Annotated in this window: 55 protein-coding genes (2 of these 55 cut by a window edge); 3 read left to right on the forward strand and 52 right to left on the reverse strand. The window is 39.7% G+C overall.

Annotated features, from left to right (window positions below):
- Positions 1-36: the beginning of a hypothetical protein gene (locus GXK58_RS03425; RefSeq protein ID WP_160719889.1), read on the reverse strand. It extends 402 nt beyond the left edge of the window; 36 of the gene's 438 nt are visible here — the first part of the coding sequence; its start codon is at positions 34-36; the stop codon falls past the left edge of the window.
- A gap of 228 nt (positions 37-264) precedes the next feature.
- Here GXK58_RS03425 and GXK58_RS03430 point away from each other — a divergent pair, with 228 nt between their 5' ends.
- On the forward strand, positions 265-666 hold the full coding sequence (locus tag GXK58_RS03430; protein WP_237389559.1) for a winged helix-turn-helix domain-containing protein: 402 nt from the start codon (positions 265-267) through the stop codon (positions 664-666).
- A gap of 403 nt (positions 667-1,069) precedes the next feature.
- Positions 1,070-2,503: a serine hydrolase gene (locus tag GXK58_RS03435; protein ID WP_160719891.1), complete on the forward strand. Its 1,434-nt coding sequence runs from the start codon at positions 1,070-1,072 to the stop codon at positions 2,501-2,503.
- Positions 2,504-2,576: 73 nt separating this feature from the next.
- Here GXK58_RS03435 and GXK58_RS03440 read toward each other — a convergent pair whose 3' ends face one another.
- The 4 genes from GXK58_RS03440 to GXK58_RS03455 all read right to left on the reverse strand — a co-directional run bounded on the left by GXK58_RS03440 (position 2,577) and on the right by GXK58_RS03455 (position 5,823).
- Complete coding sequence (locus GXK58_RS03440; RefSeq protein WP_160719893.1) at positions 2,577-3,482, reverse strand: thermonuclease family protein; 906 nt, start codon at positions 3,480-3,482, stop codon at positions 2,577-2,579.
- A 215-nt stretch (positions 3,483-3,697) separates the two neighbouring features.
- A complete protein-coding gene (locus GXK58_RS03445) occupies positions 3,698-4,501 on the reverse strand; it encodes an ABC transporter ATP-binding protein (RefSeq protein ID WP_160719894.1) in 804 nt (267 codons plus the stop codon).
- 116 nt (positions 4,502-4,617) lie between these two features.
- On the reverse strand, positions 4,618-5,082 hold the full coding sequence (locus GXK58_RS03450; RefSeq protein ID WP_160719895.1) for a flavin reductase family protein: 465 nt from the start codon (positions 5,080-5,082) through the stop codon (positions 4,618-4,620).
- A gap of 87 nt (positions 5,083-5,169) precedes the next feature.
- Positions 5,170-5,823, reverse strand: a complete 654-nt coding sequence (locus tag GXK58_RS03455) for a serine/threonine protein kinase (protein WP_160719897.1) — start codon at positions 5,821-5,823, stop codon at positions 5,170-5,172.
- Positions 5,824-5,996: 173 nt separating this feature from the next.
- Between GXK58_RS03455 and GXK58_RS03460 the strand changes: the two genes are divergently transcribed.
- The gene (locus GXK58_RS03460; RefSeq protein WP_160719898.1) at positions 5,997-6,551 is read left to right on the forward strand and encodes a GNAT family N-acetyltransferase; all 555 of its coding nucleotides are present in this window, start codon (positions 5,997-5,999) and stop codon (positions 6,549-6,551) included.
- 749 nt (positions 6,552-7,300) lie between these two features.
- Here GXK58_RS03460 and GXK58_RS03465 read toward each other — a convergent pair.
- From GXK58_RS03465 to GXK58_RS03695, 47 genes are all read right to left on the reverse strand, one after another.
- Entirely contained in the window at positions 7,301-7,501 is a 201-nt protein-coding gene (locus GXK58_RS03465; protein WP_160719899.1) for a hypothetical protein, read from the reverse strand.
- Positions 7,502-7,652: 151 nt separating this feature from the next.
- Positions 7,653-8,198: an outer spore coat protein CotE gene (locus GXK58_RS03470; RefSeq protein ID WP_160719901.1), complete on the reverse strand. Its 546-nt coding sequence runs from the start codon at positions 8,196-8,198 to the stop codon at positions 7,653-7,655.
- 213 nt (positions 8,199-8,411) lie between these two features.
- Positions 8,412-8,864, reverse strand: a complete 453-nt coding sequence (locus tag GXK58_RS03475; protein ID WP_160719902.1) for a RicAFT regulatory complex protein RicA family protein — start codon at positions 8,862-8,864, stop codon at positions 8,412-8,414.
- Between the two features lies 1 nt (position 8,865).
- Positions 8,866-10,410 carry a tRNA (N6-isopentenyl adenosine(37)-C2)-methylthiotransferase MiaB gene (miaB, locus tag GXK58_RS03480; protein ID WP_160719904.1) on the reverse strand — a complete coding sequence of 515 codons (1,545 nt, stop codon included), beginning with the start codon at positions 10,408-10,410 and terminating at the stop codon, positions 8,866-8,868.
- A gap of 265 nt (positions 10,411-10,675) precedes the next feature.
- Positions 10,676-11,542 (reverse strand): 2-oxoacid:ferredoxin oxidoreductase subunit beta, encoded by an 867-nt coding sequence (locus GXK58_RS03485; protein WP_160719905.1) that lies wholly within the window; start codon positions 11,540-11,542, stop codon positions 10,676-10,678.
- Complete coding sequence (locus GXK58_RS03490) at positions 11,543-13,276, reverse strand: 2-oxoacid:acceptor oxidoreductase subunit alpha (protein WP_160719907.1); 1,734 nt, start codon at positions 13,274-13,276, stop codon at positions 11,543-11,545.
- A gap of 469 nt (positions 13,277-13,745) precedes the next feature.
- A complete protein-coding gene (gene spoVS / locus GXK58_RS03495; RefSeq protein WP_038541258.1) occupies positions 13,746-14,006 on the reverse strand; it encodes a stage V sporulation protein SpoVS in 261 nt (86 codons plus the stop codon).
- 228 nt (positions 14,007-14,234) lie between these two features.
- A complete protein-coding gene (locus GXK58_RS03500; protein WP_160719908.1) occupies positions 14,235-15,032 on the reverse strand; it encodes a TIGR00282 family metallophosphoesterase in 798 nt (265 codons plus the stop codon).
- 112 nt (positions 15,033-15,144) lie between these two features.
- Positions 15,145-16,704, reverse strand: coding sequence for a ribonuclease Y (gene rny, locus GXK58_RS03505; protein WP_160719910.1), 1,560 nt, complete (start codon positions 16,702-16,704; stop codon positions 15,145-15,147).
- A 323-nt stretch (positions 16,705-17,027) separates the two neighbouring features.
- Positions 17,028-18,068, reverse strand: coding sequence for a recombinase RecA (gene recA, locus GXK58_RS03510; protein WP_160719911.1), 1,041 nt, complete (start codon positions 18,066-18,068; stop codon positions 17,028-17,030).
- Positions 18,069-18,727: 659 nt separating this feature from the next.
- A complete protein-coding gene (locus tag GXK58_RS03515; RefSeq protein ID WP_160719913.1) occupies positions 18,728-19,984 on the reverse strand; it encodes a competence/damage-inducible protein A in 1,257 nt (418 codons plus the stop codon).
- A 36-nt stretch (positions 19,985-20,020) separates the two neighbouring features.
- Positions 20,021-20,605 carry a CDP-diacylglycerol--glycerol-3-phosphate 3-phosphatidyltransferase gene (gene pgsA, locus GXK58_RS03520; RefSeq protein WP_160719914.1) on the reverse strand — a complete coding sequence of 195 codons (585 nt, stop codon included), beginning with the start codon at positions 20,603-20,605 and terminating at the stop codon, positions 20,021-20,023.
- A 51-nt stretch (positions 20,606-20,656) separates the two neighbouring features.
- A complete protein-coding gene (locus GXK58_RS03525; protein WP_160719916.1) occupies positions 20,657-21,562 on the reverse strand; it encodes a helix-turn-helix domain-containing protein in 906 nt (301 codons plus the stop codon).
- Positions 21,563-21,582: 20 nt separating this feature from the next.
- A complete protein-coding gene (locus tag GXK58_RS03530; protein ID WP_160720847.1) occupies positions 21,583-22,374 on the reverse strand; it encodes a DUF3388 domain-containing protein in 792 nt (263 codons plus the stop codon).
- A gap of 189 nt (positions 22,375-22,563) precedes the next feature.
- Positions 22,564-22,821: a DUF3243 domain-containing protein gene (locus GXK58_RS03535; RefSeq protein ID WP_160719917.1), complete on the reverse strand. Its 258-nt coding sequence runs from the start codon at positions 22,819-22,821 to the stop codon at positions 22,564-22,566.
- Positions 22,822-22,899: 78 nt separating this feature from the next.
- Positions 22,900-23,622 carry an elongation factor P 5-aminopentanone reductase gene (ymfI, locus tag GXK58_RS03540; RefSeq protein ID WP_160719919.1) on the reverse strand — a complete coding sequence of 241 codons (723 nt, stop codon included), beginning with the start codon at positions 23,620-23,622 and terminating at the stop codon, positions 22,900-22,902.
- Positions 23,623-23,736: 114 nt separating this feature from the next.
- Positions 23,737-25,029, reverse strand: coding sequence for an EF-P 5-aminopentanol modification-associated protein YfmH (gene yfmH, locus GXK58_RS03545; protein WP_160719920.1), 1,293 nt, complete (start codon positions 25,027-25,029; stop codon positions 23,737-23,739).
- On the reverse strand, positions 25,029-26,309 hold the full coding sequence (gene yfmF / locus GXK58_RS03550) for an EF-P 5-aminopentanol modification-associated protein YfmF (RefSeq protein ID WP_160719922.1): 1,281 nt from the start codon (positions 26,307-26,309) through the stop codon (positions 25,029-25,031). The genes yfmH and yfmF overlap by 1 nt, the downstream gene beginning before the upstream one ends.
- Before the next feature lie 174 nt (positions 26,310-26,483).
- Entirely contained in the window at positions 26,484-27,443 is a 960-nt protein-coding gene (locus tag GXK58_RS03555) for an ABC transporter permease (RefSeq protein WP_160719924.1), read from the reverse strand.
- A 1-nt stretch (position 27,444) separates the two neighbouring features.
- Positions 27,445-28,491 (reverse strand): ABC transporter permease, encoded by a 1,047-nt coding sequence (locus GXK58_RS03560; RefSeq protein WP_160719926.1) that lies wholly within the window; start codon positions 28,489-28,491, stop codon positions 27,445-27,447.
- Positions 28,484-30,019: an ABC transporter ATP-binding protein gene (locus tag GXK58_RS03565; protein ID WP_160719928.1), complete on the reverse strand. Its 1,536-nt coding sequence runs from the start codon at positions 30,017-30,019 to the stop codon at positions 28,484-28,486. Before GXK58_RS03565 ends, GXK58_RS03560 begins: the two co-directional genes overlap by 8 nt.
- 198 nt (positions 30,020-30,217) lie before the next feature.
- A complete protein-coding gene (locus tag GXK58_RS03570; RefSeq protein ID WP_160719930.1) occupies positions 30,218-31,294 on the reverse strand; it encodes a BMP family lipoprotein in 1,077 nt (358 codons plus the stop codon).
- 82 nt (positions 31,295-31,376) lie between these two features.
- Positions 31,377-32,102, reverse strand: coding sequence for a GntR family transcriptional regulator (locus tag GXK58_RS03575; protein ID WP_160719932.1), 726 nt, complete (start codon positions 32,100-32,102; stop codon positions 31,377-31,379).
- 340 nt (positions 32,103-32,442) lie between these two features.
- The gene (locus tag GXK58_RS03580) at positions 32,443-34,800 is read right to left on the reverse strand and encodes a DNA translocase FtsK (protein ID WP_160719934.1); all 2,358 of its coding nucleotides are present in this window, start codon (positions 34,798-34,800) and stop codon (positions 32,443-32,445) included.
- Positions 34,801-34,940: 140 nt separating this feature from the next.
- Entirely contained in the window at positions 34,941-35,177 is a 237-nt protein-coding gene (locus tag GXK58_RS03585) for a YlzJ-like family protein (protein WP_160719936.1), read from the reverse strand.
- Complete coding sequence (locus tag GXK58_RS03590; RefSeq protein ID WP_160719938.1) at positions 35,174-35,926, reverse strand: ClpP family protease; 753 nt, start codon at positions 35,924-35,926, stop codon at positions 35,174-35,176. The genes GXK58_RS03585 and GXK58_RS03590 overlap by 4 nt, the downstream gene beginning before the upstream one ends.
- Positions 35,927-36,031: 105 nt before the next feature.
- Positions 36,032-37,699: a ribonuclease J gene (locus GXK58_RS03595; protein ID WP_160719940.1), complete on the reverse strand. Its 1,668-nt coding sequence runs from the start codon at positions 37,697-37,699 to the stop codon at positions 36,032-36,034.
- Between the two features lie 231 nt (positions 37,700-37,930).
- Complete coding sequence (dapA, locus tag GXK58_RS03600; protein WP_160719941.1) at positions 37,931-38,803, reverse strand: 4-hydroxy-tetrahydrodipicolinate synthase; 873 nt, start codon at positions 38,801-38,803, stop codon at positions 37,931-37,933.
- Positions 38,804-38,868: 65 nt separating this feature from the next.
- Positions 38,869-40,104 carry an aspartate kinase gene (gene dapG / locus GXK58_RS03605; RefSeq protein WP_160719942.1) on the reverse strand — a complete coding sequence of 412 codons (1,236 nt, stop codon included), beginning with the start codon at positions 40,102-40,104 and terminating at the stop codon, positions 38,869-38,871.
- A 32-nt stretch (positions 40,105-40,136) separates the two neighbouring features.
- On the reverse strand, positions 40,137-41,186 hold the full coding sequence (asd, locus tag GXK58_RS03610) for an aspartate-semialdehyde dehydrogenase (protein ID WP_160719944.1): 1,050 nt from the start codon (positions 41,184-41,186) through the stop codon (positions 40,137-40,139).
- A 149-nt stretch (positions 41,187-41,335) separates the two neighbouring features.
- Positions 41,336-41,935 (reverse strand): dipicolinate synthase subunit B, encoded by a 600-nt coding sequence (gene dpaB / locus GXK58_RS03615; RefSeq protein WP_160719945.1) that lies wholly within the window; start codon positions 41,933-41,935, stop codon positions 41,336-41,338.
- Complete coding sequence (dpaA, locus tag GXK58_RS03620) at positions 41,932-42,834, reverse strand: dipicolinic acid synthetase subunit A (RefSeq protein ID WP_160719947.1); 903 nt, start codon at positions 42,832-42,834, stop codon at positions 41,932-41,934. Before dpaA ends, dpaB begins: the two co-directional genes overlap by 4 nt.
- Positions 42,835-42,989: 155 nt before the next feature.
- Positions 42,990-43,238: a YlmC/YmxH family sporulation protein gene (locus GXK58_RS03625; protein ID WP_160719948.1), complete on the reverse strand. Its 249-nt coding sequence runs from the start codon at positions 43,236-43,238 to the stop codon at positions 42,990-42,992.
- Between the two features lie 134 nt (positions 43,239-43,372).
- Positions 43,373-44,611 (reverse strand): M16 family metallopeptidase, encoded by a 1,239-nt coding sequence (locus GXK58_RS03630; protein ID WP_160719950.1) that lies wholly within the window; start codon positions 44,609-44,611, stop codon positions 43,373-43,375.
- Between the two features lie 238 nt (positions 44,612-44,849).
- A complete protein-coding gene (locus tag GXK58_RS03635; RefSeq protein WP_160719952.1) occupies positions 44,850-45,797 on the reverse strand; it encodes a polysaccharide deacetylase family protein in 948 nt (315 codons plus the stop codon).
- A gap of 161 nt (positions 45,798-45,958) precedes the next feature.
- Positions 45,959-48,079, reverse strand: coding sequence for a polyribonucleotide nucleotidyltransferase (pnp, locus tag GXK58_RS03640; RefSeq protein ID WP_160719954.1), 2,121 nt, complete (start codon positions 48,077-48,079; stop codon positions 45,959-45,961).
- 213 nt (positions 48,080-48,292) lie between these two features.
- Entirely contained in the window at positions 48,293-48,562 is a 270-nt protein-coding gene (gene rpsO, locus GXK58_RS03645) for a 30S ribosomal protein S15 (protein ID WP_066068670.1), read from the reverse strand.
- A gap of 167 nt (positions 48,563-48,729) precedes the next feature.
- Positions 48,730-49,683 (reverse strand): bifunctional riboflavin kinase/FAD synthetase, encoded by a 954-nt coding sequence (gene ribF, locus GXK58_RS03650; RefSeq protein WP_160719956.1) that lies wholly within the window; start codon positions 49,681-49,683, stop codon positions 48,730-48,732.
- A 32-nt stretch (positions 49,684-49,715) separates the two neighbouring features.
- Positions 49,716-50,633: a tRNA pseudouridine(55) synthase TruB gene (gene truB / locus GXK58_RS03655; protein ID WP_160719958.1), complete on the reverse strand. Its 918-nt coding sequence runs from the start codon at positions 50,631-50,633 to the stop codon at positions 49,716-49,718.
- Positions 50,634-50,699: 66 nt separating this feature from the next.
- Positions 50,700-51,074, reverse strand: a complete 375-nt coding sequence (rbfA, locus tag GXK58_RS03660) for a 30S ribosome-binding factor RbfA (protein ID WP_160719960.1) — start codon at positions 51,072-51,074, stop codon at positions 50,700-50,702.
- Between the two features lie 17 nt (positions 51,075-51,091).
- A complete protein-coding gene (locus GXK58_RS03665) occupies positions 51,092-51,373 on the reverse strand; it encodes a DUF503 domain-containing protein (protein WP_160719962.1) in 282 nt (93 codons plus the stop codon).
- The gene (gene infB, locus GXK58_RS03670; protein ID WP_160719964.1) at positions 51,370-53,679 is read right to left on the reverse strand and encodes a translation initiation factor IF-2; all 2,310 of its coding nucleotides are present in this window, start codon (positions 53,677-53,679) and stop codon (positions 51,370-51,372) included. The genes GXK58_RS03665 and infB overlap by 4 nt, the downstream gene beginning before the upstream one ends.
- 20 nt (positions 53,680-53,699) lie before the next feature.
- Positions 53,700-54,002, reverse strand: coding sequence for a YlxQ family RNA-binding protein (locus GXK58_RS03675; protein ID WP_160719966.1), 303 nt, complete (start codon positions 54,000-54,002; stop codon positions 53,700-53,702).
- 8 nt (positions 54,003-54,010) lie between these two features.
- Positions 54,011-54,283 carry an RNase P modulator RnpM gene (gene rnpM, locus GXK58_RS03680; protein WP_160719968.1) on the reverse strand — a complete coding sequence of 91 codons (273 nt, stop codon included), beginning with the start codon at positions 54,281-54,283 and terminating at the stop codon, positions 54,011-54,013.
- A 17-nt stretch (positions 54,284-54,300) separates the two neighbouring features.
- Entirely contained in the window at positions 54,301-55,425 is a 1,125-nt protein-coding gene (nusA, locus tag GXK58_RS03685; RefSeq protein ID WP_160719969.1) for a transcription termination factor NusA, read from the reverse strand.
- Between the two features lie 39 nt (positions 55,426-55,464).
- Positions 55,465-55,935, reverse strand: coding sequence for a ribosome maturation factor RimP (gene rimP / locus GXK58_RS03690; RefSeq protein WP_160719971.1), 471 nt, complete (start codon positions 55,933-55,935; stop codon positions 55,465-55,467).
- Positions 55,936-56,164: 229 nt separating this feature from the next.
- Positions 56,165-57,671 carry the 3' end of a PolC-type DNA polymerase III gene (locus GXK58_RS03695; protein ID WP_160719973.1) on the reverse strand. Its footprint extends 2,819 nt past the window's final position, so 1,507 of the gene's 4,326 nt are visible here — the last part of the coding sequence; the start codon falls outside the window, past its right edge; the stop codon is at positions 56,165-56,167.

The following is a 57,671-nucleotide window of genomic DNA, read 5'->3' on the forward strand; positions in this document are numbered from 1 at the left end:
CAGGAGGATCATGATTAACAACCATTTTCTCTTCAAAGTCTTCACCTCATTCCAAAGTTTGTGTAATGTATGATAATTGCTTAACACCTTTGACTTTAATTGAAAAGTGTGCAGAAACTTTGATTTTTTATTGTATAAACTATGTCATCTACAAAAATTTCTACAATTGACACAAAATTGAAATAAGGGTTCATTATCCACTATTAAGCTAGGAGTGAAACTCCAGACATCATTAAGGGGCTAAAGTTTGGGGCTGACGATTATGTGACGAAACCTTTTAATGAAAAGGAACTGTTAGCCAGAATCGAGGCATTGCTAAGAAGAACGAGAAAATCAACTGAAAATCAGCATTATCTAATTTTCAATGGATTAGAATGGAATCAGGAATCCATGGAATTAAAATTTAAAGATCAAGCAATTTCAGTCACACCGAAAGAGTTTGCTTTACTGGGTTTGTTTCTTAAAAATCCTCAAAAAGTATATTCTCGTGATCACTTGTTGTCATCTATATGGGGCCTTCAATCCCAGATAGATGATCGAACGATTGATTCCCATATTAGGAATTTACGCGAAAAATTACGAAATGGCGGATTCCCAATAGATAACCACCTTTTTACAGTTTGGGGAGTTGGATATAAGTGGATTAAGGGGAATGCTGAAAGGTAAAATGGTCAGTCCTTAGTCCCCCCCATAAATCAATAGATAAATAATTAAAAGCAGTGATCTAGTAGTAATCACTGCTTTTTTATCATATTTTTAATTGAATTGATCCTGTCACTGTAATGTATATTACATTACCAATATTCAATTATTTTTCAGTCTACTTTTCGCTTAAACCTTAGATTATTGTTAATGTGTAATAGTTTAAATAACTTTATTAAAAAATTTTGTGGTTGATTAATCCTTTTTAATGCTGCCCCTTCATCTTTAAATGAGTATTTTTTCATATTTATTTTTCTTAAGAAGTAAAAATCCATGAAATAAGATGCAGTTTTTTATATTTTTTTTGATAGAACAGAAGTATTATAGAAAAGGAAACATATTTACCAGAGAGGATGGAGAAATAAACTTGTTTAAGAAACTAGCTGCATTGGCTCTATCAGGAATCATCTTGCTGTCGTTTGGGAAAACGGACATCCATGCATCCGCCAGCACCATTTTAGGACCTGAAGTAACAAACTATATTGCTTCAAGAAGTAACACCGTTTCCGTTGGTGTTTTTGATGCAAGCACAGGTAAAACCTATACATATAATCCTTCAAAAACCTACTACACGATGAGTGTGGTTAAAATGTCGATTATGGCCGATGTCCTTTATCAAAAAATACCAATTACATCCAATGAAAATTCACTGCTGACTAGGATGATCCAAATTAGCGATAATAGTGCTGCTAGTACACTTTGGCGCCAGCTTGGCAGTGATAGAAATGTTCAGGCTTTTTTTCGGAAAGTGGGAATGACCCATACTACAGCAGGTACAGGCGGCTGGTGGGGACGTACGACAACTACAGTAGGCGATCAGCTTACTATGATGAAATATTTTGCCTATCCAAATACCCTATTATCGGACTCTCAAAGAGCGTATGGCCTTAATCTTATGAAGCATGTACGGTCGGATCAACGCTGGGGCACCGGTTCTGGTTTACCTTCAGGTGTTAGTGTGGCATTAAAAAATGGCTGGGTTACCTCTAATCCACCTAGTAAATTATTTGTCAATAGTGTTGGATATGTAAATGGAAAAGGAAAAGATTATATTATTGCAGTTCTAACGACAAATAATCGTTCCTTATCCTATGGGATCGAAACCATTAATAAAATTTCAAGTTTAGTTTGGAACGAGATGCCCCAGCATCTGCCAACTATCGGTGTAATGGATACTCCAGCCAATGGTTCCACAATCAAGGGGAAAAATATCGTAAAGGGCTGGTTCCTAGATGAAAGTGGAGTCTCCAAGATTGATATTTTGATAGACGGTAAAGCAGTTGGTCAGGCGGCCTATGGGGATACGAGATCAGATGTCCAAAAAGCGTATCCTAAATACAATAATGGGAAAGCTGGCTTCCATTATACTGTAGATACAACGAAATTTAGTGATGGCAAACATACTGTTACAATTAAGGAAACTGGTAAAAATGGACGTGTCACGACTTTGCCTGGAAAAACGCTAACTATTGGTAACACTAAAGGTTGTTTAGACACTCCGGTGCCTGGCACCACTCTTTCTGAAACTAAAAATGTACGGGGCTGGTTTTTGGATGAGTTAGGTGTAGCAAAAATAGAAATATTGGTCGACGGGGCATTGGCAGGCCAGGCGGTCTATGGGGACACAAGATCGGACGTTCTTAAAGCTTATCCTCAATTCAACAATGGGAAAGCTGGTTTCCATTACACTCTCAACACAAATAAATATAGTAATGGAAAGCATACGATTGTCGTAAAGGAAACTAGCAGAAATGGCCGGACAAAGACATTACCTGCCATTTCCATAACGATTAAACACTAATTACCGCATCCTTTCTACAGCTAAAAGCCGCAATCTATTTTGATTGCGGCTTTTATGCTTGTAAAAATTAGAATCATTCACAAGCCCAGTTATCTTTGTCTCTGTCATGTCTTGATTCATAGGCAGGATGTGTGGACGGTACTCCATCCGGATAGACCTTTCTCATTTCTGTGCAATTCTTAAAGGATTCTGTTGCGTTAGAAGTCGAACCGCTTCCGGTTGACGTACCAGTTGAGCTTCCACCTGACGAAGATCCAGAACGATTCGCAGCAGAGCTTGAGTCCAAATCACCCTTTGTGGTTCCTTGGTCTCCATAACCCCAAAGACCTTTATTCGCCTCCCTTGCCTCTCTGGCAAACTTAACAAAATAATCACTGTACTTGACATCGGGCGGATAGGTGGAAGGCTCAGCATATCCATTTAATACTAAATCCGCATTAAACATTTTTGTCCGAATCTCGTTTTCATCCATATCGTTTGTCGGTACACTAAACCAGACAATCCTTAGCAGCCGGCCGTACCGATCCGTTTCTGATACATCCTTTTGAATCCATACCTGTTTTCCGTTCAACTTTGATGTTGTATAGTTACTTGCTTCCTTACCATACTGCTCGTGTCTTGTCGTTGATTCAGGTGTATTGATGCCAACTAAACGGACCTTTCTCCCATCAGAGGTCACAAAAGTATCTCCGTCCACCACTCGGCCAACAGTAATCAATTCAAGGCCGAATTTACTTGCTAATTCTTCTTGTGATTCTTTTGCGGCTTGCTGTTCCTCTTTTTCCTTTTCTGCAGCTAGTTTTGCTTTTTCTGCCTTAGCTTCTTCTTCCGCCGCTGCCTGCTCTTTTGCCTGATTGACTGTTTCTGTCTCCTCTTGCTTATTAATCGTCTCTGTTTTTGGGGCAGGTGTTTCATTTGTACAGCCTGCTAAAACAGATAGGATGGATAGTACAATTAGAATAGCTTTAAATCTTTTCACTTGTTCCCTTCTCTCCTTTAAGAAACTCCCTTCCTATTATACCTATAATCACAATTAATTTGTTAATATCTTCGACAACCATAAATACCAAAAAGTGCTGGAGACCAATTCTTACACTCTTGTTTCCCCATTAACTGCTATGCATTTTCACTGATTGATCGCTCAAGCCATTCAAAAAGGCGCATGATAGTCATGTGCCTTACCGTCTCTTACAATTATTTCAAGTTAACTGTTTCTTTTGTCAGCCGTTTTGACAAAAGCGGCCGCTCATTTTCCCAATGCACGTTAACAGGCAGATTAAAGTATTCTGTCAGCTTGTCACTAGCAATCATGTCCCTCGTTTCTCCACAGGCAAAGACTTGTCCTTTTTTCAAAAGCAAAGTTTTAGAGAATACGGGCAGGATCTCTTCTACATGGTGTGTCACATAAATGAGTGTTGGCGCATCCGGATTTTTGCTAATCCTCTCAACCGATTCTAACAATTGCTCACGGGCAATGAAATCTAACCCATTTGTCGGTTCGTCAAGAATCAGTAAGGCCGGATTGGCCATTAATGCCCTAGCAATCAGAACACGCTGCTTCTCACCCTGTGAGAGCGTGTTATAATTACGATTTGCATACTCGATACACCCTAACTCCTCAAGAAGGGCAATTGCCCTTTCTCTTACATCGTCATTTGGCGTCTCATAAAGTCCAATTGAAGCATATTCTCCGCTTAAAACAACTTCAAAGGCATTATCATCCGGATGGAACTTCTCTTGGAGTGAAGACGAAACAAATCCGATTTGCTTTCGAAGTTTTTCTGCAAGATAGGTTTTACCAAACTCTAAGTCTAGAACTGTGATTTTTCCTTTCGATGGGAAAAAGTAAGCATTTAATAAATTTAAGATGGCTGTTTTTCCAGATCCATTTAAACCAAACAAAACCCAATGTTCCCCTTTTTCAATTTGCCAATTAATATCTTGTAGTATTGCCTTGCCATTACGTATTAATGAGACGTTTTCTAGTTGAATTACCAAATTTGATCACACCTTTCCTCACTATTAATAATATCAAAATTTTCAGAATCAGACATACTTAATGTCTTAAAAATAAACAGGAACCCATCGGCTAGTGGGTTCCTGTTTATTAATTATTACTCTTTTGCCAAAGAGCGGTATTTTCCTGAAAAGTAAATCAGCGGCTCAAAATCCTCCATATGGAGGTCAGTTACCTTGCCAATGAACAATGTATGGTCTCCTTCGACATGTGCAGCTGAAACTTCACAAACAATTTGCGCCAATGCACCAGATAACACCGGAACATCCCCCAGCCGATCAAACTTAACCTCTTGTTGATTTTTTTGCTGTCCGGCAAAAATCATGGATAGTTCCTGCTGGGAGCTGCTAAGAATATTAACTGAAAATTTTCTGCTTTGATTCATTTTTTCTAACATTTGTGCTCTTTCAGAAATGGAAACGACGACCAATTTCGGGCTAAGTGAAACGGACATAAATGCATTAGCTGTCATCCCATGAACGCTGCCCCCCACTTCAGTGGCAACCACCGTTACTCCTGTTGCAAACTTGCCCATGGCGTTACGGAATTGACGATCATCCATTAAGCTTCCCCCTTATCAGCCTAAACCGCTAATTATGTTCCTACAACAACTCCATTTTATATTATCAGAAAATTCAACGATATAGTCTTATTTTTCCAACTTTCTTTTAACCCTCCGGTAAATTCGATACCCTTTCCGGATAGCATCAACCAGCGGAAAAGGGATCGGAGGATGATATTTATAAAGAAACGGATGATAAATTTTGTGGTAGGCCTTTTTTAAATCGTCCCACTTTCGGCAATACCCTTGTTTATAAAAATCGGATACATCCACGATATAGCCTCTGCCTTCAAACATGACTACATTCTTCCCATGGACATCAAAGGGATTTAAGTCGACCGAACGGGCATACTCCAAGCCGCGGTCGATATCTTCCATCACACGTTTAGGAATCTGAACCCCCTTAATTAATGCATTAAATAATGTAATCCCCTCAAGCTTTTTTAAGATCAAATAATTTTCACCGTATCCATAAAGCTTGGAAAAAGATTCATGGGTCCCTAGTTTCTTATAAACCTCGGTTTCTTCAGTAAGCTCTTCCTGATTACGCCCATATACTTTTACTACCACTTCAGGATAGGCCTCATGCATGAACACTCCAGCATAATTACCACAGCCGATTGTCTTCCAGGAATCAGAGCGATTGTCTACAACAATTGGATCAAATGGGCTGAATACGGATAGGTCTATGTTCGGAAGCAATTCTGTTTCAATTAAGTTAATATATTTATTTATATTCAATACGTACACCTTCTAGTAAGTTTAAATTCTATTCATTAAAAAGATTCTTAGTCTGAATTTTACCAAAAATATTCCTTAATTCTAGATATTTGTTTTGGAAGACTATACAATAAAAGAGATAATGACTCTACTATCATTTTAAGCGTAAATGGTGAAAAAAGAGAGGTGTTTCGATGGCTTTTCCGATATTAGAGACGAAGCGGTTAAAATTAATTGAATTGAAACATCATCATATGAATGTGGTATATGAAATATTATCATTAGAAGACGTGACCCGTTATTATGGTACAAGCCCCTTCACATTACCAGCAGAAGCAACCCGGTTAATTGATATCTTTCACAAAAACTATCTGGATAAACGGGGGATTCGTTGGGGGATCAAATTAAAGGAAAACCAAAGACTCATTGGAACCGTTGGCCTGAACGTGCTTAATCTTAAAAACAAACGGGCTGAGATTGGCTATGAACTGCACCCTTCCGTTTGGGGAAATGGTTTTGCAGAAGAGTCGGTTAGTGAAGTGATTAGGTTTAGTTTTCAAAAGTTAGATTTACATAGGATAGGTGCCGTTGTTTATCCCGAAAATACAGCATCCCTTGCATTACTAGATAAACTCGGTTTTACAAACGAAGGCCTGCTGCGGGGCTATATGTACCAAGATGAACAATACCATGATTCGTTCATGCTGTCCATATTGAAAACGGAATGGGAAAAAAGCCAGGATGTGTAAACAAAGGGTTCCGTTTTCGGGTGCTTTGTTATTAAAAGACACAAGAATTGACGTATGAATTGGCATACGTCTTTTTCTATATTTATCAAGGTTTCTACGAAATTTCATTAATTTTGACATAGTTAAATGACATCATTATTATGATGGACAATAAGTATTGTACAATTAAAAAAGAGGGTCAAACCTTCTGTCATTTATAGTGTCGTTTTGATTGATCCTAATCCTAGTTGCTGGTTCCCGCATAGGATCAGGAGGGTCCGCACTTATCGGTTGAGGGTTCGGGTTAAGCACTCGAGTAGATAAATAGACGGAGGAATTCCGCTTAATTCGTAATTATGATAAAAAAAGGCCTAAATAGACGGAGAGATTCCGCCTATTGACTCAAAAAAATTGCAAATGGGGGATTTTTCTATGCATAAGCGGAAAAACTCCCCTTATTAACCCCGAAACGAGCTCCATTTTGCTTTTAACCGGAAAATCTCCGCTTATTTACTTTTCCTGGTTATTCGATTAAGGAAAGGGAGTGAGATTCATCTTAAAAATCAAAATGCATTACACTGAAACGTATCACAAGTATGTGAGGTTTTATACATAAGTTTTTGTATTTATAATAAAGAAACTCGCCAATAGCTATGGCGAGTTTTACTTTTTTATACAACAATAACGCTGCCAATACGACTGTCATTTCGGCAGGTATTTTTAAAAAAGCACCTCAAAACGGAACCCTTTGATATGTAAAACCTGGCTTTTTATTCTTCAAAGTAATCCTTAAAGGCTTTCGGGTCCTTCACTTCTTCATCTTGATAATAGGGATTATTCTCTGCAGCACTCTTTGGGTCTAGATTGGTTTTGATGACAATCATTGGAGTAGGTGTACTTTCTAGAATCACTCGATCATTTAATTGTTCAAAATCCGGCATTTTTTTATTGCCTGGCTGTTTTGGTTCCATGTTAGCACCTCCTAAAAATAGGATGCTGAGTTTTTTAATAAACATACATAAAACTCGGGGATACCATGGAAATCAGTATGTATATGTCCTTTTCTTCATCATATAATTTTATATAAGAAAAAAACTAGGAAGTATTACCTTCCTAGTGTCTTTACTCCTCTTCTCCACCAACTAAGAAATCAGGGTTTAGTTCCTCGAATTCTTCGTCGTCGACATCTAATCCCCAGTCATCGTCATGGTCTTTGCAAGCTTCATGACTTACACGGACACAAACCTTAGTCTCACCAATGACTTCGACTAGAAATTCCCTTTCGACATGGACGATGATTCTATTCCCATTAGGGGAAATGACTGCTTCAACACAATTAGGCTGTTGCAGTACTCGTGCACAGATTTCATTGTCATCCAGGCAGTCATGGTCACGATACTTTAACTTAATGACATCAGTGTACTGAACTCGTTCAGTCACTACTTCAGTTTTGGTATTGTCATTAAATGAGTACCAAACGTTGATATCATACGAGCCGTGTATCTCTACCGTTTTGCCAACTTTTTTCGCATTGTATTTATGGTTAATGATCCAACAGCCTAAGATACTTGTTGGATTATGCGCCGGGCTAATCGTATGATTGGACTGGGTGAATTTACGTCCTTTCGCAACTACGGCCTTGGTAATTATCTCTCTGTATTCTCCCATTTTGCGCGAACCCTCCTCATTCATTTTCAATTCATCGTATGCGTGAGATAAGACTAGTGTGATATATATTTTTGTGAATGCTGGTTAAAAGTTTAGTCATGGTTCATTTTATGCGGGATTTATGGGGGTGTGCCTTTTATTGCCTGTACTTTAGAGGAATGTCTTTTGGACAAAAAGAAAACCAGACTTCCTATATGAAGTCTGGTTTACATATTAATGCTCGTGATCACAATCCCCGTGGCTGTCACAAGAGCCGCCATTTTTCATGCTTGCCCCTGTTTCCCCCATTAAAAGGTTTCCCCCGGTTGAAGTAATAATTTCATCTGTTACGGTATTTGAAATCGTCGATGCAATTAACTGAAGAAGTTCATTTACATCTACTTGAGATTGTTTGAAATCCTGAACAACAGGAATCTCATCCAATTCTTGTTCAATCGAAGCAATTTTGTTCTCAACCTTCTTTAATGCCTCTGATTTACCGTAATGCTGCAAGTTCACAGCTTGTTTTTGCAATCCTTTAATATCCGAGATTAAAGTTTTGACCTTTTGATTATCATGAATATGAGCTTCTGCTCGTTTAAAAAAATCTACCTCGTCTGTATCTGCAATCATTCGAGCTAATTCTGCTGCACGAGCGACGATATCGTCTTTTGTATACTTCGCCACCTTATTTCACCTCAACTGGTTCTAATTCTTCCACCATTTCTCCATTTAATGACCATGTTTTTGCATCTGTAATCTTTACTTTAATAATCTTACCAATGGCTGATTGTGGTGCTACAACGTTTACAAGCTTGCTTCGAGAAGTGTAGCCTGCAAGGACGTCTGGATTGTTCTTACTTTCACCTTCAATAAGAACATCAACTGTTTGGCCTACATGCTTTTTCATTGCTTCTAAAGACAGTTCATTTACCAAGTTATTTAAACGTTGAAGACGTTCTTTCTTCACTTCTAATGGAACGTTATCCTCCATTTTTGCCGCAGGTGTACCTTCACGTGGTGAATAAATGAACGTATACGCTAATTCGTAACCAACTTCACGGTATAATGACATCGTTTCTTCAAACTGTTCATCCGTCTCATTAGGGTAGCCGACAATGATATCAGTTGTAAGAGCAACATTAGGGATAGCCGCCTTAATTTTTCTAACTAGCTCTAAATATTGTTCTCTTGTATATTTCCGAGCCATAATTTTTAACACGTCAGTTGAACCAGATTGGACCGGTAAATGGATATGATCCATTAAGTTACCGCCTTTAGCCAGTATTTCAATCAGACGGTCATCAAAGTCACGAGGATGGCTCGTAGTGAAGCGAATTCTCGGAATATCAATCTTACGTAATTCATCCATTAGGTCGCCAAGACCATAGTTCATTCCTTCTAGGTCTTTACCATAGGCATTTACATTTTGACCTAATAAGGTAACTTCCTGATAGCCCTGTGCAGCTAAATGGCGTACTTCCTGGATGATTTCTTCAGGCAGGCGGCTGCGTTCCTTACCACGCGTGTATGGAACGATACAATAAGTACAGAATTTATCACAACCGTACATAATGTTAACCCACGCTTTAATTTTACCGCGGCGGACCTTTGGAAGATTTTCAATAACGTCGCCTTCTTTTGACCATACTTCGACAACCATTTCTTTTGACATGTATGCTTCATTTAAAATGTTTGGAAGGCGGTGGATATTGTGTGTACCAAAAATCATATCTACTTGGTGATACGTTTTTAAGATTTTGTTAACAACCGATTCTTCTTGTGACATACAGCCGCAAACACCTAGAAGCAGATCTGGCTTTTCCAGTTTAAGAGCTTTTAAATGTCCAAGCTCACCGAATACTTTGTTTTCCGCATTTTCACGGATAGCACATGTATTTAGAAGAATGACATTCGCATCTTCTGTGTTGTCGGTTGGTTCATAGCCTAATGCAAGGAAAATCCCTGCCATCACTTCTGTATCGTGCTCATTCATCTGGCAGCCATACGTACGGATGTAGAATTTACGACCTTCACCCATTCCACGAAATTCTTCAGGAATTGCAAAGTCAGTATGGTACTTTACTTCTTCTTTCCCGCGTTTTTTCGCATCTTTTAGAGAAGGAGCCGTGATGACTTTTTCGAAGTATTTGCTGTAATCCTTGGCGGATTTTTTGTCCGAAGAATTAACAGTATCTACTTGCTGTCCTTCTAATCTTTGTTTTTCATTCATTTGTTCAATAGTCCCCTTTCTAAAAAATAACCTTGAACGTCTATTAATTTTCCAATTGTTATTTATTACCTGTGCTTTAAAGATAAGTCCGCACATTATTATAGTATAAAGGTTTGCCTGAGTGAAAACAATAGTAATCCCTGTCATCCTATGTATGGATTTAATAGCAGCCAAAGAGAGCTATGATTGAATAGATTTCAGTTAGTAATACCTCTATGTTACGAAGAAAAACCCGTGGATTACACTCCACGGGTTTAATCTAATATTACATAAATTCAGCAACTAATTTATCAAAGTGTGCTTGATCAAGGTTTAATTCAGCCTTTGTTAATGGTTCTTCTGAGTACCCTGCAATTAATTCTTGGTAAGAAGGACGCTGTGTATCTTGATAAATGAGACCGGTAACTAAACCGTTATGCTTCATCAATGTCTGCATCGCTTGTTCACGATTAGAAGGGTCATATCCTTCAATTGTACTTAGTTTTGTTAGATTTTCCTTAAACCAGTCATAAGTGTTGACTTTGTTATAAGTTACACATGGACTGAAAACGTTGATTAAGGAGAAACCTTTATGTTTAATTCCAGCTTCAATGAGTGCTGTAAGATCTTTTAGATCTGTAGAGAAACTTTGAGCGACAAATGAAGCTCCAACAGTTAATGCCATTTCCATTGGAGAAATCGCTTGTTCAATGGATCCCATCGGTGTAGATTTAGTTTTAAAACCTACTGCCGAACGTGGAGACGTTTGTCCCTTTGTTAATCCATAAATTTGGTTATCCATTACAATATAAGTAATGTCAAGGTTACGACGAATCGCATGAACGGTATGTCCCATACCAATCGCATATCCATCACCGTCACCACCAGAAGCGATAACTGTTAGATCACGGTTAGCCATTTTTACACCTTGAGCAATTGGAAGCGAACGTCCATGTATTCCATGGAAACCATAGGCATTAATATAACCAGAGATACGTCCAGAACAGCCGATCCCTGAAATAACGGCTAAGTTTTCTGGTTCTAAACCACAATTTGCTGCTGCACGCTGCATTGCTGCCTGTACGGAGAAGTCGCCACAACCAGGGCACCAGTTCGGTTTAACATCATTTCTAAAGTCTTTAAAAGTGGCCACTTAGAACAACTCCTTACATTTTGAATGAACTTCGTGAGGTAGGAATGGATTACCATCATATTTAACATACTTTGTGATTTTCTCAGCATGACCAATATTCATTTTCATAATGTTTGCTAACTGTCCTGTCGCATTGTTTTCAACCACGATGACTTTTTTCGCAGCCTGAACTAATGGAAGAACTTCGTCAGATGGGAATGGATGAATTAGACGAATTTGGGCATGATTTACTTTCAAACCATCCTTCTCTAAACGACCCATCGCCTCTTCAATTGCACCGCGGGTAGAGTTGAATCCTACAATTAATAAATCTGGATTTTCATGTGGTGCATTTTTATAAACCGGTGTATTAAAGCGAATGTTTTCCACTTTACGGAACCGTTTATCCATTTGCGCAATCCGGTTTGTTGATGATTCTGATGGCTTACCAGTTTCAGCATGTTCAACACCAGTAACGTGGTGGATTCCGTTTTTCATACCAGGAATCGAACGAGGTGATACTCCATCTTCAGTTACTTCATAACGCTTGAAATAGCCTTTATTTTCAATTTCCGGAAGCTCTTGTGCCACTAGCTTCCCACGTCTAATTTCCACTTTAGAAACATCCAAAGGTTCAACAGTTTGTTTACCTAGTGATAATTGAAGGTCAGATAGCACAATAACTGGACATTGATACTCTTCCGCAAGGTTAAAAGCTTCTGCCGTGTCATAGAAAGCTTCTTGAACTGTACTTGGCGCTAAAACGATTTTAGGAATTTCTCCATGTGTTCCGTAAATCATTGCCATTAAGTCAGATTGTTCCTGCTTTGTTGGTAATCCTGTAGAAGGACCTCCACGTTGTGTATCAACGATAACTAGCGGAGTTTCTGTAATACCTGCTAGTCCAATTGCTTCCATCTTCAATGATAATCCAGGGCCGGATGATGCGGTTAGCGCGCGGATACCGCCGTAGCTTGCACCAATAGTCATTGTAGCAGCTGCGATTTCATCTTCCGTTTGAATTACTGTTCCGCCTACTGCAGGTAATTTCTTAATTAAATATTCCATAATATCAGAAGCAGGTGTAATAGGATATGCTGCCATGAAACGACATCCGCCAGCCATAGCACCTAATGCAATTGCATCATTTCCAATCATATACATACGGTGTTTGCCGTCTGCTTTTTCAAGTACCATTGTCGGTACTGCATCCATTTTCTCTTTCATATAATCGAAGCCTGCTTTTATCGCATCCATGTTTTTAGCTACGACTTTATCACCTTTTTTACCGAAAATCTCTCGAACTACTACTTCAAAAACTTGAATATCCAAATCTAGAACAGCAGAGGTAGCTCCGATGGCAACCATGTTCTTCATTAAGGAAGTCCCGAGTTCCGTAGCAATTTCAGTGAATGGAACCGCATACAAGGAGGCTTCAGTGTCTTCTGGTTTTTTTGGATTGAATTTTGCATCAGCTAGAATGACTCCATTGCTGTGCAGCTCTTGGTAGTTAACGTCAATAGTTTCTTGGTCGAATGCTACAAGGATATCAAGGTCATCAGAAATAGAGCGAACCTCAGTTGTACTTACTCTGATTTTATTATTTGTATGACCGCCTTTAATACGTGATGAAAAGTGACGATAACCATACAAGTAATATCCTAGGCGATTCAGTGCGATAGCAAAGATTTCCCCAGTACTTTCAATACCTTCCCCTTGTTGTCCGCCAACTTTCCACGAAAGTTGATTGATCATTCCCTTACACCCCTTTGGATATGTAAAAATAAGTATAGTCTAACTAATTTTTATTATAGCACAATTCCAAGTAATTCACTAGAAATTAGCCTATGAAAACGCAATAAAGACTAAATAATCAGAATTGAGAATATGTACTAAACGCTTACAATTCTAGACCTATGTACTGGAAATTGCAACCCTTTGGCTCGAATTATTGTCTAAAATATGAATATTTTTTTATTATTACAAAATTACTATAAAACATTTAGGAAAATTCAGTTAAATTATAGATTTTATATGCACTCTAATAACTTATTCTTATTTTTTTATTATTCAATTTTGATATTTGTTATATAGCAGAATAGCATTATATAAATATTTTATAACACATTTTTCATTCCAAAAATATAAAAACCTGCTTGGAATAAACCCTAAGCAGGTAAGTTTGTGCTATTCTTTGACGTTTATAAACCTTTCACTTTCTCTTTCATCTGGGCTCAACAATAAGCTTGATCGCTGTGCGTTCTTCCCCGTCAATTAGAATATCAGTAAACGCAGGGACACAGATCAAATCAACTCCGCTAGGTGCTACAAATCCTCTTGCAATCGCTACTGCCTTTACGGCTTGATTCAATGCACCCGCGCCAATTGCCTGTATTTCTGCTGCACCTCTTTCACGCAGAACTCCGGCAAGTGCACCAGCTACAGAATTAGGATTAGATTTTGCTGAAACTTTTAATATTTCCATTCCTAGCTCCCCCTTAGAAAAATCCCGATCCCGCATGATCATTTCATGAACCAATCAGGTTATAACATTCCACTGCTACTATATTCAGAGGTGAAAAGACATATTCCGGCTTGGACGAAAAAAGCCAGTATATTCGCACAAAAAAAACAATTTTTAATGGGACATTCTTTAAAATGTTGGTTATTTCAGATTAGACGATAAAAAAACTTCCCAGCTAGGGAAGTTTTCTTAACTATAAAACGGATGATCGTCATTGATTAGGATTGGAACTATTTTTTTCGTAACCCCGGTTTTCCTGTCTAATTCTATATAAACCGCACTGAGCTGATTTCTTCCACTGGTCGGCACTTCAAATCTTACTGGAAGGCTGGTAAGGAATCTTTTTAATACTGCCTCTCGGTCCACGCCTAGAATACCGTCGTAAGGGCCTGTCATGCCTACGTCAGATAGATAGCCAGTTCCGCCAGGCAACACTCGGTTGTCGGCTGTTTGAACATGTGTATGAGTCCCGACAACAGCGGATACCCTTCCATCTAAATACCAGCCCATTGCCTGTTTCTCACTTGTCACTTCCGCATGAAAGTCCACAAAAATAAATGGCGTTCTTTCCCTCGCTATTTTGACGAGTTCATCCGCCTTTCGAAAAGGACAATCCAATGGGGCCATAAACGTGCGGCCTTGAAGATTAATAACGGCGATCTCGAGTTCATTTACTTTAAAAAATGCCAAGCCCTTCCCGGGTGTTCCTCCGGGGAAATTCGCGGGTCTTACCATGTTTTTAGCTGAATCAATAAACCCAAAAATCTCCCGGTTATCCCATGCATGGTTGCCAAGCGTAATTGCCTGAGCACCCTGGCTCAAAAACTCCCGGTAGATTTTTTCTGTAATCCCTTTACCACCTGCGGCATTTTCACCATTTATAATCGTAAAATGTGGTCGATATTTCTCTTTTAATTTGGGCAAATATTCTTTGACCATCTCTCGGCCTGGTGAGCCTACAACATCACCAATAAAAAGTAGATTCATTTTATTCCCTTTCATCATGCAAAATAGGTATTTGTTTAAATTGTATCACATCTGGGACTTGTTTAATCCCAGGTTAGCTGGCAAAAAAATAAAGCAGTGCATGCGCACCGCTTTATTTTGCATATTCAACAGCCCGTGTTTCACGGATGACTGTCACTTTAATATGTCCAGGATAATCAAGTTCCTCTTCGATTCGTTTACGTATATCACGTGCTAATCGATGGGCAGCAAGATCATCAATTGCATCTGGCCTTACAATAATACGAACTTCTCTACCTGCTTGTATAGCAAATGATTTTTCGACGCCCTCATAGGACTCTGAAATCTCCTCAAGCTTTTCAAGCCGGCGGATATAGTTTTCAAGCGTTTCACTGCGCGCTCCAGGTCTAGCGGCGGATAGGGCATCTGCTGCTGCAACAAGGACGGCAATGGTAGACGTTGGCTCTGTATCCCCATGGTGAGAAGCAATACTATTGATTACAACTGGGTGTTCCTTGTATTTGGTTGCAAGTTCTACCCCGATTTCCACATGGCTTCCTTCTACCTCATGGTCAATTGCCTTACCGATGTCATGAAGCAGTCCTGCACGGCGGGCAAGTGTTTCATCCTGGCCAAGTTCAGCGGCCAATAAGCCTGAAAGCTGTGCCACTTCCATCGAATGCTTAAGAACATTCTGGCCATAACTGGTACGGAATTTCAAGCGGCCAAGAATTTTGATTAGATCCGGGTGTAATCCGTGGACCCCCACTTCAAAGGTTGTCTGCTCTCCGACTTCACGGATATACTCATCCACTTCACGGCGAGATTTTTCAACCATTTCTTCAATCCTTGCTGGATGAATCCGTCCGTCTTGTACTAGCTTTTCTAATGCTAAACGAGCCGTTTCTCTCCGGATAGGATCGAAGCCTGATAGAATGACAGCTTCAGGAGTGTCATCAATAATCAAATCAATTCCTGTTAATGTTTCAAGTGTACGAATGTTTCTTCCTTCACGACCGATAATACGGCCTTTCATTTCGTCATTTGGCAGGTTGACGACAGAGACAGTCGTTTCCGCAACATGGTCAGCAGCGCAACGCTGGATAGCTAAGGAAAGAATTTCCTTCGCTTTCTTGTCGGCTTCCTCTTTCGCGCGGTTTTCACTTTCTTTAATCATTATCGCTGTATCATGGGTAAGCTCTTGCTCCATTTTGTCGACAATGATTGCTTTTGCTTCCTCGCGTGTTAAGCTCGAAATTCGTTCGAGTTCAGTTTGTTGTTTTCGTACCAACTCGTCCACTTTGCTTTCCATCTCTTCAATATGCTGTTGTCTTTGGTTTAGAGAATCATCCTTCTTTTCTAAAAGATTTTCACGCTTGTTTAACGTTTCCTCTTTTCGATCTAAATTCTCTTCTCTTTGCAGTAAACGGTTTTCTTGTTTTTGCATTTCATTTCTTCGTTCACGAACCTCACGTTCAGCTTCAGTTCGAAGCTTGTGAATTTCATCCTTTGCTTCAAGCAAAGCTTCTTTTTTCATTGAATCCGCATCACGTTTGGCATCTTCAAGAATCTGCTCTGCAGCATTCTTTGCACCTGCTACTTTTGCATCAGCAATGGATTTATGAACAAAATAGCCAACAACGGCACCGACGATAAGGCCAAGCAAAATGGAGATGATCGTAATTATATCCAATCGTTACACCTCCTCTTGCTATGAACTTTTGTTCTTTTTTTTAAGTGTCGGCATGTACATTGTTTAGACTCAATATACAGCAAGCACCAAGGCTTTTCGCAATGTAATATTTCCAAAAATGTAAAATATACATGTTAATTGTAAAGCGGTGAATATTTATTGTCAAGGCTTTGTCCGATTAGCTTTTTCAAATATTTAGAATTTCCTAATATAAAATAAATAGTTCACTATGTTTGGTGTGAATTTTTATTGATTTCTATGAATATTTATTCGTTTTTTACTAAAAAAGCAAAACCTTGTTACAGGCTTTGCTCTATTATGAATTAATCTAATAAATCGATCTGTTCTTCGTCCTCTGTTTCCGTTACTACTTTATCACCATCTAAACCGTAATGGTCACGGATTTTTTGGTGGATTTCTTGACGAAGATCAGGATTCTCTTTTAGGAATAATTTTGCATTCTCACGGCCTTGGCCTAGTCTTTCATCGTTATAAGAATACCATGAGCCGCTTTTTTGAACGATATCTAGTTCAGAGCCTAAATCGATGATTTCGCCCTCTTTAGAGATACCTTCTCCATACATTATATCGACTTCAGCCGTACGGAATGGCGGAGCTACTTTGTTCTTTACGACTTTAATTCTTGTCTTGTTACCAACCATGTCAGTGCCTTGTTTTAAGGTTTCAGCACGGCGTACTTCAAGACGAATAGTGGAATAGAACTTTAATGCACGGCCACCAGGAGTTGTCTCAGGGTTCCCGAACATAACTCCAACTTTTTCACGAATCTGGTTAATGAAGACTGCGATTGTTTTGGATTTATTGATGGCACCTGATAGTTTACGAAGGGCTTGTGACATTAAGCGGGCTTGTAAACCTACGTGAGCGTCACCCATCTCACCTTCGATTTCTGCTTTCGGTACTAGGGCTGCAACAGAGTCGATAACAATAATATCGACTGCACCGCTTCGTACTAGAGCTTCAGCGATTTCAAGGGCTTGTTCACCAGTGTCAGGCTGTGATAATAGTAATTCATCAATGTTTACGCCAAGTTTTTGTGCATATGTTGGATCAAGTGCGTGCTCGGCATCGATAAACGCTGCTTGTCCGCCTTTTGCTTGTACTTCTGCGATCGCATGAAGGGCAACGGTTGTTTTACCAGATGATTCCGGTCCGTAGATCTCGATAATACGTCCTCTTGGGTATCCACCTACTCCAAGTGCCGCATCAAGTGCTAAGGAGCCGCTCGGAGCAGTTGATATTCTTGTTTCGGTTTGTTCTCCCATCTTCATGATGGAGCCTTTACCGAATTGTTTTTCTATTTGCTTTAACGCCATTTCTAAGGCGGCCTTACGGTCACTCACAAATAGTTCCTCCTCTATATAAAAAAATTAATAATTGCGTGTAAGTCTATGAATTTAAATCCTATAATTACTATACCTTCTTTTATTCTATTTGTCGAGTAAAAAGGCGAACATTTATTCGACGAATATATTAACAATTTCTACTAGGAAAACAACTATATTCACCCTATTTTTGTCTTTCTACTCGTAAAAACAAGTACATAATTTTATATTCCCTTTATATCTGAAAACTCAAACTTCTATCACTTTAGTATAAAGAAGATTTAGATTAGCTTTTGCAAACCGTCGTTAATAATCCTATGGGACAATACTCTCTTGTGCTTGAGGTGAAGTGTCCATTAGAACTGCTCTATCCCTTTATACTCAACGGCAAGTGTCCATTAGAACTGCCCTATTAGTCAATATCCTTCTATACTCAACATCAAGTGTCCATTAGAACTGCCCTATTAGACAACATCCTTCTATACTCAACATCAAGTGTCCATTAGAACTCCCCTATTAGACAACATCCTTTTATACTCATGGTCAAGTGTCCAATAGAAGTACCACTATTAGACAGAAATTCAAAACACACTATAAAACTGTCTAATAGGGTCGTCGTTCTGTAAAAATCGAACATAACGTAAACTACTGCACCAACAAAAAAAAATCACAGAACACTATTCAGCATTCTGTGATCCTTTCAAATTCCGCAAAGCAAAATAACATCCATATTTCACCGCACGGTTGCGGATGGCTTCCCTTGTTCCGCCGAGATTAAGCTTTTCAACCACCGTTGGCCTTCCCTTCATAGCCACACCAATATATACAGTACCTACCGGCTTACCTTCTAACTCATCCGGACCAGCAACACCAGTGAAACTAACACCAACATCAGCACCCATCAATGCAGCCGAATTTTCTGCAAGCTCTAACGCACACTGTTCACTCACAGCCCCGTCACTCTCAAGAGTTTCCTGTTTCACTTGCAAAATCTTATTCTTCACTTCATTCGAATAACATACGACTCCGCCCTTAAACACAGAACTTGCACCAGCTACAGAAGTTAACTCCTTCTGGAACATGCCCCCTGTCAAACTCTCTGCAGCAGTAATCGTTAGTTTGCTCTCTTTCAAAACTTTCGTTAACTCGGCTAACAGTGACGTATGATCATACCCATAAATATACTGACCCACCCGCTGTCTGATCGAGCGTTCTACATCATCCAGCATGGATTGAGCGGTACCCTCATTAACATGTTTAGCTGTCAGTCGCAGCGTTACCTCCCCATCACCGGCAAGCGGGGCAATCGTTGGATTGCTTTGGGCATCAATCAGATCAATAATCTCCGTTTCCAGCGCCGCTTCCCCAATGCCAAAAAAGCGCAGCACCCGGGAAACAATTTTTTCATTGGAGGCATCTTTAGAAGCGAGTGCCTGGCACCCATAATCACGAAACATCGGTTCCATTTCCTTAGGAGGACCTGGTAGGAGCATATAGGTGCTTCCTTTTGTTTCAAGCATCATTCCAGGGGCCATCCCGTGATCATTTGGCAGGATGTGTGACCCTTCTAATACCAATGCCTGTTTCCGATTATTTTCCGTCATTACCCGATTAGTTCGTGTAAAATACGCCTCAATCGAATCCAATGCCGTTTGGTCAATCACAAGATTTTTTCCAAGGTGACGGGCAATGGTCTCTTTAGTTAAATCATCCTTGGTCGGACCAAGGCCACCTGTAAAAATAATCACGTTAGCCCGCATTTCTGCCGTTTTAATAGCAGAAAGGAGCCTGTCAGGATTGTCCCCTACAACCGTATGAAAATAAACGTTAATTCCTAAATCGGCTAATTGTTGTGAAATAAACCGAGCATTGGTATTCACAATTTGCCCTAGTAACAACTCAGAACCAACCGCAATAATCTCAGCATTTTTCATGTCCCAGTCACCCCTTATCAATAACTTACAGCCTATCTACTTTGAATTTTTTAATACGTGGCTGTTTTTGGCGAAATAATCCCAGCCAGACCAGATGGTAAAGAACATCGCTACCCATAAGGCTAAAATATCAAATCGAAACGAAATTAATTCAAAAATAATGTTATGTAGTAGTAGTGAAGAAATGGCAATAATTTGCGCCCATGTCTTAATTTTCCCCAGCATATTCGCAGCCACAACCTCTCCCTCACCTGCCAATAACAAGCGAAGTCCAGTCACAGCAAATTCTCTGCTGATAATTATAATAACAATCCATGATGGGCTATAAACATCGTTTAGTTCAACAAGAACGATTAAAGCAGCTGAAACCAGTAATTTATCAGCCAGCGGATCAAGGAATTTCCCCATATTTGTTACCAAGTTATATTTGCGGGCATAATAGCCATCCACCCAGTCTGTACATGAAGCTATTATAAAAATAAGAGCCCCCACAAAATGTGTAACGGGCATATCTGCTCCAAGAAGGTGCATATCACCCCAATCAAAAGGTACAAGCATAATAATTAAGAATAAGGGGATTAAAAGGATCCGTGAAACCGTTATTCTATTAGGTATATTCATAATTTCTTCTCCTATCATAATAAAAAGTGAAAAATAGCCATCAGCAGATGACTATTCATTCTTCAGAACCTTTTGGATATTGATGTTCTGAACATTTGCTGTTGCTGGAATGGCATACTCTAGTTTTTGGTCGTTCACATAAATCTCTGTATCTGCGGCGTTTCCAACCCTAATAACTGCCATATTCTCTGCGGATAAATCTTGTGTTTGACTTTCAGTTTTCCCTTTTATAAGGGTGCCTTGGAAAAAGGTTTTCTGTTTTCCATTTTTAATGCTTACCCAGGTCTGTCCTTTTGAAACTAATTTAATGACAAACTTATCCGCATTTTTCAAATCATAAGTTGTCGTTCTCCCCTGAGTTTGCACAGCTGTCAATTCCTGCTTTGGAGTAGTTTCAACTGCTGGTGTCGTATCCTCTTTTGTATCGGCTGCTTTTTCCTCTGTTTTAGTTTCTGCGGTATCTTTTTTTGCAGTTTCATTCGCATTAACTTTTTCAAGCTCATCCGATTTTTCAAGCTTCACTTGCTGCGTATCATTACTGATCGCTTCGTTTTTATCATCACCCGCATGATTAGCAACAAAGTAATATAAAACACTAGCAACACCAATGACAAATACACCTATTAAAACTTTCGGCAGGATATCAAAGATTTTAGAATTCCCGTCCGAAATCGATTTGTGAGTTTTCACCCTCGACAAGTGATGCATTTCATCATTATGTGAAGCCGGTATTTCATTTTTATAGGTTTCAAAGATTTCATCAGGATTTAAGTCTAGTGCTTCTGCATATTGCTTAATAAAGGCCCTTACATAAAAATTCCCGGGCATACTATCATAATTACCTTCTTCAATTCCAATTAAATAGCGTTTTTGAATTTTGGTAATGGTTTGTAGATCGTCTAAGCTTAAATTTTTAGCTAAGCGGGCTTCCTTTAATCGATTCCCTAATTCCGTCACCTGTAACACCTTCCAATTTATTAAAAATCAAAATCTCCAAAGTCAGATCCGGAGAACATATTATGCTGGTCCACGACATCGTAAGTTATTTCTTCATCGGCGTCATTACGAAGTTCAATTATATAATCGAAATCGTCTAGTGTATACTCTGAATTCTGTACAAAAATATCTGGATGCTCTATTACTTTTACAGCCGGCAGGCGCATAATTTCCCGGACAAGCTGCCAATGACGCTCGTTTGCACGTCTAGTCGATACAATTCCATCAAGGATAAATAAATTGTTGGCATTATATTCATCCTCAATCAGCTGATTACGGATGGTTTGTTTTAATAAAGTAGAAGAAACAAACAACCAGCGTTTATTGGCACAAACACTTGCCGCAACGAGTGACTCTGTTTTACCAACACGAGGCATCCCCCGAATACCGATCAGTTTATGCCCCTCCTGCTTAAATAATTCTGCCATAAAGTCAACTAATAGTCCAAGCTCGTCCCTTACAAAGCGGAAGGTTTTCTTATCATCAGCGTCCCTCTGAATATAGCGGCCATGTCGAACGGCTAATCTGTCACGCAGTTTCGGCTCTCTTAGTTTTATTAGTTTTATTGTGTCCATTGTATTTAAAATTGACTCTAGACGTTTTATTTGGTCATCATCTTTTGCTAAAATTAATAACCCTCGTCTTCCTTCATTGACACCATTAATGGTGACAATATTAATGGAAAGCATCCCTAATAAAGAGGAAATGTCACCCAAAAGACCTGGGCGGTTTTTTTGAATCTCATATTCTAAGTACCATTCTTTTTTCATAATAAAAACCCCCAAAAAGAAGTTTCGACAAAATTTTTACAGTGTCACGTCTAAACCTTATAATAAATGATTTTGATAGAAGATGAAAGAAAAAACAAAGAATAAAAACTATTTATTAAAAATCTTTTCCTCTGGCGTGATCATGATTTTAAAATGCGAAAAGAGAGAGGACCCTAAAGGTCCCTCTCTCTCTTATTTTGAGCCATTATTTGAGATAAGTTTAACCATCATATTGGCAATGGCCTGCTGCTCTTGTTTGTCGGCTACGGACCAAAGATCTGCAAGAATTCTTTCCTGTTCATTTTTTGGTTCAACTTGGTTAGCTAGATAGTCACCAATTTGAAAAGCAAGGTTACCGATAGCACCTTCGCTCATGCCTTCGTTTTGTGCATGATGAAGACGATCCGCTAAAAAGTCTTCCCATTGTTTCCAGTTTTCTAAAACAGACATTATGTTCCCTCCTTTTAGAATGGTACAAGGTTATTTTGCGATGAAGGGCCGCCAACTATTCATCTCTATTGATGAAAATTACGTATACCAGCCTCCATTAACGGCCAGCACTTGTCCTGTCATATAAGAAGACTCTTCAGACAGTAAAAATGCGGCACATGAAGCAATTTCTTCAGGCTTTGCTATTCTGCCCATTGGAATATCAAAGGAAATCCCCTCCATTTCTTCCGGAGTAAAACCTTCCATCATCGGAGTTTCTACAGCGCCTGGGGCAATCGCATTTACGCGTATACCGTTTAATGCTACCTCTTTACTAAGTGATTTCACAAAAGCAATCTGTGCACCTTTTGCGGAGGAATAGGCGACCTCACATGCGGCTCCCGTCTGACCCCAAATAGAGGTAATAACAATGATATTCCCTGAACGTTTTGATAAAAATTTCGGTAATAATTCTTTTGTCAGCATTAATGGATTTAATACATGTATATTGAATAATTCCTGTACTTCGTCTTGCTTTAAATCCACAAGCAGTCCATAATGGCTTTTTCCTCCGCAATGGATAATAGCATCTAAAGAAAAAATATGCGGCACAATCGCTTGGTAACCGTTGATTGAGGCAAAATCAGCTTGAATCGGGATGTATTCACCACCATAGGGTTGAAGCTTTTCCATTAATTCTTGAATGGTTTGTTTGTTTTGATTGTAATGGAGATATAAATGATATCCTTTTGCAGCCAAATGCAGGGCTATGGCCTGCCCGATTCCTCCGCTTGCTCCCGTTAATAATACATATTTTTTCACATACATCACTCTTTCATTAAAAACATTTTAAACCCGAATCCGCCGGTAAACTTCGCACATCCGCCAGTTTAGCCCACATGCAAAGAAGCGCCGGGATACGACGCTTCTAGCACGTTACTTTTGTTTGGGTACAACTTGGCATACAGAGAATCGTTCCTCTGAAATAACCTCTGAGGCTAACTTTTGTACATCCGCTAAGGTAATTTTTTCAAGAGTTGGTACGACATCAAATAAGTTCATATCATTAAATGCATACCTTGTAAATTGATTGGCTATATATTCAGGCGAGTTAACAGCCCGTAAAAAGGCACCAATTTTCTTCTTCTTGGCTCTTTCTAATTGTTCCTCGTTAAATCCACTAGTCTGTTTGGCAGCCAGAAGCACTTCTCTCAGCCTGTCAGCCAGATTATCAGGTTCACTGGTGTCACCACCGACCATGGCAAATCCAAACCCTTGTTCCTGTGTGTAGTCATAGGAGAAGGTTTCATCCACAAGACCTTCGTCATATAGCTTATTATAATTGTCTGAACTCTTTCCAAACAATAGATCAAGAAAAACATTCATCGTCAGCTCATTTCTCAGCAGCTCATCACCTGATTGGTCTACATGGAGCGCCTTGATTCCAAGCAACACCTTAGAAGTTTGCACATTCATTTGCAGTACCTGCTTCTTTTCGGCCGCCTGCGGTGGTTCTTCCTCAAACCTGCGCTTGATTTCCGGCATATCCTTATACTCTTTTTTCGCTTGGTTATCGCGTACTTGAGTCATGATTTTTTCAGGGTCAACCGGGCCGACAATAAATAAAAGCATGTTGCTTGGATGATAGAAGGTGTTATAACACTCATATAGCCAATCTTTATCTATTTCCGCAATGGATTCGATTGTGCCTGCAATATCGATACTCACCGGGTGATTTTGATAAAGGTTCTGGATTAGCCCAAAGTACAACCGCCAATCTGGATTATCATCATACATGGTAATTTCCTGACCGATGATTCCCTTTTCTTTTTCCACTGTTTTTTCGGAAAAATAAGGGCTTTGGACAAAATCGATTAATGTTTCTAAATTCTTTTCCACATCAGACGTGCTGGAAAATAAGTAAGCCGTGCGGGTAAACGATGTAAAGGCGTTAGCAGATGCTCCCTGGCGGCTGAACTGCTGGAACACATCCCCATCTTCTTTTTCGAACAGTTTATGCTCTAAAAAGTGGGCAATACCATCGGGTACCTTTACATACTCGTCTTTCCCGAGTGGAACAAACGTATTATCTACCGATCCGTATTTGGTTGTAAAGGTGGCATAGGTCTTATTAAAACCCTTTTTCGGCAGAATATATACATTTAGTCCATTAGACATTTTTTCATGAAAAAGTTCTTCCTGAAGCTGGTCAAAAGTAATTTTCTCCATTATTTGCCCGCCTCCGTTCCCGTTAAGAAGTAAATGGTATCTAATTGGATTTTATTGGCCACAGCAACAATTTCTTCTTTTGTCACCTTATTCATTTCAGCAATCCAGGTATCCAAAGGAATGTTGGCATCCGCAACCACATTATGATAAAGAATTTCCGTTAAACCTCGGGCAGTATCAACTGTCTCCATAATTTGATTTTGAATAACCGCCTTGGTTTGCTCTAGTTCCTGGTCAGTAAAATCTCCCTTTTGCATAGCAGCCATTTGTTCGTTAATGATACCGACAGCTTGGTCGTAATTCTTTAGGTCAATTCCTGATACCACTATCATTAACCCTTTATGGCTCTCAAGCCGGCTGGCCGCATAATAGGCAAGGCTCGCCTTCTCACGAACATTAATAAACAACTTAGAGTGCGAAAAGCCTCCAAACACCCCATTGAATACTTGAAGGGCAAAATAATCTGGGTCTCCATACACAATATTTGTACGATACCCAATATTTAATTTCCCTTGTTTCACATCCTGCGTTTCTTTTACCTCATTCACTTTTTCTTTATTGGTTCTATCTTGCCTTTGGGTCTTTTTGGGTGTCCGGTTTTCAAAATGGAGTAATTGGCTGGCAAGTTGTTTTACTTCCTCTTCCTTCACATCACCAATGACATAAAGGTCCATTTCATCTTCTAAGAACGCCTTTTGAAAATATTCATACAAATTTTCCGATGTGATTGCATCCACATCTTCAGCTTCTCCATTCACCTGAAGGGCATAGGGTTCGCCTTTGCACATTTCTTCTAACAAGCGGACATTGGAGTAACGCATTTTATCATCGTAAACAGACTGAATTCGAGATTTGAGGACGCGCTTTTCCTTTTCGACAGTTCCTTTATCAAAGGCATTTCCTGATGTGTTCGGTTTAGTCAAAATTTCAGATAATAACTCAAAGCCTTTTTGTAAAAGCGGGGTTGGATCGCTTAAGAATTTCTCGTTAGCAATTTCCAGGCTCACACTCATCACATGGTATTCACCTTTTTTAGATAAGTCAACATAAAGAGTCGCACCATATAACTCATCTAAATAAGAACGTAGTGCGGCAGTTGAAGAATATTTAGCCGAGCTGCTTTGCAATACATGCGGAAGAAGGGCACGCTTGGTTACATCCTCTTTCGTTAAAGGAGCCTTCATTCTCCAAACGAATGTATTGGTCTTATACTTTTCTGTTTCAATTACATGGAGTTTATAACCCTGCAATTCTGAAATTTTTTCGGCAATTGAGTCCACTATAATCCTCCTTTTTCGTAAAGGGCTTACTTTAATGATATGTAAACATTTTTCTTTATATCTTTTCCTTTTGAATAAAACCTATACTTCTTAACTATAAATTGCCAGGCTTGTTCAATACAAGGAATTACGCTTATAAAAAAGAGCCCTCATTTCCATGAGAGCTCTCGCTGTTTATCGACTGCCTTTAATATAGTGTGTACCGCTCGCTTTTGGAGCATCCGCACGTCCGATGAATCCTGTTAAGGCAAGAACGGTTAGGACATATGGTGCAATTAATAAGTACACGTTTGGAATTTCTTTTAGGAACGGTAAACTTGAACCGATGATACTGATACTTTGAGCAAAACCAAAGAATATTGCTGCACCCATTGCGCCAAGCGGATGCCATTTACCAAAAATCATGGCTGCAATAGCCATAAAACCTTGACCGCTAATCGTAGAGTGGCTGAAATTTGAGGTAATCGATTGGGCGTATACTCCGCCGCCGATGCCGCCTAAAGCACCTGAAAGGATTACACCGAGATAACGCATTTTGGTTACATTAATCCCCATTGTATCTGCTGCCATTGGATGTTCCCCGACGGAACGAAGGCGAAGACCAAATGGTGTTTTATAGACAATATACCAAACGATAATAGCAACAAGAATAGCAAGGAATGATGTCCAATAAGTGTTTTGGAAAAATATTCTTCCAATGATCGGGATATCTTTTAAAACAGGAATGTCAATTTTATTAAAGCCTTTGCTGATAATATCTGTTTCACCTTTATCATAGATAAGCTTTACTAGGAAAAGAGTTAAACCTGTCGCAAGTAAGTTGATCGCTACACCAGATACTGTATGGTCAGCTCGGAAGGTGATGGCTGCAACCGCATGTAACAATGAAAAAATAGCTCCAGCAACCATTGCAACTAATATGGCAAGCCAAGGAGTCAGGCTCCCAAATGCTTCAAAAAAGGTAAGGTTAAATACAATGGCAGTAAATGCTCCAATAACCATTAAACCTTCAAGACCAATGTTTACTACCCCAGAACGTTCTGAAAAGATACCGCCTAATGCAGTGAAGACAAGTGGAGCTGCCCATAATAAGGTAGATGGAACGACAATCACTAAAATGTCCATTAAGCTCAACTTACTTCACCTCCTTTTTACTGAATCGGTCAAGAAATACTCTTATGATATAACTAGAGGCAACAAAGAATACGATTAAGGCAATAATAATATCTACCAATTCATTCGGAACACCAGCTTCGAGCGGCATATTCAACGCTCCTACTTTCAGTGCACCAAATAAAAGGGCCGAGAAGAATACTCCAAGTGAGGTATTGGCACCAAGCAAGGCTACCGCAATCCCATCAAATCCAACGCCAGTGAAACCGCCTTTTACTGTCGCATAGCCGAAGGTCCCCAGGCCTTCCATAGAACCTGCCAAGCCGGCAAAGGCCCCAGCTATAACCATTGAGAGGATAATATTCTTGTTAACATTCATCCCTGCATAATGGGCAGCATGCTGGTTAAAACCAACTGATCGTAATTCAAATCCCCTAGTTGTTCTCTCAAGTAAAAACCACATAAAAATACAGGCCAAAATGGCAATTACGATCCCCCAGTGAAGTCGTGAATAATCGGTTAGACTTTGCAGCCATTCCGATCTTAGTGTGGCCGTTTCCTTGATCATATCTGTTTTATCTTTATTATCTGTAATAATATTTTTTATAAAGTAGTTGCTTACATGCAAAGCAATGTAGTTCATCATTATCGTTACAATTACTTCATGCACACGGAAACGTGCTTTTAGAAAACCCGGGATGAATGCCCATAAGGCTCCAGCTGCCATGGCTGCAATAATTGCTAATGGTAAATGAATGATTCTTGGAAGATCAAAGGCAACTCCGACCCAAACGGCTGCTAGCCAGCCAACTAAAAATTGTCCTTCTACCCCGATATTAAACAGACCTACACGAAAAGCAAATGCAACCGCTAAACCTGCAAGTATATACGGAGTAACTTGTCTAATTACCTCTCCCAAATAATAAGAATCCCCAAAAGCTCCATTCCATAGTGCCGTAAAAGCTGCCATCGCATCATAACCGCTGACTACCATAATAATGGTTCCAACGATTATACCTAAGAGCACGGCAATAATAGGGGTTAATATATTTTTAAACCGTTTAAGCATGGGAGTGTTCACCTGCTTCCTTTCTATTTGACCCAGCCATCAACAAGCCAAGTTCCTGCTCGGAAGTTTCTTTTGGATTGACGATCGCAACGATTTTCCCCTCATAAATGACAGCAATCCGGTCACTTACATTTATGATTTCATCCAACTCGAATGAAACTAGCAAGACCGCTTTCCCATGATCACGCTGTTCAATCAGACGTTTATGAATAAATTCAATTGCACCAACATCCAATCCACGCGTAGGCTGTGCAGCAATTAGCAAGTCGGGATCCCGGTCTACTTCTCGTCCAATAATCGCTTTTTGCTGATTTCCTCCGGATAGTGCCCGAGCTAATGTATATTCGCTGGGTGTCCGAACATCAAACTCACTTATTAATGTTTTTGCTTTTTTATAGATTTCCTTGAAATTTAAAACGCCGCTTTTTGAGAAAGGTCTTTTATTATAGGTTTGTAAGACCATATTCTCACCAATCGGGAAGTTTAAAACTAACCCATGCTTATGGCGGTCTTGAGGAATGTGGCCGACACCAGATTCTGTGATTTTCCGAGGGGTTTGATTCATTAGTTCTTTACCATTTAATTTAATACTCCCGCTCTCCGCTTTACGTAATCCTGTAATAGCTTCAATCAATTCTGATTGTCCATTTCCGTCTATTCCCGCGATACCTACAATTTCTCCAGCCTTAACGGTAAGGTCGAGTCCACTAACAATATTGATGCCACGAGAATCTTTTACAACTAAATTCTGAACCTGAAGCACGTCCTGTTCCGGTTTTGCTTCAGCCTTTTCTGTTTTAAAGACCACTTCTCGTCCAACCATTAAGCTTGCCAGTTCGTTAGGATTCGTTTCACTTACATTAACCGTGCCAATACCCTTCCCTTTACGAATAACCGTACAGCGGTCGGCGACCTCCATAATCTCTTTTAATTTATGGGTAATGAGAATAATAGATTTGCCTTCCTTTATAAGCGTTTTCATAATTTGCATAAGTTCTTTAATTTCCTGTGGTGTCAGTACAGCAGAAGGTTCATCAAAAATAACAATCTCTGCACCGCGGTATAATGTTTTTAAGATTTCTACCCTTTGCTGCATTCCCACGGAAATATCGGATATCTTTGCCTGCGGATCAACGGCCAATCCATAACGTTCTGAAATCTCACGAACTTCTTTTTCGGCCTTTTTTAAGTCAATTCTTCCCCCAGTTGTTATTTCTCTGCCGAGGATTATATTTTCTGTAACCGTAAATGTATCGACTAACATAAAGTGCTGGTGAACCATTCCGATTCCTAAATCATTTGCAATATTTGGGTTAGTGATTTTAACAGGTTTCCCTTTCACTCGAATTTCACCTTGTTCAGGTTGGTAAAGCCCAAAAAGTACATTCATCAAGGTGGATTTGCCCGCACCATTTTCACCTAATAATGCGTGAATTTCTCCCTTCTTTAATTGAAGGGTAATGTTATCATTCGCAACGAAACCGCCAAATTCTTTACGAATGTTGAGCATTTCTATTACAAAATCCATCTTTCTCACTCCCTGTGTTAGGTTAAAAGGAAATTTTGACCAATAGTAGTAAGAGGTCAGACCTTTCAGATTTTTAAAAAAACAGGGATTTCCTCCCCACTAAAATCTTAAATGAAAGGTAGAATTTGTTTCTACACTTCACTTAGGATTTCATTAAGAAGGAATAAGCAGGATTTAATACCTGCTTATTCCTTTATATTATTTTGCACTAAAAGTTTTTAATTCAGCACGTGTACCAGGAACTTTTACTGCACCTGATTTAATTTTGTCAGTCCATTCTTTCACAGCGGTTTCAATTGCTTCTTTATTTGCTGCTTTGCTATTAATTGGTGCTAAACCAACACCATCTTCAGCAAGGCCGTAAAGTGCAACTTTTCCGCCAGGGAAATTACCTTCTTTAGCTTTTGTAGATACGTCGATTACAGCATTGTCTACGCGTTTAAGTGCGGAAGTTAAGACAACATCTGGACCCATGTTTGCTTGGTCACTGTCAACACCGATTGCCCAAATTTCACGAGCTGGGTCTTTTTTCTTAAGGTCATTAGCTTCTTTAAATAAACCAACACCTGTACCGCCAGCAGCATGGAAAACTACATCTGCGCCAGAAGAGTACATTTTTGAAGCAATTGATTGACCAAGTTCAGCTTTATCAAAAGCTCCAGCATATTGAATATCAACAGTAGCTTCTGGTTTCGCCGCTTTAACACCTGCTACAAATCCAGCTTCAAAACGTTCAATAACAGCTCCTTCGACACCGCCGATAAAACCAATTTTATTGGATTTAGTTGTCATTGCCGCTGCAACACCCGCTAGGAATGATGCCTCTTGTTCTTTGAAGAGGATGCTTGCTACGTTGTCTTGTTTAACTTCAGAGTCAACAATTGCGAAATGATGATCTTTTTGTTGTTGTGCAATTTCGTCAACCGCACCCTGCATCAAAAAGCCAATTCCAAATACTAAATCAAAATCTTGACGTGCAAGAGTGTTTAAATTAGTAGCATAATCTGCATCTGATTTAGATTGAACGTAATCATATCCGCCTTTACCTTTTTCCAAGCCATTGTCTTTACCGAATTTTTGAAGACCTTCCCATGCGGATTGGTTAAATGATTTGTCATCTACACCGCCCACATCAGTGACCATTGCTACAGAGAATGTATCTTTGTCTCCACCTTTAGATGTTTCGTTTGTGTCATCACTTTTTCCACAAGCACCTAAAAGTGTCCCAGCAGCAAGAACTAGAGATAGTGTCATTCCAATTTTACGCTTTTTCAAGGTAATTGACCCCCTATGAATTTGTTTGATTTTTGTAGAAATGATTTTATAGACTGTTTAGATTTACATCTATTAAAAAAGATCAAAATCTCTTTCTTAATACATGAAAACTAAACTTATCCGCCTTAAAATAGTTTACCGAAAATAGGACAGGTTCATCCATTTCATCAAAATGCATTTGCTTTAAAACAAGCAGAGCAGTTTCTGGTTCACATTCTAATATGGGGGAAATTTTCTCATGATAACCTATTGGTTCGATTTGAGCGATAGCGTATGTAATTTTGCGGTTTGCCTCTTCCTCTAAAATCTGAAAAATGGATTCTTCTTCATGAGAAAATGTTTCAGGCAAAATGCTTTCCGGGACCTTATCGATGCAATAAACAACAGGTTCTCCGTTTGCGGTTCTTACCCTCTCCATTACGAATATTTCCTCACTATCAGGACACGAGAAACGACGAACATCCTCTTCGGTGGGAACTTGAGTTGATGAACTTAAGAAAATGGTGCCTGGTTTCATGCCAGCTTGTTTAATCATGTAAGTGACACTATTTAGTTGTTCAATCCCGGATGTAAACATTGGCCGTGCGTTAACAAAAGTACCAACACCGTGGCGCCTAATGATTACATTCTCCTCCTCAAGAATTCTTAGTGCTTCTCGAAGAGTCGCCCGGCTCACACCTAGTTGTTTGGCAAGATCAAATTCTGAAGGCAGCTTTTCTTTTTCTTTATATACCCCATTTTTAATATCCTGCTTCAACCGATCGATGACTTGTAAATATAAGTGCCGGTTATCTGACTTAATAGACATGCTGTTTCCTCCAGCCTTTTTCCTAGACATCAGACATCTGATATCATTCCTACTAATCGGATTTATATTAACATTTTTTATTAGATAAATAAATAGATATATAAAATTTCGTCGAAAAAAGGGGGAAAAAAGCTAACATTCAAGACAACGCTTACATATTATTTGAAAAATTACCAAAAACATGTCGAATTATGTAGAATTACAAGATTTAATTAAAATGAAGATGTCCATTCATTGTCCTGTTACTATAGTATCATATCCAACAACAAATTAGACCACAAAAAAAAGAGCACAACGGCTCTTTTTTACTAGTATTGATACCTTTCGGGCTTTATTCAGATTATGAACTCTGTTCCTCTTTTGGTTTTGCTTGTAATACAGCACGTGGCTTACTGCCCTCATATGGGCCTACAATACCGCGGGCTTCCATCTCATCAATTAGTCGTGCTGCCCTGGTATAACCAATTCGGAAACGCCGCTGCAGCATGGATACCGATGCGGTTTGCATTTCGATAATTAAATCAACAGCCTCTTCATATAATTCATCATCGACTGCACCAGTTACTTCCGGAATATCATCTGGAATCATTTCTTCTTGGTATTGTGCTTTTTGCTGTGAAATAACAAATTCTACCGTATCCTCTACCTCTTGGTCTGAGAGGAAAGCACCTTGAACCCGTACAGGTTTCGATGCTCCGACAGGGAGGAATAACATATCCCCTCTGCCGAGCAGTTTCTCCGCACCGCCCATATCGAGGATGGTCCTTGAATCAGTCGCACTTGAAACAGCAAAGGCAATACGGGATGGTATATTAGCCTTAATCACACCGGTGATCACATCGACCGACGGACGCTGTGTGGCGATGATTAGGTGAATTCCCGCGGCACGCGCCATTTGAGCTAATCGGGTAATTGAATCTTCTACATCCGATGAGGCAACCATCATTAAATCGGCCAACTCGTCGACAATCACGACAATGTAAGGCAGCAATGGCTGTTTGTCATTCTCCTCAAGGTTGTGTTTTCTCACATGGTCATTATATCCTTCAATATTACGTGTACCGGTGTGAGAAAACAGTTCATACCGTCTTTCCATTTCACTTACTACTTTCTTTAATGCTTGTGAAGCTTTTTTTGCATCTGTTACTACCGGTGCGAGCAAATGTGGAATCCCATTATATACATTTAATTCAACCATTTTTGGGTCAATCATCATTAATTTGACTTCATGGGGCTTTGCCCTCATTAATAGGCTCGTAATAATTCCGTTTATACATACACTCTTTCCGCTTCCTGTCGCTCCGGCAACAAGTAAATGCGGCATTTTATTTAATTCGGCAAGAACTGCTTCACCGGTAATATCCCTGCCAAGCCCAATTAATAGTTTCGCATCAGGTTTGTCATTTTGGGTCGCTTCTAACACTTCCCTTAAAGAAACCATTGCAACCTCAGAATTTGGCACCTCAATTCCAATCGCTGATTTACCGGGAATTGGCGCTTCAATACGGATTCCTTTAGCAGCAAGTGCTAAGGCGATGTCATCACTTAGGCTTACAATTTTACTAACCTTCACGCCAACATCAGGATGTACCTCATATTTTGTAACAGCAGGTCCTAAATGAACCTGAGTAACCCGGGCTTTTACTCCAAAGGATTGGAAGGTTCTTTCAAGTTTTGCAGCATTGGCATGGATTAGTTGATATTCACCGCTTTGGTCTGTTTTCTTTGGAGCTTTTAAGAGTCTTAGCGGCGGCAATTCATAAGAAACATTCTCTACTGCTGCCTCCGTAAATGAAATTGGAGGAGTATTATCATCCTCATCCTCTTCTGTTTTGCGTTTTTGTTCTTTTCCCTTGGTTTGATCGGCTTCAGAAGTAACGGCAGGCGGCACTTCTACGTATGCTCTATCTGAAAAACTAGAGATAATCGGTTCAGGAACAATGGTTTCTTCCTGTTCTGGCACATGATTATTAATAACTGGTGCAGGTTCTCTTTGACGGTTTTCACGTTCTTTCTGCTTCTCGGCAATCCGCTCATTGCGCCGCTCGGCTTGTTTCTGTTTCCATTCAGACATGTCCAGCTTGAATGCTTCCCATTGTCCTTTAGAAAAATCAAACAAAGTCAGAATGATTTTGCCAACAAAATCACCAAATGATTTTCCTGTCAACAAGATAACCCCAATAAGAATAAAGATAAATGCAATAATTTTTGTCCCTGTCTCTGCAAATAAATAGTGGAAGAGGGCAAATAGAACCGCTCCGAGAATTCCTCCTCCAAGATCCGTTGTACTTGTCTCCCCTCTTAATTCCATCATAAATAACTCCCAGGTGTTGTTAATCACACTTGGGTCCTTAAAATTCCCATCGTTTGTGAGCAGGTGGAATAGGGTTACATGACTCAGGAGAAGGATGGCTGAAATAATAAAATAGCTGCCAACTAGTTTAATATGAAATAAAAAGGGAATCGTTCGTTTCCACATTAAATAAATACTTAAGATAACTAGTCCTAAAAGACCCAGCATATACCATTCGCCCATCCAAAAACGAAAGAATAGAACAGTGGCCTTCCCTACTGCTCCTAACTTGGCAATCGATATAACGGCCAGTGCTAAGATCGCTAAGGCCGTTAATTCATATTGAACGGTTCGTTTTAAATGATTGTCTCTTTTTTTGGGTTGTCTTTTCTTTTTTTTGGCCATTTAATCACCTTGTACTATATTTTTATTTCACTTTTTAGCTGGTACTCATATGTTTAAGTATCCATTTATGTATGTATAAAAATGAGCAGCCGAAAATGGCTGCTCTTTTTCTCTTTTTATAATTATACCATATTCTACTATTACATTGCCGATAAACCACCAAGGTTAGCAAAAGAAATTTTGCTGCCCGGGCACAATTCCTGATTTAAATAATGCTGTGGATCGCTGCTTAAGATTCGGACAATTTGGACATGGTCTGAATCTGTTTGCTCTACAAGCATAGAAATTCCCTGATAGGAGATTAGCTTTTGCTTGCTCTGTTCCACTTCTTCAGGCGGGAAGATCAACTCACTTGGCATCATCGTATAAAGGATCATTGAATCAGCCCCTCATTTTTTTCCTTTTGAAGTTCGATCATTTCATATAATTTCTTCATCGCAGGCCCTAGACCTCCGACTTCATCAATTAATCCGTATTTAACGGCATCAACACCAATCACATTCGTCCCAATATCTCTAGTTAGATTTCCTTTTGCAAACATTAAATCTTTAAACGTTTCTTCTGTAATATTCGAATGTCCCTTAACAAAGTTGACCACCCGCTCCTGCATCTTATCTAAATATTCAAACGTTGCGGGCACACCAATAACCAGTCCTGTCAGCCGAATCGGGTGGATGGTCATGGTAGCCGTTTCTGCAATAAAGGAATAATCGCACGAGACCGCGATTGGCACGCCGATCGAATGTCCACCGCCTAACACAATTGAGACTGTTGGCTTTGATAGAGAGGCAATCATCTCAGATATTGCCAAGCCTGCTTCTACATCTCCGCCGACTGTATTCAAAATAATGAGGACCCCTTCAATTTTGGGGTTTTGCTCGATGGCGACCAACTGTGGCAGTAAGTGCTCATACTTGGTGGTTTTATTCTGCGGCGGCAATGCCATATGCCCTTCAATTTGGCCAATAATGGTTAAGCAATGAATACTAGAATCACTTGAAAGCTGCGGTACATTGGTTTGACCCAGCTGTTGAATTTTTTCTAATAATGGAGAAGTTTTTTCCTCTTTTTGAGGCTCTTGTCCTTCTTGTTTACCGGTATCATTGTTACGGTAATCGTTACTCATTCTACTGCTCCCTTCAAGCATGATATACGCTTAGTATTCACCCAAGAAACAATTTCATGCTCGAAATATGAAAAGGCACTGGTTACAAAACCAGTGCCAATCCTTTTAAATTTCCATTATGATAGGGAGTATCATTGGTCGCCTTTTTGTTTTTTCATATAAAAAGCGATTCAATTCATCTCTGATTTCTTGTTTTAAGCTGGACCACTCAAATGTGCCTTTTGCCGTGTTTTTTTCTACGATGTCACGGACTAACTTCGTTGAATTGTCCATTAACTTTTCAGACTCTCGTACATAGACAAAGCCTCTTGAAATAATTTCTGGACCAGCAGCAATTTTCTTTTCCTGCTTGGTCAAAGTAACAACAACAATTAAAATACCATCTTGAGATAAGAGCTTACGGTCACGCAGAACGATGTTACCCACATCCCCAACGCCAATTCCATCAATCAATACATTTCCTGAGGGAACTTTACCTGAGATCCCCATGCGGTCTTCTTTCCATTCGATCACATCGCCGCGTTCTGGAATAACAATCTGTTGATCCATAAGTCCACTTTCTAAGGCCACTTTCCGGTGTGCTTTTAACATCCGATATTCGCCGTGAACTGGAATAAAGAACTTCGGTTTCATTAAATTAATCATAAATTTCAGTTCTTCTTGACTTCCGTGACTAGATACATGAATGGCTCGTCTGCCAGATATAACATTAGCGCCTGCTCTAAACAGCATATCGATTGTTTTAAATAAAAACACTTCACTGCCCCGTAGAGGAGAGGCAGCGATTAATACTGTATCACCCTGCTGAATGTTTAAGAGTTTATGGGTCTGCTTAGCCATTTTCTGGAGGGCTTCAATCGGCTCGCCTTGACTCCCTGTCATTAATACAACAATTTCACGATCCTGATAGTTTTTGATTTCACTTACAGGGATAATTAACTCTTCATCCACTTCTAAATAACCTAAATCAAGGGCGATATGATAAATTCGCTCGAGGCTCTTCCCAACTACCGCTACTTTCCGCCTATTTTCACTAGCGGCATTAAAAATATGTTGGATCCGATTAATATCTGATGCAAAACAGGCAGCAATAATTCTGCCAGGAGCATTATAAAAAGAATTGGACATTTCTCGTTCAACAATTGTTTCTGATGTGGTGTAACCTGGTATTTCCGCCTCTGTACTATCTGACAGTAGACACAATACACCTTGATCCCCAATAGCAGCCATTTTGCCAATTTCAGGCTGATATAACCTCGTTGCGCCCTGGTCAAACTTAAAATCTCCAGTATAAACAATAATGCCCTCCGAGGTATGTATACAAACTCCCACTGAATCCGGAATACTATGATTCGTTCTAAAAAAACTAGCTTGTACAGACTCTAATTCGACAATTGTATCGGAAGTTACTTCTATAAAATTGGCAGTCCCTCTAAATTCTTGTTCTCTTAGTTTTGCATTTGCAAGTGCAAGGGTAAGTTTTGTCCCATAAATCGGGACATTCACATATTGAAGTACATAGGAAAGAGCACCAATATGATCTTCATGACCATGTGTTAAAAAGATCGCTTTTACCCGTTCCTTATTATCACGTATATATGTTAAATCAGGTATAACCATATCGATACCGAGCATCTCTTCCTCGGGGAACATTAAGCCAGCATCAATAATAAATATGTCCCTGTCCACCTCAACCAGATACATATTTTTTCCGATTTCTCCAAGACCACCAAGCGCAATAAACTTAATGGATGTATTTTTTTTCTTTATCAAACCCGTTTCCTCCTATGCTGACAATAAATAAAAATTATACGAGCAAAGTGATGTATCCTGCTTAAATACCACTTTACTATCGCCGACCCAAGATCAGTTATGATTATTATACTTGATAATTGAAAACCTTTACAACCAATAATCCTTTTTAGGAAACAAGTCTTGTATAAAATCTTACGGCAAAAGTAAAAAGAGCCAATCGAACAGAACATTCGATTAGCTCTTGATTCTTTATACGGTTTCTAATAGAGAGATAAGTGTGCTCCGTTCTTGTTCGTTTAGACCAACAAGCGGCAGTCGAACAGGCCCCACATCTAACCCTTTTATTTGTAATGCAGTTTTAACAGGCGCAGGGCTTGGCGCTGCAAAAAGCCCTTGCATGAGTGGAAGCAGTTGTTGATGTAATCTTGCAGCTTTAGCATTGTCTCCAGCAAAGAACGCCTTAACCATTTCCTTCAATTCATTTCCAATTACATGTGATGCCACTGAAATCACCCCTGCTCCACCGATTGAAAGCACGGGGATGGTTAAACTGTCATCACCACTGTATAGTGCAAAATCTTCTGGCGTATTTGCAATGATATATGTCATTGCATTCAGATCGCCGCTTGCTTCCTTTACAGCTACAATATTTGGAATTTTAGACAGCCGCACGACTGTCTGAGGCTGAATAGTAACAGAGGATCTTCCGGGAATATTATAAACCATCATTGGAAGTGTGGTCGTTTCTGCAATTGCCTTAAAATGCTGGTACAACCCTTCCTGGTTTGGCTTATTGTAATAAGGGCCTACTGCCATAATCGCATCAACGCCAAGCTGTTCTGCCTGTTTGGTTAATTCGATCGAAGCGTACGTATTATTACTGCCCGTACCAGCAATGACTGGAACACGCTTTTTTACAACCTTTACAACATGATCAAATAGAGCCAGCTTTTCTTCTTTGGAAAGCGTCGGAGACTCACCCGTTGTTCCTGCAACCACAAGGGAATCCGTGCCATTTTCAATCAAATAATTAATCAATTGAGTTGTTTTTCCAAAGTCAATATTCCCTTTATTATCAAAGGGAGTTACCATCGCTGTTGACACTTGCCCGAAATGAACCATTTTAGTACTCCTTTCAATACATACAGGTAAACCTGTTGTATCGCAACATTCCATTTCTCTAGTTCCTAGAGATTATACTCCATTGTTTCTTCTTCTAATTGAAAGGCATCATGCAAGGAATTAACGGATTTAACTAAGTCCTCTTGTTTGACCAGTACCCAAATAGTTGTATGGCTGTCTGCTGATTGTAAAATGCGAATTCCATGATTTGATAGTGCTGTTACGATTTTAAAAGTAATTCCTGGTACGCCCGCGATTCCTGCACCAACAACTGAGACCTTAGCGCAATCACGCTCTACAACCGGTTCATGTCCTAATTCTTCTAGAACCTTTATCGCACGATCCGTCATTTCATCTGTTACAGTATAAACCACTCCGTTAGGAGAAATATTGATAAAATCAACACTGATTTTTTCATTTGCCATTGCTTTAAAGACTTCTGCCTGAAGGTTATATTGATCCTTTTTAGCAAAAACCTTTATTTGTGTCACGTTCGACACGTGCGCAATCCCTGTAACCGTTCTTTCCTTAATATCACTGCCGCGATTTTCCTTATTTATGGAAGTGACCAATGTCCCTAGAGCATCTGAATAGGTAGAGCGAATTCGGATTGGCACCTTTGCCTGCATAGCGATTTCAACCGCTCTTGGATGAATCACTTTTGCCCCTTGATAGGCAAGGTTACATACCTCTGTATAGGTAACGACAGAGAGCGGCCGTGCATTTTCAGCAATACGGGGATCAGCTGTCATAATACCCTCCACATCGGTAAAGATGTCAATCCATTCAGCATTCAAGGCCGCACCTAATGCTGCTGCTGACGTGTCACTTCCACCGCGTCCAATCGTGGTCACATCCCCATTTTTGGCCGCTCCTTGGAATCCCGCCACCACAACAACATCATTCGACTCTAATTCCCTTAGAATTCTGTCACATTTCATTTCGATGATTTTTGCGTTGGTATGGTCATTATTGGTACGGAAGCCTGCTTGCGCTCCAGTTAAAGCTGCAGCGTTGATTCCGCCCTCTAATAGCATATTTGTAAAGACAATACTCGAAATAACCTCTCCGCAGGAAAGCAAAAGATCGTGTTCCCGTTTGGAAATTTTGCTAAGATTACCACCGATTAATGATAGTAGAGTATCGGTTGCATAAGGGTCCCCTTTTCTGCCCATTGCGGAAACCACTACAACCACTTTGTAGCCTTCACTTAATGCTTTTTCAATATGGCCTTGAGCGTGTTTTCTGCTCTCCTCATCTTTAACAGATGTTCCGCCAAATTTTTGAACAATAATTTTCATGTAACACCAGACCCTGCCTTTATGAAGTAGCTTTATTTAACTAGACCTAATTCTACTAACCTTTCAGCAATTTGAACTGAATTCCATGCAGCACCTTTAAGTAAGTTATCTGATACAACCCACATATGGAAGCCGCGGTCTTCATCAATGTCTTTTCTAATACGGCCAACAAAGACATCATTTTTCCCTACACAATTTGCAGGCATAGGATATACTTGATTTTCCGGATCATCTTGGAGCACGACTCCAGGAGCATTATTTAATAATGCCTTGATTTCTTCAGCACTTACACCATCAGTTTCCAATTCGAAATAAACAGATTCCGAGTGTCCAACTGCAACAGGAAGTCTAACGCAGGTTGCAGAAACTTGCAGGTCCGGTAAATGCATAATTTTTTTAGTTTCATTAATCATTTTCATTTCTTCATAGGTATAACCGTTATCTTGAAATTTATCGATCTGCGGGATTGCATTGAAAGCGATCTGATAATGATTTTTGTCAGCTTTTACTGGTAAAATCTTCGGTTCAACTGTTTCGCCCGCTAGAATAGATTTTGTTTGCTCCATTAATTCTTCAACAGCTGTGGCACCTGCACCAGAAACTGCTTGGTATGTTGAAACAATGATTTTTTTCAAGCCGAACTTTTTACGGATTGGTTCTAATGCTACAACCATTTGAATCGTAGAGCAGTTTGGATTGGCAATGATGCCATTGTGGTTATGCAAGTCCGCTTCATTCACTTCTGGTACTACTAGCGGCTTATCGGCATCCATTCTGAATGCACTAGTATTGTCCACGACAATGGCACCGCGTTTAACCGCCTCAGGAGCAAGTTCTTGTGAAACACTTCCGCCTGCACTAAATAGGGCGATGTCGACGCCTTCAAAGCTCTCAGGCTTTGCTTCTTGAATTGTGATTTCCTGACCATTTACTTCAACTACATTCCCAGCCGAACGGGCTGATGAAAGTAAGGTTAGTTTGCTAATTGGAAAGTTTTCTTTCACTAGTGTTTGGATCATTTGTTGTCCTACTGCTCCTGTTGCTCCTACCACTGCAACGTGAAATCCTTTTTGCTGACTCATCTTCTAGTTCCCCTTTCAATCCTACACTGAAACATTAGTGGTTATTTCATAAATTCACATCAGAAGGGGACGGCCCCTCTGATGAAAGATTAATTTATTTTAACATATTCTTATAAAGAAATAACCTTTTTTAATGAAAGTCGGGAAATTTAGTCGGAATCCTTATATCTCTCCACTAAGACTGGCTGAATCTGTTTCCCTTCAAGCGCAGCTTCTACTGTTTGCGAAAGTAAAGTCATTCTGGCAACCATTGAATTCGGCTTTTTCACCGGATCGTCTTGACCATATGGGATAAAGTAGATATTCTTGGTCGCCATCAGCCTCATTAGGTTAACTCCATTTAAACCCAGTGCATCATTGGTAGATATCCCAAGGACCACAGGTTGTAAATTTCTTAGTGTGGCTTTGGCTGCCATTAGTACCGGACTATCATTCATAGCATTTGCAAATTTACTCATCGAAACACCGGTTAATGGTGCAATGACCATGCAATCGAGTGGAATTTTTGGACCTAAAGGTTCTGCTTTTACAATTGAATCAATTACCTTATTTCCCGTTAAGTCTTCTATTCTTTGAATCCAGTCTTCTCCCTTGCCAAAACGGGTATTTGTATTTTGAACGGTAAAGGTAACAACTGGCATTACCTCTGCACCGGCCTGAACTAATTTTTCTATTTCCGGGAATACAGCATCATACGTACAATGTGAGCCTGTTAGACCAAAGCCAATTCTTTTTCCTTTTAAACTCATTTTCCCTTCCCCTTTCGCTTTCTTAAATCATCCTGAAGCAGCTGGGCTAGAACATTGGCAAGAATTTGACCTGCGGTTTTTGGTGCTACAATTCCTGGCAGTCCAGGGGCAAGCAATGCCTTAATACCCCTTTTCTCAGCATATCGAAAATCTGTCCCGCCAGGCTTTGATGCCAAATCGATGATCAGCGTATGGGCAGGAAGCTTAGAAATAACCATTGCCGTCACAATTAGATGTGGTGCTGTATTAATTAATATATCAGTATCTTTTACTTCATTTACTAGATCACTTAAGTGAAATGGGGTTAGACCCATTTCTGTAATCCTAGCCAAATGCTCGCTTTTTCTTGCCCCAACCTTTACCCTTGCTCCCAGAGCAGCAAAAGTTCTTGCTACACTCATACCTACTCTTCCTAACCCTATAATGGTTACGTTCGAACCATGAATCGTAAAATCTGTATGCTGAATCGCCATCATAATCGTTCCTTCGACCGTTGGAATGGAATTATAGATGGCCACATCATCCCGTTCAAATAATTGAATCAGGGTCCGTTTTGCCTCTTTAGTTATGCCGTTTAGATAGGAATTACTAATTCCTGAATAAATGGCACAATGTTCGGGAGTTTTGCTTAAGATGTCACCCGTTAAAATGACCTTCTCATTCGAGAAAATCGTTTCTACCTGTCCTTCTAGGTTCGTACCAGGCACAGGTAAGATCAGGGCATCCATATTGGAAAAATCCACTTCATCGAGCTTTTCCTTGACCGCACCGGTAAAGGCGTGATCAAGCTGTTCAAAGCCTATAAGCGATAATCGCGCATCTAATTCAGTTAACCTACGGATGATTTCCAGCTGTCTGGCATCACCGCCAATTACGGCTATCTGCATCCCTGTCAGCATGAAAACATTCACCTTCTTTTTTTAAAAAATCCAACTTGTAACTCCTTTTGCTGTATCACTCCAACATCTTATGTAAGATTGCTTCATTCGGTGAGTTTTCCATGATAGGAAATAAAAAAAGCCCAAGCAAAAGTTAATTTGCCTGGGCTTTCATGTTAGATATCATTCTCTTCAGGGACATCAATAATAATCATTTCTGAACCTATTTTTTTAATATGCCTCCAGGGCACTCTGATTTCCTCTCCTTGCTTGCGAAAACCAAACCACTTTAATGAAGGAATTAACAATGCCTGAATTTGACCTGTATGTTCGTTTATTTCTAAGTCCGTTTGTCCAAGGATTCCAAGCCGCTCTGCCTTTTTAGCATCAACAATTTCTTTTCCGCTTAGTTCACTTAACCTCATGATTCTTCTCCCCCATATCTGCTTTTTAATAGTGTATAAAGGAAGGGAAAATTTTAGAATAGCAAAGGAAGGGATGGATGTACGAGAACGATATTTAAAAAGAGGTATCCATTACTGGAATACCTCTTCTTTCATTAAGATAGTTTATTTGGAAACTCACCGGTTGGACTTATTAAGGTTACAGAGTATTGATCTGTAAATATAGATCTTGCCATTTGATCTACACTGTTTTTCGTAACAGCATCAATCTGCTCAATTATTTCATCCAGCGAGCGATGGCGTTTTAATAAAAGCTCATTTTTCCCATTCCGGCTCATCCGGCTATTGGTACTTTCTAAGCTTAACATTAAGCTGCCCTTTAGTTGTTCTTTACTATTCGTTAATTCCTTTTCGGTAATCCCATTTTGTTTCAGCTTTTCCAGGGTTTCTTGAATGGTTTCAAATAGTACATCCAGCTGTTTAGCACCAGTTCCGCCGTATACGGTTAGTATACCGCTATCCAAATAAGAAGAATGGTAAGAGAAGACAGAATAGGCTAAGCCTCTTTGTTCACGAACTTCCTGGAATAGTCTCGAGCTCATGCTGCCGCCCAGAATATTATTAAGGGTAATTAGACTATACATATCCTCATGGCCTACTTTTAATCCCTCATAGCCAATACATAAATGGGCTTGCTCCGTGTCTTTCTTTCTTGAAATCCGATTCGAATGAAAAACGGGGATATTCTCAGAAACTGCCTTAGAATCACCCTGATAGGCACCAAAATAATTTTCAACTTCTTTAATAAAACTTTCAGATACATTTCCGGCAATGGAAATGACTACATTTTCAGGTGTGTACCGTTGATGGATGTACTCCTTTAATGACTCACCCGTGAATGTATGTAAGGTTTCTTCCGTACCCAGGATAGGATAGCCCAGCGGATGATCTTCATAGACTGCCCTGCTTAACAAATCATGAACGATATCATCTGGAGTATCCTCATACATTTTGATTTCTTCCAAGACTACATTTCTTTCTTTATTTAATTCCTCTTCCACAAAAGTTGAATTAAAGAACATATCCGCTAACACATCTAGCGCGAACTTAGAATGTGTATCTAGTACTTTTGCATAGTAGCAAGTATACTCCTTAGATGTAAAAGCATTGACCTGACCGCCAATACTGTCAAATGATTCAGCGATCTCCTTCGCTGATCTAGTTGTTGTCCCTTTAAAAAACATATGTTCAAGAAAATGGGAGATTCCGTTAGTTTTTGGATCCTCATTCCTAGAACCTGTTCCAATCCATACGCCTATTGCAACAGATCGTACGGTAGGGATATTTTCTAGAACTATTCTTACTCCATTTTGGCAAGTGTACTTATTAATCATTGATTTCCTCCTGTCTATACAACCACTACAAACATCAGGGGATTCGTCCCCTTACTGTCTTAAACTACTCGGACGTAATAGGCAGCTGCCCCCCGCCTATAGATATGCCTCTCTCTGTCTTAGAGTTTTTACCTGGACGTATTATGTAATCGTGAACTAAACTCTAAGACGTTCTATCCCATATTTATTATACTTTCTAAAAAGTATTTTCTCCAATTTCTGAGATAGATTGCCTGATTTATTTTATTATTCTTTCCTCATCCATTAGTTCACTAACCGTACCAATTTGCAAATTCTTTTTTTCAATCAGCGTTATTAATCTGTCTAGAGATTTTGCAGTGGATTCAGTAGGGTGCATGAGTACCATACTTCCTTTATCAATTTTGGAGATCACACGATTAATTAATACATCCGGAGACGGTTTTCTCCAGTCGACGGTATCTACTGTCCACATCACCGTTTTCATGTTCAGTTCATCCGCAATTTTTACAGTTTCATCCCGATAACTACCACTAGGAGGTGCAAACCAAACACATTTTTGACCAGTAGCAGCCTCAATAATTTCATTTGTTTTAATAATCTGCTCTCTTGTTCTTGCTGCTGACAGCTTACTCATATCTGGATGAGAATAGGAATGGTTTCCTACCTCATGACCAGCACTGACAATCACCTTGGCCAGCTCCGGATTTTGCTTTGTCCAGTTCCCTTCCAGAAAAAATGTGGTCGATACATGATGCTTTTTTAATGTTGCAAGCATATCAGATAAATATTCATTTCCCCAAGCTACATTTATTATAAAAGTGACCATCGGTTTATCTGGGTTACCCTTGTAAATAGGAGCAGGAGGCAAATGATCGAGATGAACCTTTGGCTTTGTTTGAATAAACACTAACCTTTCTTTAGCAAATTCTCCCTTTTTCTTCATTTTTTTATAAGATGCATCTATATCCACTTTAAGCCCATTATATCCAGGAATGGCCTTCCAGACGGGATCAATCTTTGCATCTGAAGGTGAGACTTCATATGTATGGGCCGCTTCTTCTATTTTTTGATAAAGAGGATCTGCCTCCTTCACAACTGGCAAAGCAGATTCTGTTAATGATGCTATATAATTTTCAACAATAGGATTGTTGACAGAAATCCATGCGGCAAAACAAATGATAATCATAATACTTACCCTTTTCATCTACCATTCCCCCTTCTATAAAGATTATGTCTAAGGAGGACAAGGTAGAACAAGAAGAGCGGGACACACCTTGACTGAATGCACTTGAGCTGGACAACTTTAAAGTGAGCATAGAAAAAGCCAGGGATTTCCCTGACTTTTTCTCAAAAAACTCACTTCAATTACTCTTTTGCTGCTTCTGCCTTTTCACGCTGCTCTTTTAAAACAGCTTTACGCGACAAGTTTACGCGGCCTTGTTTATCTATTTCCGTTACCTTAACTAATATTTCATCGCCTATTTTCAAGACATCTTCCACTTTTCCTACGCGCTCTTCCGCAAGTTCAGAAATATGGACAAGTCCGTCTTTTCCTGCAAAAATTTCAACAAATGCACCGAACTTTTCAATCCGTTTAACTTTACCAAGATACATTTGTCCAACTTCCACTTCACGGACAATATCTTCAATAATCTTTTTCGCTTTTTGATTCATTTCCTGATTGGCTGAGGCAATAAATATGGTTCCATCTTGCTCAATGTCAATCTTAACACCAGTTTCTTCGATAATCTTATTGATTTGTTTACCGCTTGGTCCAATTACATCGCGAATTTTATCTGGATTGATGTTCATCGTTAAGATTTTAGGCGCAAACTGTGAAAGCTCAGTTCTTGGTTCTGTTATTGTAGCGAGCATAGAATCTAAAATATGCATTCTGCCTACCTTTGCCTGCTGAAGGGCTTCTTCTAGAATCTCACGGGAAAGACCTTCAATCTTGATATCCATCTGAAGTGCAGTCACGCCTTTTGCGGTTCCTGCAACCTTAAAGTCCATGTCACCAAGATGGTCTTCCATACCTTGAATATCAGATAATACGGTATAATGCTCTCCTGATTTCACAAGTCCCATTGCAATCCCGGCAACAGGTGCTTTAATTGGAACACCAGCATCCATCATCGCTAACGTACTAGCACAAATACTAGCTTGTGAGGTAGAACCATTTGATTCAAGTACCTCGGACACAAGTCGGATCGTATATGGGAAATCCTTCTCGTTCGGAATAACTGGCTCAAGGGCACGTTCACCTAGTGCACCATGTCCAATTTCACGTCGGCCTGGACCACGAATTGGGCCTGTTTCCCCGACACTAAAGGAAGGGAAATTATAGTGGTGCATAAACCGTTTTTCTTCCTCAATTCCTAATCCATCGAGGATTTGAACATCTCCCATGGCACCAAGCGTACAAATACTTAGAGCTTGTGTTTGTCCGCGGGTAAATAAACCTGAACCGTGGGTACGTGGAAGGATGCTGACTTGAGAAGACAATGGACGAATTTCATCAATTTTACGGCCATCTGGTCGAACCTTTTCAACCGTGATTAAACGACGAACTTCACCCTTAACAATCTTGTCCAAAATCTGCTTAACCTGCTTCATGTCTTCGTCTGTCGCTTCTTGTTCTTCGTATCTTGCAATTACTTGGTTTTTTACCTCTTTAATTGCATCCTCACGGGCGTGCTTTTCTTGAACTTGAATGGCCTTTACCATATCAGCTTCGCAAAGCCCTCTAACCTCGGCTTCTAGTTCCTGGTCAATTTCATATAATGTAATTTCTCTTTTTTCTTTACCAATTTCTGCAACAATTTTTTCTTGAAACTCAATTAACCGCTTGATTTCATCATGTCCAAACATGATTGCTTCAAGCATGGTTTCTTCAGGAACTTCTAATGCACCCGCTTCTACCATGTTAATCGCATCTTTTGTCCCTGCGACCGTTAAATGAATATCACTTTTTTCTGCTTGTTCAACGGTTGGATTAATAATAAATTCGTTATTCACGCGGCCAACCACCACACCGGCAATCGGACCCTCGAATGGAATATCAGATGTACTTAGTGCCAATGATGAGCCAAACATTGCAGCCATTTCAGTGGAACAATCTTGGTCCACACTCATAACAATACTGATTACCTGGACATCATTTCTAAACCCATCTGCAAAAAGCGGTCGAATCGGACGGTCAATTAAGCGGCTTGCTAATATTGCCTTTTCACTTGGACGCCCTTCACGCTTAATAAAGCCGCCTGGAATTTTACCGACAGCATATAGACGTTCTTCATAGTTAACTGTTAATGGAAAAAAGTCGAGATTCTTTGGTTCTTTTGACGCAGTTGCTGTACTCAATACAGCTGTATCACCATAGCGGACCATTACTGCACCGTTTGCTTGCTTCGCTAATTGACCAATTTCTACCGTTAATTTCCGGCCGGCCCACTCCATAGAATATTCATGTTTTAGTTGTTCCATATTTTTACCCCTCTCTAACTAAATCCTTAGAAGGATGATACGAAAGAAAGTACTCTCGGTTAATCATCAAACTAATCATATAAAAAAAGCCTTTAAAGCTTATTGTTTAAACCAAATTATTTATAGTATGCACAGAAAAGCTAAGACTTAAAATTATGTATAAAAAATGTTTTTTTGCTAACAAAAAAGCGGGAAAACTCCCGCTTCTGTTAACTAACGACGTAGACCAAGCTTATTGATTAATACACGGTAACGTTGAACATCTTTATTACGTAAGAAAGTTAAAAGATTACGACGTTTACCTACCATTTTCAAAAGACCGCGACGTGAGTGGTGGTCTTTCTTGTGTGTACGTAAGTGCTCGTTCAAATTATTGATTGATTCTGTAAGGACAGCGATTTGAACTTCTGCAGATCCAGTGTCGCTTTCATGAGTTTTGTACTCACTGATAAGTTCGTTTTTACGTTCTTGAGTGATTGCCATCCGGTTCACCTCCTGAAATTTTCATATCCCCTGTTACCGAGCAAGCGTCGGAGACTCGACTTGCCAAGTAAAGGTTTCTAATACGTATATAAGAATACAAGGTTTTCCGTCAAAATGCAAGTTAAAACCTGAACATTTTATAAGAAAACCTTCTTTTTGCAACTAAGTTAGAAAGAATGTCGATTCTTTTCAAAATAGTCTAGGGTATTTAGCTTATCATTTTCGATCTGGGCAACTAGTTCATTAATGCCAGCAAATTTCTGTTCTTTGCGGAGATAAAGATGCCATTCAATCTCTACCTCTTGACCGTAGATATCCTCATTAAATTCAAATAAATGGACTTCTACGGATAGTTTGAGTAATTCTTTATTAAAGGTAGGTTTATAACCGACATTACATACTCCCTCGTACAATCTATTATTCACCCTTAACCTTACCGCATAGACCCCAACTGGCGGGATGATATATTCATCTTCCATATCCACATTGGCAGTAGGAAAGCCAATTGTGCGGCCTCGTTTGTCCCCATGTACAACAGTACCTGATGTTGTATAAAATCTTCCGAGAAGGACTTTAAGTTCGATGATCTCGCCTTCACTTAGAAGGCGGCGAATTCTTGTAGAACTTACCTTTTCATCCCCTTGTACAAATTTGGGGATAACTGAAAAAGTAAACTGATCCCGTGAATGAAATGGCAGTGTCTCCATATTCCCTTTCCCCATCCGGCCATAGGTAAAATCAAATCCGGCAACAACATGTTGAACTTTTAAACCAATCACAAATTGATCAATAAACTCCTGTGGCAGCAGATGGGCAAATTCTGGAGTAAACTCTATGATAAATAGATAGTCAATCCCTAATTCTTCAATAATTTTCACTTTTTCTGATAATGGGGTAATAAAGTGAACATGCTTCGTATTTTTCCCTAACACCACAGAGGGATGCGGGTCAAAAGTCATAACCGCACTGGCCAGTCCTTTTCTTTCTGCCTGATTCTTGGCCTCAAGGATTACCTGTTGATGCCCGCGGTGAACGCCATCAAAATATCCTAGAGCCATGGCTAAAGGAGGCAATTCTTTGTTTGCTGTATCAATAGGGTAACTAAGCCTTAGTACTTCCAAAAAACTCACCTTTTCTATTCCGTACCTTATTATTATATATCGTTTCGTAACACCTTAACGGGTTTGAGCAGGTCCTGCTTATTTGGGTGTTTTGCATAAATAGCCAGTGCAGTTCCATCATCCGTTTCAGCTATAATCGGTCCGTTAATTGTTTTCAAATGGTCAGGTATCTCTAACAGCGCACCATTTTTCACTTTCTCTGCTACTTTATCATTAATCCGGAGTTTCGGCAAATGAGAAAGTGCTGATTCTAATGGTCTTAACACGTTTGAGATGGTCCCTTCTTCCATATTTTTTTCGATATCTTCAAAGGTCAAACAATCCTCTAAAGAAAAGCTCGCCGATTGAGTCCTTTGTAAATAAGACATATGTGCAGGGAAACCAAGCTTTTCCCCCATCATTACAGCTAATGTTCTGATATATGTCCCTTTACTGCAGTGTACTTGAAAGCGAAATGAGATAGTCTCACCTTCAAATTGTTCCCTGTCATCCAGTAATTCGATGGAGTATATCGAAACAATCCTTGTCGGTCTTTCTACTTCTATCCCTTTACGTGCATATTCATAAAGGCGGACACCTCCCACCTTAACAGCTGAATACATTGGCGGGGTTTGCTCGATTTCGCCTGTGAGCGAATGTAAGACTCCGATTATTTCTTCTCTTGTAATGGTACGATTAACTGTTTTTCTTACCACTACTTCACCAGAGGCATCTTCTGTTGTTGTGGAATATCCTAGTGTTACTTCACCTAGGTAGGCTTTACCCGCATCTGTTATGTATTCCGCTACCTTTGTTGCTTTTCCAATACAGATTGGAAGGACGCCTGTAACATCAGGATCTAATGTGCCTGTGTGACCGACCTTTTTCGTTTTTAAAATCTTCCGCAGTCTGAATACACAATCATGTGAGGTCAGTCCAGCAGGTTTAAATAAAGGTAATATCCCTTCCATTTCATTACCCCTTCCCAATTCATTTTAAGATAACATTAAAAAAAGGGATAGACATTTGTCTATCCACTATTCTTCTTTATGATTTTGTAACGGTTTATCATCATCGGTATGCAATTGATGAAGAAGGGTTTCAATCCGGTTTCCGTAATCGATTGATTCATCCCATTCAAAGATGATTTCTGGAGTTTTACGAAGGCGGATACGGTGGCCTATTTCTGTGCGAATAAATCCTTTCGCTTTGGCAAGGCCCTTTAAAGTATTCTCCCTTTGTTCATCGTCACCTAATACCGATATATATACTTTTGCTTGTTGAAGATCGCCTGTAACTTGGACATCCGTTACGGTCACAAATCCAATCCGTGGATCTTTTATCTTCCGTCCGATAATGTCACTAAGTTCTTTTTTCATTTGTTCTCCAACACGATTTGCTCTGTGGCTCATTGCATTCACCTCTTAACTTAAAGCCATTCTATCTCGGTGATTGTTCGTTCAATTTCAGGAAAGGAGTCGATTAGTTTTAATGCATTCTGTAATTCATGCTCCGTGGATACCTTGGTTGAAGTAACAACAGCTATGGCAATTTTGGTTCTTTGCCAGACATCTTGATAATCCACTTCTGCAACCGATACATTAAACTTTTGTTTTAAACGTGTTAGTATCCGCTGCAGAACCGCCCGTTTCTCTTTTAAAGAATGAGCATCATAAATTATGCATTCACATTCGGCTACGCCGACAATCATTTACGCTCGACTTCTTCCATAATATAAGCCTCAATGATATCTCCCTCTTTAACATCATTGAAGTTTTTGATAGTAATACCACATTCGTATCCTTGTGCAACTTCTTTAGCGTCGTCTTTAAAGCGTTTTAAAGCATCGATTTGTCCTTCAAAGATAACAACACCATTTCGAATTAAACGGATTCCGCTGTCACGAGTGATTTTACCATCGGTTACATAAGAACCAGCAATCGTACCAACCTTAGATACTTTAAAGGTTTGACGAATTTCTGCCTGCCCAATAATTTTTTCTTGGAATTCAGGGTCAAGCATCCCTTTCATCGCTGCTTCAATCTCTTCAATTACTTTATAAATAATCCGGTGCAGGCGTACGTCCACTTTTTCAGCTTCTGCCGCACGTTTGGCATTCACATCCGGACGAACGTTAAAACCAATTACAATCGCATTTGACGCTGCGGCAAGGGTAACGTCGGATTCATTAATGGCACCCACACCATTATGAATGATTTTAATATTAACGCCTTCAACGTCAATTTTTTGCAAGGAAGCTGCCACGGCTTCTGCGGATCCCTGAACATCAGCTTTTAAGACAATGTTTAGGTCCTTCATTTCACCTTGCTTTAATTGCTCAAATAAATTATCCAGGCTGACAATCGACTTTTCGCCACGATGGGCTGCGAGTGCCACTTGTGCACGTGCTTCACCAATTTGACGAGCGGTTTTTTCATCTTCAAATACGACGAAACGATCCCCTGCTTGCGGTACATCATTCAAACCAGTAATTTCAACAGGAGTAGATGGTCCAGCTTCTTTCACGCGGCGGCCTTTATCATTGACCATTGCACGAACACGGCCAAACGTGTTTCCTACAACAATTGGATCACCTATCTTTAGTGTACCATTTTGGACTAATAATGTTGCAACAGAACCGCGGCCCTTATCGAGTTGGGCTTCAATTACTGTGCCAGCCGCATTTCGGTTTGGATTTGCTTTATATTCTTCTACTTCACTGACAAGCAGAATCATCTCAAGCAAGTTATCGATTCCCTCACCTGTTTTAGCGGATAGTGGTACAAATATAGTATCCCCACCCCAGGCTTCTGATACTAATCCATGTTCAGTTAATTCCTGCATCACACGATCGGCATTGGCAGCTTCTTTATCCATTTTATTAACGGCTACAATAATTGGTACTTCTGCTGCTTTTGCATGGTTAATGGCTTCAACTGTTTGAGGCATCACACCATCATCAGCTGCAACCACAAGAATTGTGATGTCAGTAATTTGAGCACCACGGGCACGCATCGTTGTAAAAGCAGCGTGTCCAGGCGTATCTAAAAAGGTGATTTTTTTACCGTTTTCCACTACTTGGTATGCACCAATATGCTGGGTAATTCCTCCAGCTTCACCTTCAGTTACTTTTGTATTCCGGATGGAATCAAGTAAGGTTGTTTTACCATGGTCAACGTGTCCCATAATCGTAACAACTGAAGGTCTTTCGACTAAGTTTTCCTCAGCGTCTTCTGTAAAATACACTTCTAAATCAGTGGCATCGATTTTAATTTCCTCTTCTACTTCGACCCCATACTCGCCTGCGATTAGTTCAATCGCATCTTTATCAAGCACCTGATTGATGGTTGCCATAACACCGAGTAAGAATAATTTTTTAATGATTTCGGATGGTTCGCGATAAATCTTTTTCGCTAATTCTCCAACCGTTAAAGATTCAGTAAAGGTAATTTTAGCTGGAAGCTCTTTTTCCTTTTTCTTTACTGGCTGTGAGTGTTGAACTGGCGTGTGAGCCTTCTTCTTCTTATTATTGTTATTATTACGATTTTGGTTATTATTATAAGGCCTAGCCTTAGATTTATCAGCATTATTAAATACTTTGTTTTCTTTTGATTGAGTTTCCTGATTTTGCTTTTTACCTTCCACCTTTTTTGGTGGTGAGACAACTTTTACCTTGCTAGGAGCTGTATTATTGTCTGCAGCTTCCTCAAATGCTTTCGGTGATTTCGCCTGAACTTGAGGTTTTTGACCGCCTTGAGCCGGTCTTTGATTTTGGCGGTTTTGCTGTCCGTTCGGACGGGCACTTGGACGATTTTGCTGCCCATTATTTTGTTTGGGTTGGGAAGTAGTACCTTCTGCCTTTTTGTTAAATGTGGCATCTAGCTTTTTTATATCTGCATCTTCTATTGTTGCCATATGATTAGAAACCTCTATATTCATTTCTTTTAGTTTGTTAATGATTTCTTTGCTTGAAATATTGTGTTTTTTTGCGTATTCATAAACACGGATTTTACTCATTTGTTTCACCCCCGCTAGATTTAATCGAGCAACGTTACCAACTTCTTTGCAAATCCATGATCCAAAACAGCTACAACAACGCGGGCTTCTTTGCCAATTGCCTGACCAAGAAGATATCGATCTTCCACGAATTTCAAAGGCACATGATAGGAATTACATTTATCTGTAATTTTTTTTGTTGTATTTGCTGATGCATCTTTTGCCAGTAAAACGAGTTTTGCCTTATTATTTCGGATTTCTTTAAGGGCAAGCTCTTCACCTGATATGATTTTACGCGCTCGATTGGCTAAGCCAAGCAATGACATCCATTGATTGTCCTTCATTTGGATAGTCAGTTCTCCTTCTCTATTAACTCAAGTAGTTCTTCATAGATTGTATCTTGAATCGGTACTTCTAAATGGTTAGACAAGGTGTTTTTTTTCTTGGCTAATAGTACAGCTTCTTTGTTCTTTGAAAGGTATGCACCTCGGCCCGATTTCTTTCCAGTCAAATCGATCGATACTTCCCCTTCTTTTGAACGAACGATGCGAACGAGTTCTTTTTTCGGTTTCATTTCACCGGTTGCTATACATTTACGCATAGGAACTTTTTTCTTTGTGTTCACTCCGCCATTCACCTCACCTAGTCATCTAACTCTTCTTCAAAGTCAAGATCTGTATCCACTTGGTCGTCAAATAATCTGATTGTTTCTTCACGTGGATAAATTCCTAGTTCACGTGCTTCTGTTTCTGATTTGATATCAATTTTCCAGCCGGTTAATTTTGCTGCAAGACGGGCGTTCTGGCCGCGTTTACCAATTGCCAGGGAAAGTTGATAATCCGGAACCACCACTGTGGTTGCCTTATCTACTTCGTTTACTGCAACATCAAGCACTTTAGAAGGGCTTAGTGCATTAGCAACAAACACAACAGGGTCATCTGACCACTTAACAATATCTATTTTCTCACCCTTTAGCTCATTGACTACAGCTTGGACACGGGTACCTTTTGGACCAACACATGATCCAACTGGATCAACTTCAGGATTATCAGAATGAACAGAGATTTTCGAGCGGTCGCCGGCTTCACGAGCGACTGATTTAATTTCAACCGTGCCGTCATAAATTTCCGGTACCTCGATTTCAAATAATCTCTTTAATAATCCAGGGTGTGTACGTGACACAAAAATTTGCGGGCCTTTAGTTGTTTTTTCAACTTTAGTAATAAATACTTTAATTCGATCATGCGGTTTATAACGTTCATTGGGTATTTGTTCATTTACAGGTAACAACGCTTCAATTTTCCCAAGACTGACATAAATAAATTTAGAATCAAGTCTTTGGACGATTCCCGTCATGATATCTTCTTCTCGGTCAATAAATTCAGAATAAATAATTCCTCTTTCTGCTTCTCTTACACGCTGCGTAACAACTTGTTTCGCGGTTTGAGCAGCAATTCTGCCGAAATCTTTTGGAGTAACTTCCATTTCGACAACGTCTTCCACTTGATAATTCGGGTTAATTCGCTGGGCATCTTCTATAGAAATCTCCAGGCGTGGATCAAATACCTGATCAACTACTTCTTTACGTGCAAACACACGCATAGAACCCGTTCCTAAATTTAAATCGATGCGGACATTTTGAGCTTGATTGAAATTTCTGCGATAAGCTGAAATTAATGCTGCTTCAATTGCGTCAATCAAAATGTCTCTGGAAATCCCTTTTTCTCTTTCCAGTATTAAAAGAGCATCTAATAATTCGCTGCTCATTTGCTTGTATCCCCCTAATCCTTTTTAAATTTTCTTTTTTTATGAAAAGGAAACTGCTAAGCGTGCACTTGCTATTTTCTCAAATGGAATATTAATCAATTTTTTCCGTGTCTTGATTTTTATCTCAATCACCACTTGTTCACCGTTAAATTCCACTAATTTGCCTTCGAACTTGTTTTCTCCATCGATGGGTTCATAGGTTTTAACAAATACATTTTTCCCGATGGATCTTTCATAATCAGTTGCCTTTTTTAATGGCCGCTCTGCTCCTGGCGATGATACTTCTAGGAAATAGTTATGAGGAATTGGATCCAGTTCATCCAATTTTTCACTTAAGCGTTCGCTTACCAAGCCGCAGTCCTCTATATCAACACCCGTATCCTTATCGATATATACGCGGAGGAACCAGCTTTTTCCTTCTTTCACATATTCGACTTCCACTAGTTCTAATCCAAGTTCTTGAAAAATTGGTGCAGCCAGCTCTTCTACAACTTCCGTTACATTGCTCATGCTTTACCTCCTTTTCTTTTATTATTCCACCCAAATTCTATGTAGTTCACGGAAAGTTTTATCAAGTTATACAAAAACAATAGTAAACAAAACCAAGATGCAATACGCAGCTTGGTTACATAACGAAAGAGTGGGTTTCCCCACTCTTGAACTCGAGAGTATTTCTTAGTATTTCCAATAAAACTATACCATAACCATTGTTGATATGCAAACCCAAAGCGGAAGTGCCCTAAAACAAGGAAAGCTGGTTTTGCTCAGGCAATGCCGCAAGACAGCCTTGTTTATCTAAATATTCAAGGATGGTCTTGGATACCTTACCGCGCTGCTGCAAGTCTTCTTTGGATAGGAATTCTCCTTCTCCTCTTGCCTTAACAATATTAAAAGCCGCGTTTGTTCCTAATCCTGGGATCGAATTGAACGGAGGAATTAAGGTATTTCCTTCAATAATAAATTCTGCAGCATCTGATTTATATAAATCATAGTTTTGGAAGCTGTAACCTCTTTCCGTCATTTCAAGCGCAAGTTCTAGGACCGTTAATAAGTTCTTCTCCTTATTTGATGCCTCAAGACCTTTTGCATTAATTTCTTCAAGTTTTGCACGAATTGCTTCGGAACCTCGAGACATAGCTTCTATATCAAAGTCCTCAGCGCGGACTGTGAAATAGGCAGCATAATATAGAAGAGGAAGATGTACCTTAAAGTACGCAATCCTTACAGCCATTAAAACGTAAGCTGCGGCGTGAGCTTTCGGGAACATATACTTGATTTTTTTACAAGAATCAATGTACCATTCCGGCACCTCATTCTTGCGCATTTCAGCTTCCATCTCTTCGGATAAACCTTTACCTTTACGAACGGATTCCATAATTTTAAAAGCAAACGATGGATCAAGTCCCTGATAAATCAAATACACCATGATATCATCACGACAACCAATTACTTCACTTAAGTTACAGATATTGTTATGAATCAATTCCTGTGCATTTCCAAGCCACACGTCCGTTCCATGTGATAATCCGGAAATCTGGACAAGTTCTGAAAAGGTTGTCGGCTTTGTATCTTCAAGCATTTGACGCACAAAGCGGGTACCAAATTCAGGAATACCTAATGTACCGGTTTTACACATGATTTGCTGCTCTGTAACACCAAGTGACTCTGTACTGCTGAAGATTTTCATTACTTCTGGGTCATCTGTCGGGATCGTCTTTGGATCCATGCCGCTCAGATCCTGAAGCATCCGGATAACCGTCGGGTCGTCGTGTCCGAGTATATCGAGCTTTAGGACATTATCATGGATGGAATGGAAATCAAAATGAGTTGTTTTCCATTCTGAATTGCGGTCATCTGCCGGGAATTGGATCGGGGTAAAGTCATACACATCCATATAATCCGGAATAACAATAATTCCCCCTGGGTGCTGACCGGTTGTTCTTTTTACCCCCGTACAGCCGGAAGCTAACCTTTCCACTTCTGCCCCGCGGATTTGCAAGTTATTATCCTGTTGATAAGCTTTTACATATCCGAAAGCTGTTTTATCCGCTACCGTACCAATCGTTCCAGCACGGAAAACATATTCTTCACCGAATAGAACCTTTGTATAGTTATGAGCACGAGGCTGATATTCACCGGAAAAGTTCAAATCGATATCGGGGACCTTGTCCCCTTTAAATCCTAGAAAGGTTTCGAAGGGAATGTCATGGCCGTCTTTGCGGTATTTTTCTCCACAATTCGGGCAG

The organism is Bacillus sp. USDA818B3_A, from assembly GCF_009928415.1.
Taxonomy (GTDB): Bacteria; Bacillota; Bacilli; order Bacillales; family Cytobacillaceae; genus Neobacillus.

Bases quoted from the DNA above. Each gene is read 5' to 3' on its own strand.
- dapG (WP_160719942.1), bottom strand. From the start codon at position 40,104: ATGAAAATTATTGTTCAAAAATTTGGCGGAACATCTGTTAAAGATGAG.
- infB (WP_160719964.1), bottom strand. From the start codon at position 53,679: ATGAGTAAAATCCGTGTTTATGAATACGCAAAAAAACACAATATTTCA.
- asd (WP_160719944.1), bottom strand. From the start codon at position 41,186: ATGAGTCAGCAAAAAGGATTTCACGTTGCAGTGGTAGGAGCAACAGGA.
- dapA (WP_160719941.1), bottom strand. From the start codon at position 38,803: ATGGTTCATTTCGGGCAAGTGTCAACAGCGATGGTAACTCCCTTTGAT.
- dpaA (WP_160719947.1), bottom strand. From the start codon at position 42,834: ATGCTGACAGGGATGCAGATAGCCGTAATTGGCGGTGATGCCAGACAG.
- pnp (WP_160719954.1), bottom strand. From the start codon at position 48,079: ATGGAACAACTAAAACATGAATATTCTATGGAGTGGGCCGGCCGGAAA.
- rbfA (WP_160719960.1), bottom strand. From the start codon at position 51,074: ATGAGCCACAGAGCAAATCGTGTTGGAGAACAAATGAAAAAAGAACTT.
- miaB (WP_160719904.1), bottom strand. From the start codon at position 10,410: ATGAATGAAAAACAAAGATTAGAAGGACAGCAAGTAGATACTGTTAAT.
- GXK58_RS03460 (WP_160719898.1), top strand. From the start codon at position 5,997: ATGGCTTTTCCGATATTAGAGACGAAGCGGTTAAAATTAATTGAATTG.
- GXK58_RS03580 (WP_160719934.1), bottom strand. From the start codon at position 34,800: ATGGCCAAAAAAAAGAAAAGACAACCCAAAAAAAGAGACAATCATTTA.
- GXK58_RS03585 (WP_160719936.1), bottom strand. From the start codon at position 35,177: ATGATCCTTTATACGATGATGCCAAGTGAGTTGATCTTCCCGCCTGAA.
- spoVS (WP_038541258.1), bottom strand. From the start codon at position 14,006: ATGGAAATATTAAAAGTTTCAGCAAAATCTAATCCTAATTCTGTAGCT.
- GXK58_RS03625 (WP_160719948.1), bottom strand. From the start codon at position 43,238: ATGAGGTTAAGTGAACTAAGCGGAAAAGAAATTGTTGATGCTAAAAAG.
- nusA (WP_160719969.1), bottom strand. From the start codon at position 55,425: ATGAGCAGCGAATTATTAGATGCTCTTTTAATACTGGAAAGAGAAAAA.
- pgsA (WP_160719914.1), bottom strand. From the start codon at position 20,605: ATGAATATACCTAATAGAATAACGGTTTCACGGATCCTTTTAATCCCC.
- GXK58_RS03535 (WP_160719917.1), bottom strand. From the start codon at position 22,821: ATGTCTGTTTTAGAAAACTGGAAACAATGGGAAGACTTTTTAGCGGAT.
- dpaB (WP_160719945.1), bottom strand. From the start codon at position 41,935: ATGAGTTTAAAAGGAAAAAGAATTGGCTTTGGTCTAACAGGCTCACAT.
- GXK58_RS03675 (WP_160719966.1), bottom strand. From the start codon at position 54,002: ATGAAGGACAATCAATGGATGTCATTGCTTGGCTTAGCCAATCGAGCG.
- GXK58_RS03500 (WP_160719908.1), bottom strand. From the start codon at position 15,032: ATGAATCTACTTTTTATTGGTGATGTTGTAGGCTCACCAGGCCGAGAG.
- yfmH (WP_160719920.1), bottom strand. From the start codon at position 25,029: ATGGAGAAAATTACTTTTGACCAGCTTCAGGAAGAACTTTTTCATGAA.
- GXK58_RS03565 (WP_160719928.1), bottom strand. From the start codon at position 30,019: ATGGATTTTGTAATAGAAATGCTCAACATTCGTAAAGAATTTGGCGGT.
- GXK58_RS03665 (WP_160719962.1), bottom strand. From the start codon at position 51,373: ATGATTGTCGGCGTAGCCGAATGTGAATGCATAATTTATGATGCTCAT.
- GXK58_RS03590 (WP_160719938.1), bottom strand. From the start codon at position 35,926: ATGAGTAACGATTACCGTAACAATGATACCGGTAAACAAGAAGGACAA.
- rimP (WP_160719971.1), bottom strand. From the start codon at position 55,935: ATGAGCAATGTAACGGAAGTTGTAGAAGAGCTGGCTGCACCAATTTTT.
- truB (WP_160719958.1), bottom strand. From the start codon at position 50,633: ATGGAAGGGATATTACCTTTATTTAAACCTGCTGGACTGACCTCACAT.
- GXK58_RS03575 (WP_160719932.1), bottom strand. From the start codon at position 32,102: ATGTCTATTAAGTCAGATAACCGGCACTTATATTTACAAGTCATCGAT.
- GXK58_RS03490 (WP_160719907.1), bottom strand. From the start codon at position 13,276: ATGATCAATCAACTTTCGTGGAAAGTTGGCGGACAACAAGGGGAAGGT.
- GXK58_RS03470 (WP_160719901.1), bottom strand. From the start codon at position 8,198: ATGGGAGAATACAGAGAGATAATTACCAAGGCCGTAGTTGCGAAAGGA.
- GXK58_RS03635 (WP_160719952.1), bottom strand. From the start codon at position 45,797: ATGAAAAGGGTAAGTATTATGATTATCATTTGTTTTGCCGCATGGATT.
- GXK58_RS03560 (WP_160719926.1), bottom strand. From the start codon at position 28,491: ATGCTTAAACGGTTTAAAAATATATTAACCCCTATTATTGCCGTGCTC.
- GXK58_RS03465 (WP_160719899.1), bottom strand. From the start codon at position 7,501: ATGGAACCAAAACAGCCAGGCAATAAAAAAATGCCGGATTTTGAACAA.
- GXK58_RS03515 (WP_160719913.1), bottom strand. From the start codon at position 19,984: ATGAAAAATGCTGAGATTATTGCGGTTGGTTCTGAGTTGTTACTAGGG.
- GXK58_RS03450 (WP_160719895.1), bottom strand. From the start codon at position 5,082: ATGGATGATCGTCAATTCCGTAACGCCATGGGCAAGTTTGCAACAGGA.
- GXK58_RS03630 (WP_160719950.1), bottom strand. From the start codon at position 44,611: ATGATTAATAAGTACACTTGCCAAAATGGAGTAAGAATAGTTCTAGAA.
- rpsO (WP_066068670.1), bottom strand. From the start codon at position 48,562: ATGGCAATCACTCAAGAACGTAAAAACGAACTTATCAGTGAGTACAAA.